Origin of the sequence: Anaerococcus hydrogenalis (assembly GCF_002871895.1) — a bacterium.
Lineage (GTDB): Bacteria > Bacillota > Clostridia > Tissierellales > Peptoniphilaceae > Anaerococcus > Anaerococcus hydrogenalis.
Window position 1 is genome coordinate 57,672 of the sequence record NZ_PNHP01000007.1, and the last position, 54,336, is coordinate 112,007.

Here is a 54,336-nt window from a genome sequence, read left to right on the forward strand (position 1 = left end):
GGCGAATTTATATAAAATTGAATATCCTTGTTTGGATCTTGGCTTTCCAAAAACAAGAGTTGAGCAATAATTATATCACTTACCCCATCTTCAACAGGGCCTGTTAGAAAAATAATCCTGTCTTTTAATAATCTAGAGTAAATATCATAGGCACGCTCGCCCCTGTTTGTTTGTTCTATAACTGTAGGCACTAAAAAGTTTTTTGCGTTCATAAAATCTCCTTATCTTTTTTGGAGTTTATGATTACTAGTCTTCTTTTTCTTCTTCTTTAGTTTCTTCTTTTGCTGGAACTAATTTTACGTTTTTTTCTAGAATTTCTACAGCCTTTCTTCTTTTGATGTTTTCAACAACTGTATCTCTAGAAACATTCTTTTCGAAGATTTCTTTGAATTTTTCGTAATCATCTACTCCGTATTGTTTAGCAGCATCTTTAATTTCTGCTTCAACTTCTTCATCACTTGCTTCAACATTTTCTTTTAAAGCAACTTCATCCATTACAAGATTTGCCTTTACCTTATCTTCAGCAACAGCTCTATATTGGTCTCTAATGGCAGCCATGTCCATTTTTGTCATTTCTATATATTGTTGTAAAGAAATTCCCATTTGACGTAATCTTTGGTCAAGATTTTGCATTTCAAGATCAATTTCTCTATTTACAAGAGCATCTGGTGCACTTACTTCTGATTTTTCAACTAAAGCCTTGATAGCTTCATTTTGAATTTGAGTTTTTACAAATTTTTCCTTATCTTCTTTAATTTTTTTCTTTGTATCTTCTTTTAATTCTTCTAATGTTTCAAATTCAGAAATATCTTTTGCAAATTCATCATCAATTTCTGGAAGTTCTTTTCTTGAAATTGAATTGATTTCTACTTCAAATTTTGCATCTTTTCCTTGGAATTCCTTAGCTTGGTAATCTTCAGGGAAGGTTACATTTACATCAAACTTATCTCCAACCTTGTGGCCTTCAACTTGTTTTTCAAAATCTCCTACAAATGATTTTGATCCAAGAACTAAATCATAATTTTCAGCTTTTCCACCTTCAAATCTTTCCCCATCAAGGAAACCATCAAAGTCGATATTTACTGTATCTCCATCTTTAGCTTCTCCGTCTTCTACTGGGATAATTCTTGCGTTTTCTTCTTGTTGGTGTTTAAGTTCGTGTTCTACATCCTCATCTGTAACTTCTGATGGAATTTCTGTAACTTCAAGTTCAGAATAATCTCCAAGTGTTGGATGTGGTTTTGTTTCAACTTCTACCTTAAATACTACATCTTTTCCTTTTTCTATATCATCAAAATCAACTGATGGTTGATCGATTACTTCAAGATTTAATTCATCAATAGCCTTGTTATAAGGTTCTGGGAAAACTTCTTGGATTGCTTCGTCATAGAATACTTCTACTCCGTACATTTTTTCAATAATTCTTTTTGGAACTTTTCCTTTTCTAAATCCATCTACCCTATACTTAGACCTATTTTTTTTGTATACATTATCAACTGCTTTTTGGAAATCTTCAGCAGCTACTGTAAGGTCAAATTTTGCTATATTATTTTCATGTGATTTTAATTCTGTCATCTTTTTTTCCTCCTAAAACACTACATACTCATTATTTTAATATACTACTTGTCCTAATTTCTATCAAGATTAATATATTTATTTTTTATATATTTAATAATTTCACTTTTTTTATTTACTAGCTTTTCATCCATTACCAATCCATAAACTTCCTTTAATACCATACCAAGTTCCCTTCCTTCTTCAAAGCCCAAATCCAATAAATCACGACCTGAAAAATCTACCTGGTCTTCTTTTCTTGGAAGATCAGAATTTAAAATTTCTTCAAGATATTTTTTTGCTAGTAAAATATTTTCTGTATTATCATGGACTGTTGCCAAAACATCTGCCCTTTGTAGGTCAAAAAGATCATAAATATTTTCCTCTCCAACTTTTCTAAGAAGTTTTCTCACAGATTTTTTGGTGTAGGTATTAGTATTATCCATATGTCTTTGAACTAAAAGGGAAGTATCTTCTATAAATTTTTTGGGATATTTTAAAACCTTTAGCCTTTTTCTTATTATTTTTTCAGAAATTTCTTGGTGGCCAAAAAACCTCCCCTCACCATTTTCGTCTAGAAAAAATGTATCAATTTTTCCTGTATCATGAAAAAGGGCTCCCATCCTAGTTTTTAAATTACTAGGACAATTTTCTAAGACTTTCATAGTATGGTCAAACAAGTCAAGATTATGGTGGGATGAATGTTGGTCAAATCCTACCATCTTTTTTACCTCTGGAAAAATATAAGCCAAAAGATTTAATTCATCCAAAAGTCTAATTCCCCTTGAGGGATTTTTTGCAAGTAAAATTTTATCAACTTCATCCCTAATTCTTTCTTTTGAAATTTCTTCAATATGACCTGCCATATTTTTAATGGCATCTTTAAGCTTATCTTCTATAGAAAAATCTAAAACAGTGGCAAATCTTACAGCCCTAAGTGCCCTTAGGTAGTCTTCTTCTATCCTTTCATAAGGATTTCCAACTGCCCTTACTATTTTTCTTTCAAGGTCTTTTTTTCCATCAAATAAGTCAATAATCTCGCCCTTTCTTTGGGCCATGGCATTTATGGTAAAATCTCTTCTTTTCAAATCTTCTTCTATTGTATTAGAAAAGAAAATTTCATCTGGATGTCTTTTGTCCTTGTAGGAGGATTCTGCCCTAAATGTTGTAATTTCATATTCTTTTGACTTATAAATCACCTTGATAGTTCCAAATTTTTTGCCTATATCTATTAATTTTAAATCAGAAAAAATATTCATTATATCATTAGGCCTGGCCCTTGTTGTAAGGTCTATATCGTGGATTTCTTTTCCAAGAAGCTTATCTCTTACAGCTCCACCTACAAGATAAGTTTCAAATCCTTCCTCTTCTAGCCTATTTATTAAATACTTATAAGACATTAATTTTTCTTTCCAATTTTTAAATGGACATTTACAAAATTATCCCCATCATTGAGGCTAACCCCATCTGGAACATCAAGTTCAACTTTTTTATCAAATTCACCTTCTCTTATAGTGGATAGGTCAATTTTTTTAGTTTTAATCTTATCAATCTTATCCAAAATATTTTTCTCACCCTTGATTACAAGCTTGTTAGGAGAGATTTCGCTTTCCAAAATTTCTACATTCTTAGAATACTTATCATCATAAGAAAGGTCAATTCCTACTTCCTTACTTTGTAAAACATCAAAAGCTATTGATACGTCATTTTGAGAAAGGCCTACATTTTCTACAGTATTTCCATCTTTATCAACAGGTCTTATAGATATATCATGAATATTTCCATCAAGGTACTCATCCTTGTCAACATTCAAAATTAGCCTATCAACCTTATCAATATTATTTCTAAGCCCTGATACTGTGACCTTGCTTGCAGATTGGTTACTTACATTAATAATCTTTGATTCTTTTAGCCCATCAGAAACCTTAATTTCAAGAGCTAATTCCTTTTTAACAATTTTTTCAATCTTAAAATTAACATTTGATGGGCTTGTACTTTCAACCCTAATTCCAGAAGGGCCGTCTACCTTTATATTTAAAGTTTTGATTCCCTCACTCGGTGTTCCCAAATCAACACTTGCCACCAAATCATCAGCAGAAAGGGAAGCAAGGTCAGACCTTGATCCTTCAACTTTTACATTAACGCTAGAAACTTCATCTTTTCCAACCAAGGCGAAGCCTTCTTTTTGCATTAACTCTTGGTTTTTTATTGTTAAAGGAACATTTCTAACAGTTTTTGAAAGGGAAGGATTGGTTGATGTCATAACAAAAGCCCACATAATAATGGCCACAAGTATAGATAGGGCCATCAATTTCCTATCATTGTTCTTCTTCATCATCATCCCTCTTTCTTAAATTCAACTTATTTTCATCTTCTTTCAATTCCTTAACTAGCCTAGCCTTTAAGGATTGTTCATCAAAATACCTATTGATAAGTCCATTACTTACAAGAGAAATTGTTCCTGTCTCCTCGCTTACAACAACTACAAGACAGTCACTTTTCTCGCTAATTCCAATAGCTGCCCTGTGGCGGGTACCAAGTTCTTTTGACAAGGTATTATTAGTGGTTAAAGGCAAATAACAAGCAGCAGCCTCTATCAAATCATTTCTAATAATAACTGCCCCATCGTGAAGTGGGGTATTTGGAATAAAAATATTAATCAAAAGCTCGCTTGAAATTTCTGACCTTAAACTTGTACCACTTTCAATAATATCATTAAGGCCAACCTCTCTTTCAATCACAACCAAGGCCCCAATCTTTTGCCTTGATAAAGAACTCATAGCTGAAACAATTTCATCAATAGATCTCTCATTTTTATTATAAGAATCACTTATAAAAAAACTTCTCCCCCTACCAATTCTTTCAAGAGCAGACCTTAATTCTGGTTGAAAAACCACAATAATAAACACCAAAGAAACAGTAAAAAATTGATTCATAAGCCATGAAACAGTATTCAAATTAAAAATATCTGTAATAGATGCAAAAAATAAAACAAAAATAAATCCTTTCATAACTTGCTCAGCCCTAGTATTTCTTAGAAGCTTCAATAATTTATAAGCAATAAAAGCAATAAGGGCAATATCAATAATGTCAGTAATCCTAATTAATGATAAATACGCAATAAAATTATCTAAATAAGACATCACTACCTCCTAATTTTCTACATATATTATATACTTTATTAAAGTTTTTTGTATAAAAAAAGAAGAATTTAAACAAAAAAAAAGACTTCGGATAAACCGAAGTCTTAAAAATATTTTTTTAAATTATTTAGAACTAATATCGACAGCCTTATTTTTCTTTCTGTTGTAATACCAAACAGCAACAACCATAAGAACAAGTCCGATTATAGTAAATCCAATCCAAGCTGCCAATCCATTTGTCATTGGTAATTGTGTTTTCTTATTTTCTACTTGGATAGGTTTATTTCTATCATGGTCTGCATAGATTGGTTTATTCTCTGCTAGAGCTTTGACATCTAGCTTATCATTAACACTATCATCTACTAATGATTCAAAGACTAATTCAAATAGCTGATCTGCTATGCCTGTATTATTATTATCATCAAGCTTACCAGTAAATTCCATTACTATGGAGTCTGTTGTTGTAATTGAACTATTCTCTACATCCTCTTTTCCAAGCATATCCTTTAGTCCATATCTTGAACCAGTAAGATTTCCAACTGTACCAAAGCTAATTGCGTCAAATTTCTTGTAGTCTGTATCCTTTAAGTTAGCAAGAGTTTTACCTCCATCTTTCTTAAGAAGGGCTACATTGACTTCTCCACCTATACCCTTCGTATGTGTTTCACCATACTTAGGTGTAATCTTCCAGTCAGTTTCCTTGATACGGATATATGATTGGTTAGATGGTATTGTCATGGACTCGTGGTTAGGGTTAATAACAATCCTTTGCTTGAATGTTCCTTTATCCTTGTCATAGGATATAATCTCACTTGAGATTTTTCCCTTATCACTTGACTTATGGCTTGCCTTTATTGGATCTTTTTCAAGAGTTTGAACCTTGCCATTTTCAAGCCTAAATTCCCTAATATTGCCTGGAATCTTAGAATAACCATCTGGTGCCTTGGTTTCTACAAGGGCATAGTAGCCATCTTTAGATATTGGAAGTTTGAACTTACCATCATCGCTAGATGTAACTGTCATGGTTACTTCTTGTTCCTTGCCATCTTCAGTCTTCTTAACTTTTACAGGTTCGTATTTTGTATCAGTTTCTTTTTCCTTGTAATGAACTTCAAATACTGCACCCTTAAGTTTTGTTTTATGGTTATTTGCATCAACCTTTTCAAACTCAATTTCCTTGTAGTTTACTACATCAATTGGTTCTTTACTTACAGGTTCTGTCACTGTTTCAGTATTCGCATCTCCTGTTAGGGCATTTGCTGCCGAGCTTAGTAAAGCTCCCATTTTTGATATTAGAGATTGTGGATTTTCTACTGGCTTTTCCTTGATAACTTGTCTTGTGATTACACCATCTTCGCCTACGGTAAATTCTACTATATGACCTTCTATCTTTCCGTAGCCTTTAGGGGCTTCGGTTTCTATTAGGGCATATTTACCTGGTTCTAATTTTTCATAATGAACTAGACCTTTATCATCGGAAGTATTTTCTGAACCAGTTACTTCAATCCATTTATTTTGCTTTTCATAGAACTTAGTTAACTTGAACTTAGCTCCTTGTAAAATCTTACCTTCTTGGTCAATCTTCTTGAAGATTATTTCATTCTTAGGGTTGATTGCATCTATTTTAAGCTCAGCACTTGCTGTGGTCTTGTTTTCAAAGATACGAACTCCATTTGTTCTTTCTACAAATGGTGCTTCATATACATTTGTAACATTGCCATAGTAGTCACGAATGTAAACTTTATTAAATAGTTTTGCATAGGTATCGTAAGATGAAATATCTTTCTTATCTACCTGGCCTGTTACCTTGAGTATCAAGGAATCATATTGGTTATATGGTCCTAGGGTTATATCTACATTTTCATCAGCTTTTGGTTGATAATAACCGTACCAGCTGTGCCAGTTGAGGTTGTCATTTGATTCATCTACACCAAAGGATTCTGGCATATCTCGATTTACAAAATCCTGAGTTGTTGATCTCGTACGTTTATTGTAATCGTAGTAGTTATAACCATTTTGTTTTAGGTTAATAACATCTACTCTTAGGTTTTTGACATCTTCACTTGGCTTATACCTAAATGTTACAGGATCAGATGATTGATTCATATTTCTATTAATATAGAAGTATTGAACAAATTCGCCACTTTCCCTATCAAAGCTTACTATCTTTGACGTCATATTTAGGCCATAGATTTCTGCCATATTAAGGTCATAGTCTACAGCAATCTTATTTTTAGTTAATTCTGTACCCTCAATTCCCATTCCAACTTGTACGTTTTGAGTAGAGTTTTTAACTTTCATCAAGTTGATATGGGCTGTGATAGTATTTGCAAAATCAGTCTTATTATATTGGTCGGCATAAGATGTGAAGACATAGGTTAGGGTTCCCGCTTCTTTATCATACTTAGCCTTGGCAATCGTACCGACTCCATCTGCGAATAAATCGAGGTTTTGTGATTTTTCTCTCATTACTCCTTCAAGGTCGATATTATCACTTAGCTTGATTGTGAAATAGTCACCAGCTTTTATTGCTGTGTCATCCTTAATATTGAAGGTGTTTTTAAATTCAAGAGCGTGACCCTTGTGTGGGTGAATCTTTGAATTTCCTTCAGTTTCTGTTCCATCATTTCCATCTGGTCTAATGACTGACATATCAGATTTCATTTCAATACTCTTAGAAATATCTCTGTCTCCGACATCACTGTCATTGATGTATGGGTCTAGTCCTACACCACCGACTGTGAATCTCCATTTTTTACCCTTGTTTTGGTAGCCTGTTGGAGCCTTGGTTTCTTCTAGTTCGTATTGACCGATTGGAAGCTCATCGAATACTATCTTTCCATCTTGACCAACTGTTTTAGTATAACTTCCGTCATTCTTATTAGAATCTTCATCGCCTTTTACTTGTCTACTAATTCTAGTTAACTTAAACTCTGCTCCTGGAAGTAGGTTTTTATCATCATCGTACTTAGTAAGCTCTACCTTACCTTTTCCTGGGACTTCGTTGATAATCTTACCCATGTTCTTGGCAGTAGCACTTGTTACATAGTCGACTAGCTTACCTTCTTCTGGAGTAATCTTTGGATTATCTGGAGCATATTGGAAGATACCATTACCTTCATTATACTCAAGGGTTACAACACCCCTTCCTTTTGTGATTTCACCAGTTTGTACGTCAGTTTTAGGTTTTTCGTAGGATATAGTGAAGTGAAGTACAGGGTCTTTGATTGGCTTGTAGCCTTCTGGAGCCTTTACTTCCATTAGTCTATAACGGCCTGGTTTTAGTCCCCTGAAACCGAAGTAACCGTTGAAGGCTGATGCTACAGTTGTACCTGGTACGTCTTCGTATTGACCACCTGGTCCACGTACTTGAAGTTTAAATACTGCACCTTCTAGCCTGTTGTTTGTTACCTTTTCGCTGTTGATGTCGTCTTTTGGATCCTTACGACCGTGTTTTGAGAAGGTAATATTGAAGGTTTCTTCTTCATTTATAAACTCAAGACCTTCCCTTGGTATTTCTTTGTGGCCCTTTGAGTTATAAAGTGGGTTAAGGTCGACTGATGTGTCTGCATGAACAGCTGGCGTTCCGATTGCTGGATTGATAATACCAGTCTTGTAAGTCTTGCCATTATATGTGACTTCTTTACCTACATAGTTTGCGTATTTTGCACCTTCATCCTTCTTACCTGACCAAGCCTTGGCTGCTGCTTCTCCTTCTTGTGATTTTACATATCTAGTAACCTCACTAGCACCACCTTGATAGGATGCACCGTCAAAGGCTTCGTAACTTGCATTTCCATTTTTATCAAGTTTAAGTTGCTTAAATTGTCTTGCTCCCTCGTAGAAATCTACATGAAGGTCAATCTTACCTAAGTCTTCTTGTGGGATATTGTATTTATCAGTTTTGTCAGACTTGCCTGTGATTATTACATCATCATAGAATCCTTCAACATCTACTATATAGACACCCTTGTCTAGGTTTAATTGGTCTTCGTCAAAGCCCCAGTCAAATGGTCTCCATCTAGCTGTCTTTATCATAGACAAGTCTGGGTTTGAAAGGTCGTAAGTTCTTAAAATCTTATCAAGTTTAGGGTCATTCATATTACTGAAATCACTTGGATTTGATAATTTATAAGCTGTGAAATAAGCTGTCTTTACACCATCTTTTATAGTTTCTGGGTGTTGTCCTGGAGCATCTTTTTCTTCTCTCTTATACTTCGGTGTTATTTGAAGGTTTAGAGGACTTGTTCCAGAGTAGGCTCTTGTATCTATATAGATTCTTTGAATATAGGTCTTAGATTCTGTATCTATAAAGGTTAGCCTTGACTTATATTTAATACCAGCATTATCAGCTGAATATCCTGCGTTTGACTTCTTATTATCATTTATAAAGCTTGATGGACTTGATTCTGGTCCTTGATATTCGGCATACATCCTACCGCCATCATCCTTGACCTCGATTTTCCAATCAGCTGTACTTTTCTTGTAACCTGTTGGAGCTTTGGTTTCTTTTACAACGTAGTAACCTTTTTGAAGTTTAACAACATTTCCTGCTCCATTCTTAAATACTACATCACCCTTTTCATCAGATGTTGCTATTAGGGTTCCAAAACCTGTATCTATTTTTGAATAGGTACTATCAGTCATCTTATTAAGTGTGAAAGTCGCACCTGGAAGAATTTCACCACCTGGAGATCTCTTTAGAATCTTAGGAGTAATACCAGCTTTTTTGTTGGTAATTTTAACAAGTTCTTGAGTTTCTCCATTTTTGATTAGCTTATCTTCATCTGTTGGAACAAACTTATCAATTGGGTCATCAGATTTTCCTACACGAACTTCTTCTGCAACTGGTTCAGTTCTTGATAATTCTACCTTGTTATAGGCAGTAATTATTTCGTTAATTGCCTTTTTATTTTGAAGAGCCAGAACAACATCTTGTGGCCAGTCTGCTGGAGCTGTTGCTTCTTGTAGGCCAGCTTTTTTAATATTATAAGTTGCAGTATACCTTGTTTTTACCTCTCCATCAGAACCAGCTTTAACAACTTTTCTTTCGCCTGGGGCAAGAGTTTCATCGACTGTGACCTTGGTTTCTTTTTTAAGTGTTTCAGTTTTCTCTTCAGATTCTGTTCTTTCGCCATATGGCTTATTAGTGTAGTCACCGTAGATAGTTACATTTGAATCTGGCATGGTGAATGATCCAAGACCTGTTGAAAGGTCAAAGGTGAAGTTATCTACAGCTCCCCCATAAGGTGCCTTTGTAACTCTTGCACCTGTTAGCTTATAATTTGAGCCAGCGGTAATTTGGAAGTTAACTGTATCTCCAGCTTTAACACTAAGTCCGTTAGTGCTTGTGCCATTAATACTTATATAACCTCTTGTATCACCATCTTTATATACAAGGTAACTTGCAGTTTGTGATTTTGGCTTGAATGTAGCTTTTACCATTACATTTGATGATGGCATATTAAATGTCATTGAGTTTTTATCAATATCTACATCGCTATTTCCATCATTATAGTAAAGCCTGTCTAGTTCTTCATTAGAATCTGGTGTGACATTTACCTTTACTTGTGTGCCCGCAGCTACATTTTGGCTTGGACTTGCACTAATCTTTGTATTTTCAGTCCAAACTGTGTAGGTTGTTTGTGCTTCATCCTTTGTACCATATTCTATAATCCTTGGCTTAGGATCAACTTTTTCTTTGGTTCTTATAAAGACTGGATTTGGTTGTTTTACTCCGTCTATATAAGTTACCTTATAGATATCTATTTGATAACCTTCCTCGCCAGCGAAGACTTGTTTTTCTTCGCCTTTTTTCATGTTGGCGTTTGGTCTACGTTCTGGATCTTTAGGAATTGGAAGGGTTGTTCTTACTTCTTCTTCCTTAACTTCTGTCTTTGGACCTTGGGATAAGTTTTTATTAACCCCAACTTCATTTGAGTAAGAATCCCCTGCCCAAGTATTGTAATCTTTAGTCCCCCATGGACCGCTTCCTGATTTTGTATCATATTGATAATCTGCTCCTAGACCTATTGTTTTGTCAGCAGCATAAGGTGTCTCTACTTCTACCAATATTGTTTTTCCTGCTGGAAGAGTTGCCTTAACTCTCATAGGTTTACCTGAAGGTATAAATTGACTTGCATTTATATTGGTAACAGGTTTTTTACCTCTAATATTATCTAATGTAGAACCAGCATCAACTTCGTAGAAATTTATGGTTGAGATAATGTTTCTTGGTCCATTGTTTAGTCTAAACTCATTACCAGGTTCCGGTTGCCTATGAATTTCAATTAAACCACTGAAGTTTACGCCACTCTTTGGTTTAAATAGGAATAACTGCTTAAATCTATCTGCATCTTTATTAATCTCAGATACTTTAGTTTCCATATAAGAATTGCTGTGTGTTATTCCTGCTCTTCCTTCTGATTTGCTTGGATCAACTGCTTCCCAACCATTACCAGCTCTTAGAGCATTACCTGCTAGATTATCTCCTATTTCTAAGCCATCTGCGAAGGTGTTTATGCTTCTTGACCTAAATCTCATTGGAGCTTTGGTTCTACTTAGTGTAGTTTCAGATTCTAGTTTATTAATTCCAAGAGATCTTTCCATTAGTCCACTGTTTGAGTATAGGACTGGTTTTGATGTTGGATTTGCATACATTACTGTTTGTCTGCCTGATGCTTCTCTATCTCCTACATAGGTTCTGGTGTTTTTGTCTGTAGATCTTGATGTTGGATTTTCTAGCTTAATATCGTCTAAGGAGTTATACCACTCTGCTCCCCAATAACCGTTATTAGCTCCATTGTACTTATTAAAGAAGTCCATACCTGTTCCTACTCCACCAGAGTTTGGGATGTTGGATTCTATGGTCACTGCGAATGTTTTATTTTGACCATATGGAATGTCAGGTGTTATCTTTAACCTCTTGTAGCCTTTTTTCTCAATTACTTCAGGATTATATTTTATTTCATTTCCATTTGTTGGTAGGTTATCTATATCTGATCCGTATGGCACTTCTCTAATAGAAAGGACTTTAGTGTTATCTAAGTCAAGATTTCTGTTTTCCGGCTGAGAATGGATTTCTATATGTGACCCACCTAGGTATTCAGGTCGGTTATTAACTAAGAAAGTTTGCCTAAACTTTCCTGTTGCCTTATTGACTTCAGTAATCCTGCTTGCTACTTTGTTAGGATTATCGCTTGAGTTTCTATTAGGCTGGTCTGTTGATACCTTTTGCCACTTAGCTCCTTGGTCTGGGACTGTGGATCCTGGGTTATTATCTTTGATATAGATTTTTCCATCTTTGGTTACTGTTACTGTCCAATCGGTGTTGGATTTCTCATAACCTTGTGGTGCTCCTGACTCGGTAAGGTGGTAGATACCTGGTGTTAGGTTGTCGAATTTGACTGTACCGTCTGTTCCAGATTTCTTCCAAACTTCCTTGCCTGGGTCTTGGTCAGATTTCTTTGGTCCCTTTAGGCTAAAGGTTGCACCTGTTATACCATCTGTTTCTTTGTCTGCGTCTACCTTTTTGAAGGAGAATTCTTGGACTATCTTGTCGTTGCTAACATCAAGTGATCCTTCTGATATATAGGCTCCCTTGATATTTCCCCCTTCACTCTTGGTTACTACAGGATCTCCTTCTACGATTTGGTTTGCCATATCGTAGTAGTCAGATTTCCAATATGAACCTTTATTTGTATATAGGTCCATTCCTGTACCTACACCACCGTCTTCTGATGTGTATGGTATTTTTACATCTATTAATATAGGTTTTGTAATTTGTCTGCCTTTAAAGTCCAAGTAGAGTCTTGGTTGACCAGTAATAACTTGGCTTTTTACACTGACTTTACTTGTATCCTTTGTAATATCTGTCAAACTATAGTTTTCAAGTCTGATATCTTCTACATTTCCATCGACTGCCTTATCAAGTTCGAAAATCTTGTAGGCTTCGTTTCCAGCATACCAATCCATATTATTAAATTGTGGTTTTTCTCTGTGAATGGATGCGTTATTTAAAGTTACTGTATCAGCTTCTGGGTTTATAACGTATCTTTGAATTACGTATTTACTATTAGGGTCTTTGGTATTTTTACCAACAATTCTTGTACCTAGTTTATATGGTTGTGGCCAGTTGTTGTAGTAACCTGTTTGTCTGTTATCTCCTAAGACCCAACCTGTAAGAGGTCTTTTTGCAACTTCTACCCATTTAGTTCCTTCTACTCCTAGGATAGACTTATTTACATTTGCATCAGTTCCTGATTCTGGACCCTCTATATAGTTATAAACTCTGGCTTTATTGTCAGAACCTATTTCTATTACCCACTTCTTGTCAAGTTTCTTATAACCTGATGGTGCTGATTCTTCTTCTAATAAATAAGTTCCTTTTTCAAGTTTTTTACCAAATGAAACTAGACCGTTTTTATCAGATGTTCCTGTGGTAACTTCTGTGCCATCAGTTGTTGTTATCTTAAATTTCGCTCCTTGGAGTGGGATATTTTCATTGTCTTTCTTGTAAACTGTAAACTTTGTAGCAACTGGTTTATTTGTAACGTCTAATACTATAGTATCTTTTCCAACTAGGGATTCTCCTGTTGATCCAAGACCTATTTCTATTATTGTTACAAAACCATCAATACCGACGTTTACTCTCCAAGTCTTATCGGACTTGATATGCTCAGCTGGAGCTTTTTCTTCCTCAAGAGTATAGATACCTGGTTTTAATTTAGAAAATTCTACTATACCATCACTGCCAGATGTTCTATAAATAACATTGTTATTTTCATCTGTCAATCTAAAGGATGCTCCTTGAAGAGTTTTACTCCTATCAGATTCATCAAGTTTTTTGATCTTAAAACTACCTGGTGTGTATTTCTTATTGATTAGGGCTACCTTTTGGCTGTAGAATTTTGGTATCTCGCCACCTGCCTGGTCACCTGTTGCCTTGTTGTAGTTGGCTCTGGTTATGAAGGATGACTTAAAGTCATTGTTTGTCATGCAGAAGACTCTCCATAGGTTGTTGAACTTATAAAGGTCATCAATCTTGAAGGTCTGCTCTATGATATAACCATCCTTGCTCTTATCGTCAATTGCTGGCATCTTGATTTTTAGTGGAGAATTTTTTGTAATTACTCCAAATTCTTGGATTTGGCCTGGGTCGTAGTTTAAGGTGATTGATCCTTGTCTATCATTATTTACAGCATATCTCGGATCAATTGCCTTTGAATATACCAAGTTGTACTTGGCAGGGTCTTGACTAGGCCTTACACCGTAGGATAGGGGCATGTTGTAGTTGACTTTTTTGTCAAAGTTTCCTGCTTTTATTGTGCCCATATATGGTGATGTACGATAAATCTTAACATCTCTTAGTGAGAAGGCTGGTTTGTTACCATTACCTTCCCAGGTAAAGAAGTTTTTAGTTGCTCCTTGGTAGTTGGTTGATAGCCAGTTAAATTTAAGCTCTTTTTGGCCTGTTGTTCTAATATGAACTGGGTTGTAGTAGGCTAGTACTGCTACATACCAGTCTCCCTTATCATCTTGGTAGACGTCCCTAAAGTAGTAGGATTGTGGTACTTGGGCATTTTTATTATCGTAGTCGTATTGCTCGTAGTCTGCTTGTACATTTGTTGTAATAGTTTGTTGACCAGTAATTCCTGTTTGGCCTGGTGCTACTGTTATTGTAAATGGATAGGTTCCATCATTTTGGGCAAAATACTTAGATGGGATAATACCCTTAAGTTCTATTTTTGCCTGTGTCTTTCCACCAATTGAATTATCGTTAAATACATAGGTCAATTTGTTGGTTGTGTAGTCAAAAAATGGATCTGCTACATCCCTTCCACCAATATTTAGTTTTGGAAATTCTCCAAAGTATTGGGTGAAGTCTAAGTTTTTATCAAATTGGATAGAAAATCTTTGGCCTGGTGAAGATTGTTCAAGGTCTATTGTAGCATTATATTTAAGAGACTCTAGCCTGTAGGCTTCCCATACTTGTGGTCTAACACCTATATCTCCTGAATCCCCTTCGTTTATTACTAAAGATTGTTTTACAACATTTATCTTAGCAGTAGCTTCTTCTTGTGCTTGTTCTTCATCTGTTATCAAGTAGTCTTCACCATTTACTGGTGATCCTGACCCATCTTTAAATTTAGGCTTATAGGTTACTTGCTTAGAATCATCTACTGTAACTTCGAATATTACATCTGATTTGACATAACCTTCTGGGGCTGCGATTTCTTCTATGGTGTATTTTCCTTCTGGAAGTTTTCCAAAGGATGCAAGACCAGCGTTTTTGCCTTCATTATCAGCTGGCTGGGATGTGGCTGTAGAAATTACCTGGTCGTTTTCATCTCTTATTTCAAAGGTAGCTCCGACTACAGGTTTTTCGTTTTTGTCAATTTTTCTTACTTCTACTGGACGAGTTTCAAAGGCCTCGTTTGTTACTGTTATAGTTGTCCCCTTTGATGCCTCTGATGTTGATGTTGGGTTAACAGTTTGGTTTTGTAACTTAGCGTTACTTCCAGTATCTTGGCTAGTTAGCCAGTCATAGGTTAGGGTATTTGTGCCGCCATTTAAAGGTTTTGATTTTGCTACTACCAAGAATCCCCAATCTCTTGCAAATCTTTCTTGAGGGAAGGTAATTTCGTAACCAACTTGCTTTGTATAAGGATCTGGATGATTTGGGGTGCCAATGATTACCCTATTATTATTAGGTGCGTTTAGGACACTTGATCCAAGCTGATTTATAAGGTCTTGATTAACCGTCTGTTGAGTCATGGCTTTTCTTACAGAATCCCTATAATAGTCAGGGTTTACGTCATAGACCTTTACGTCATCCTTGTCCTCTATTTGTCCACCATTTACCCTTAGGCTGATTCTGGTATCCCTATTTGTAGATCCGCCAGATCTTGCTTCATTAGCTTTTAGGAAGATATAGGTCGTAACATTGCCATCAGCATCTTTTGTAGCATATTGCATGGCATTCATGTAGTCAGGGTAGTTTGGATCTGCTACTGTTACTGTAGGATTGGTTCCTACTGATAATTTGGCGTTTGATCCACTTGTAGTTATTCTTCCATCATCATCTACGCTTACAGTAGTTTTTTCTTGGTTAAGTTTGTAGCCTTTTGGAGCCTTGGTTTCAAAAAGGGTGTAGGTTCCAGGGGCTATATTTGAAAACTGCGCCTTACCTTCCTTATCTGTTACAACTTCCGCCTCACCTTGACCTAGGAGCTTAAAGGATGCTCCTGGTAGAGGCTTTCCTTTTTCATCTTTTTTAATAAGGGTGAAGTTTGCAAATTTTGGTAATTTTTCTACTGTTGCTTTGTTGTGGATGTAATATCCTTTTTTGTTAAAATCATAAAAATTATTATTTTCATAATAATTTATAGTATTTCCGTTATAAGTATTTCCAGTTGGAAATTCTTGTTTGATTTTTAGATCATTTTTAGAAAACTTTCCATCACCAGCAATATTCCACACTTTTACATTTGGTATGGTTACTCGTCTACTAGCTGGGTCTGGGTTTTGTCCTGACTCAGTTGTTGTAGTTTGACCTAGAACCTTATTTTCGTCCTTAGAATCCACTGCCTTTAAGGTCATAGCTGGCATTTTTAGACCATTTCCAAGGTTCCAATTTTGTTCTACGTTTACATCTTGGTATTTAGAAATAGCTACTCCACCAAGGGTTTGTGGATTTTTGTTGTCAGGTGTTTTTGTGTTGTATTCGTAAACTGCGATATTTCCAACTGCTTGGTTTGTATTTGGGTTTTTACCTTTTACTGGCATTGGATTAACATTCTCTTGGGTTGTTCCAATTTGTACCATTTCACCCTTAGCATTTAGTCCATATACTGCAATTTTTCCACCATTTTGTTGTAATGTTTGGTTGCCAAGTGTTCTTGTTTCCCAAGGAAGTTTTGTATCAGCTGGGTTTTCATCATCTGTGCCCTTATCATCTCCAGTTGATATAGCATCTGTTACAGTCCATTCTGCAGTAGATTCTGAAGTAAACTTACCTAGGATGGTTGTCCTGTTGTTGATACCTGCCCTTGTAGGTGTGGCTTCTTTTACCTTATCTAGTGGCCAGCCATCTACTACAAATCTTTTTGCACCAACTTTAGGATTTCCTTGTTTGTCTTTCTTATTGGTAAGGATGACAGAAATATCCATCATGTATTTTTCTTGCATACCTTTGACTGGTGTGTAGAGATTGTAAGTGATTTCTCTTACACCTGGTCCTGGAGCGTGGTGTTTGGAGTCATGAATTCCTAATGCTCCTTGAAGTTGGTCTTTTAGTCCTAAATTACTCTTATCTTCTATATCTCCAAGTCCTGATCCTTTTACTACGGTAAAGTTTGCCTTGTAGCCCAAAGTTGATAGGTCAGTGTCTGATGATATTTTTACAGTCCAGTTATATCCTTGAAGCTCTCCATCTTTTACTACTGGGTTTGCAAATGCATCCATATCCATTTTGTAGTTTGAATCAGCAGCTTCGATGATTTGGGTTACATCTTTTCTGCCTGGTTCTATGATAGATCCCGCAGGGTTACCATTTACATCTACCTTTTGTGGAAGAAGGTCCTTTGGTGGGTCAATTAGTCCCAGTCCTGATACCTTGTTTATAACTGTAAAGGTCCCGTCATCATCAAGTTCCACATTTTTTGGATTGTAGTCTACAGGAATATCTAGTGGAATTTCGGTATTTTCTTTAATTTCCTTAGTTATAGTATATACAATAGAGTTATCAGACTTGTATTCAGGAGTTGCAATAACATCTCCCTTATACTTTATAGGTTCAAGCTTAGTTCCCGGTTTTACTGTAAGCGCCTTATCTAAGTGAATCTTAAAGAATTGGCCAGGTTGGATTGGTCCGGTCGCATTTGATGTGTCAAAGCGAGTTAGGATATGGAATTTCTTGCCTTCTAGGTTAAGCTTGTTGGCTCCCATGTCTGCAAACACTTGTGGTCTGAAGTTCTTGTCGGCATCTTTTTCTATTAGCTTTTTGATAGCAGGACCATTGTCATCCATAAGCTTGGCTTGGTCTGCTTTAGAAAACTTGTATTTCTCGCCAAAGCTTCTTAGAAGATTTTGGATTTCTTCTAGGCCGTTTTTATCATCGGCTAGGGCCTTTTTTAGTTTCTTGTCTGCCTTTTTAAGGTCAGTTTGGCCGAAGAAGCTCTTTACTCCTTCAAGTAGGCCATTCTTTTCGTCCTTGGCAGCAGGGTCTTTCTTGGCTTCTTCTTTCATTTCTTTGACTACTTGGTCAAATTCTTTTTTCTTTTCCTTCTTTTCTTCTATTGTGGCAGGAGTTTTTTCTTCCTTATTAGAGTCTTTATTAGAATTTTTTTCTTCTTTTGAAGATTCTTCTGACTCAAAACTTATTTCAGTCTTACTTTCTTTGTTTGAAGAGTCTTTTTCTTCTTTCTTCTCTTTTTTATTAGAGGAAGGATTTGAAGCTTCTTTCTTGTCAGATTTTTCTTGGTCTGATTTTTCTTTTTGTTCAGCTTCTCTTTTAGCCTTTTGTTCTTGAGCTTTTTTCTCAGCTTGCTCTTTTTTTGCTCTTTCTTCCTCTTCTTTTTTAGCCTTTTCTTCGGCTTCTTTTTTAGCCTTTTCTTCGGCTTCTTTCTTTTCTTTTTCTTCTTTTAAAGTTTTTATATTTTCAAAATCTTCTTTTAAGGAGTTTGTTGTGTATAGAGTTTTCTTTTTATCACGAATTAGGGCTAAGATATCTCCCTCATTTTTTATGGTTAAATTTCCCTCTTGGTCTTTTTCATAGAGGTTGAAGTTTGGATCTGGAGATTCATATTTTAAAAATTCTATGTTGAAAACTAATTTTTCTTCCTTAAATAGTTTTTGATTTCCTTTTTCATTGAAATCAAAATCATCCATTATTTTAAAGTCTATGTATGAGTAATTTTCACCGTATGGACTTTTTTCTTTGTCTTCTTCTGCATTTTCTGCTTTTGTACTAAGTTTGTAGCCGTTTTCATCTTCTATTATATCCAAATCAAGGTCTAGGCCTTGGTTATTTAGCATATCTTTTATACGCCAATACTCCTTGCTAGCTTCTTCATTTGTCTTATAATAAGTGTCTTCGTAAAGTTTTAGGTCATTTCTTTTTACAAGCCTAAATTTAGATGTGGTGTCTGGAAGACTTACTGCTACAGAGAATTTATCCTCATCTTTTTTACTCTGTTTCTTATCATAAATCTCATGAGATTTACTTACCGAGAGACTAGAATCTTTGTCTTCTTCTAGCTTATCAATAGCTTTTATGGTGTTTGGGTTTTCTTCTTGGGCTTTGGATTTTGTCATAAAAGCCGGAAGCATAACTTGGATTACCATAAAAAACGCCATCAAAAACGATGTTAGTTTTCTTAGTATCTTTTTCATATGAACTCCTTTTTTATATTTTTTTCTCTAAATAAAAACATTTTTGTCTTTATAAGTATCTTTTTAAAGATAATAATATCTAGGTAAAGTTTTTAGATAATATTTTGCTTTCTATTAGTCTGAAAATAAGGTAGATTTCAGACTTTTCCTTATATTTATTATAGCCTTTATAATTTTTATAGTCAATCAATTTTAGTTTTATTATTAAATTAAAACAATAAACTAAAATTGATTTTTTCCACTAAAAAATCCCCTTAATTTTTTTTATTAAGAGGATTTTTTTTATAAATTTAAAAATTTATAAGATTTTGATGAAATAATTTTTTATTGTTCGTAAATACTTCGTGGGGCATTAGTAGAAATTGTGCCACTGGCACATTTTTTAGCCCAACATACGCTCTTTGGTCGCGGTCGACTTAATTTGGGTTTTTACTATTTTAAAATTAAAGTTTAATTCTTCGTGTTTACTCCGCGGGGCATTAGTAGAAATTGTGCCACTGGCACAATTTCTAGCCTAATGCCACATCCAGGATCATCATTACTGCGAAGCCTACTGAAAACCAGATTACTCCTAGGTTGGAGTGGTCTTCTCCTTCTCCTGTTGCTTCTGGGATTAGTTCTTCTACTACTACGTATATCATTGCTCCTGCTGCAAAGCTTAGAAGATATGGTAGGATTGGTATCATTATTTGGGATAGTAGTATTGTTATTATTGCAGCTATTGGTTCTACTGCTCCTGATAATACTCCCATTATAAATGATTTATTTTTTCCTATTCCTTGGCTTTTTAAAGGCATGGATATTATGGCCCCTTCTGGGAAGTTTTGGATTGCTATTCCTATTGATAAGACTAGGGCAGCTGCCATTGTCATTTCTGTATTTCCAGCAATAACTCCCGCAAAGGCAACCCCAACTGCCATTCCTTCAGGAATATTATGGATCACAACTGCAAGAACCATCATGGTTGTTTTTCTTAGAGATTCATTTTTTGGTCCTTCTGCCACATCGCTATCAACGTGTTGGTGAGGGATGACACTATCTAAAAATAGTAAAAAAGCGATTCCTACTCCAAATCCTACTACTGCTGGAATCCATGCCATTCTTCCCATATCTTTTTCTACCATATCCATAGCTGGTATTAATAAGGACCAAATACTTGCTGCAACCATTACTCCTGCTGCAAATCCTGATAGGGATTTTTGTAATTTATGTGATAATTCATTTTTCATAAGGTAGACCATAGCCGATCCCAGGCTTGTGCCTAGGAAGGGTATGAGTATACCTATTATTAAATCTCTGTTCATTTTTTCTCTTTCTAATTTTAAAGTTTCCAAATATCTTTTGCGTATTCAAGGATTGTCCTATCTGATGAAAAGTAGCCTGCATTTGCTATATTTTTTAAACTCTTTCTTGCCCATGTAAGTCTATCAGTATACTCCTTGTTTATTTTTTCGTGAGTTTTCTTATAGTCTTCAAAGTCTTTTAAGACAAAATAATTATCAGCCTTTTCTCCACCTTGTGGGTTTATTAAGGAGTTATAGATATCAAGGAACATATAAGAATCATTATCTTTTAATTCACCTGATAATAAAGCATCTACTGCATCTTTTATATCTTGATTTTTGTGATAGAATTCTTTTGGATTGTAGGAATTATAAATTTCATTTAATTCTTCTACCTTTGCTCCAAATAAATAATTATTTTCAACTCCTGCATTTTCAAATATTTCTATATTTGCTCCATCATAGGTTCCAAGTGTTAGGGCTCCGTTTAGCATGAATTTCATATTTCCTGTTCCTGAAGCTTCTTTTCCTGCTGTTGAAATTTGCTCAGAAATATCTGCTGCTGGGAAGAGTTTTTCACCGTAGCTTACCCTGTAGTTATTTACAAACACTACTTTTATTTTGTCATTTACATCTGGGTCATTGTTTACTACTCTTGCTATTTCGTTGGCAAGTTTTATTATTGCCTTTGCCCTAAAGTATCCTGGTGCTGCTTTTCCTCCAAGTATAAAGGTTGTTGGGTAAAAGTCCATGTCAGGATTATTTTTTAATTTATGGTATAAGCTTATTATATGAAGAAGATTTAAGTGTTGTCTTTTGTATTCGTGGATTCTTTTTATTTGAATATCAAAAATAGAATTTGGATCTATGCTTATTCCTTCATTTTCTAGGATATATTTTGCCAAATCTTTTTTGTTTTCATATTTTATTTGGTTTATTTCTTCTAGAGTTTTTTCATCGTCTAGGAATTTTTCAAGGCCTTTTAATTTTGTTAGGTCGTATTTCCAATCACCTGTTACCAATTTTTCTGTGATGAAATTTGATAGTCTAATATTTGAATAAACAAGCCACCTTCTTGGTGTTATTCCATTTGTTTTGTTGTTGAATTTTTCTGGCATTAATTTGTACCAATTGTTAAAGGTATCATCTTTTAGAATTTGTGTGTGAAGTTTTGCAACTCCATTTACAGACTTACTCATAACAATAGCAAGATTTGCCATTCTTACTTGGTCAAATCTAACAATCCTGTAAGGATCAATTGCTTCTTCTGATAGGCCTTTTTTCTTAAATTCTTTTACAACATTTTCGTTTAATTGTTCTATTATTTCTAAACATCTTGGGCAAACTTCAAGCATTATGTCTTTTGGCCATGTTTCTAGAGCTTCTTGTAAAACTGTGTGGTTTGTGAAGGCGAAGGTATTTTTTGTAATTTCTACTGCCTTATCAAAGTCAATTGAATTTTCATCTACCAAAACCCTTATTAGCTCAGGAATGGCTATAATTGGATGGGTATCATTTAATTGGATTACATGGTATTTTGAAAATTCTTCAAATTGTAGGTCATTTTGGAAATATTGCTTGTATTTTGCAACCATATCTTGGATTGAAGCTGAACAGAAGAAATATTGTTGTTTTAATCTTAAAACTTTTCCTTCTCTTTGCATATCATTTGGATATAAAACCCTAGTTATATCTTCAGCCCTATTTTTTTCCTCGACTGCCTTATCATATTGAAAATTATTAAAATATGAAAAATCAAATTCTTCAAATGGTTCTGCTTGCCATAATCTTAAAGTATTTACTTGTTCGTTTTCAAATCCTAACATTGGCATATCGTATGGAACTGCCTTTACTGTTTGGTCCCTAAATTTTACAATTTTTGAATCAGATTCTACTCTTATTGACCAGCCATCACCATCTTTTATCCAGTGGTCACCTTCTTCTACCTGAAAGCCGTTTTCAATTTTTTGTTTGAAAAGTCCTTCCCTATATCTTACTCCATAGCCATACATATCTAGCTTTTGGGTTGCTGCTGAGTCCATAAAGCAAGCTGCAAGTCTACCAAGCCCTCCATTTCCAAGGGCAGCATCATCTTCAAAATTTTCTATTGATTCAAAGTCTATATCAATTTCTTTTAAAATTTCCTTAACTTCATCATAAATACCAAGGTTTATAAGGTTATTTCCAAGAGATCTTCCTACCAAAAATTCTGCTGAGAAATAATAGGCCTTTCTTGATTTTCTGGTCCTATTTTTACAATTTCTCCATTCTTGGTTTATTAGTTCCATTATTGTATCGCAAAGGGCAAAGTACCTGTCCTTGTCTGAAGTATCCTTAAAGTTTTTCAGCGTTATTCTTTGCAAGTTTTCTATATAGCTTTCCATAAATTTATTTTTGTTCATATTATTCTCTCCTATATTTTTTCTTTAATATTAAAGTATTTTTAATATCTTAAGCCTTAAGCCACTATACTATCTCTTTCAAAATAAATAAAACCTGTATAGGTTCTTGCTTGATTTAAAAATTCTTTTAAAGAAATTTTATAGACCTCTCCCCAAGAAGAAAGGGTTAGAATATAGTCATCTTCTTTTTTATCTAATTGGGTAATTGTTACTCCGTGATGTTTCATTACATCAACAGACTTACTTAGCCAATTAAAAAATATTACAGGCAAATCTTTTGAAAGGGCCCCATTAATAAAATTTGCAATTTGATCCATTGAGTGTCTTTTTATTGGCAAATCTTCTAAAATGTGAGATTTAAGTCTTAGGTGGTAGGATTTTCTAATCCTATTTAGCTTAAAATCTAGCATTCTTGCTGTAGGAATCCCATATATTTTTGGCCTTAAAGTTTTAAAAAACCAATATTGGTAGTCATTAAATTCGTCATAAGAAAATTTCTCACCATCTTTAAAAAGATATAGGTAGGTGTTGGTAAAGGCTGTAACTACACAAGACCTATCCCTATAAAACTTTTTTACTCCCATATCTTTTAGCATATTTTGAAAACCACCAAAATATATTTTATTTTTCCTAAGAACTGGAACAAATTCTCCCTTTTTAGATCTTTTTAATTTCATCTAGTTTTCTTCCTTTTTGTAGTGGACTTTTTCTGCCAATTCTTTTATTTGATCTTTTGAGATTTCTTTTTCTTCTAATTTTTTATCCATTTTTTCATTCATTAGTGTGTATAAAATTGATGCTATAGGAATTGAAACAAGCATTCCTACAACTCCAAACAAACTTCCTCCAATGGCTATTGAAACTATTACCCAAATTGATGGAAGACCAATTGTTTTTCCAGCAAGGGCTGGATAAATTATTGATCCTTGAACTTGTTGGGCTATTAATAAAAATATTAAAAATACCAAGGATTGGAAGGGTGATTCTATAAAAATTAAAATCATCATAATAATTGTTGCAATCAAAGGACCAACATAAGGGATAAAGTCTGCTATTGCAACCATGATTGCTGCCATTGCTGCAAAGGGAATTTTTAAAATAAACATTCCAAGCAAAACTAAAAGTCCCAAAATCAAACTTGAAAGGGCCTTTGAATTTATATAAGAAGCGAATGTTGAATAAGATAGGCTTGCCACCTTATTTATTTCATCGGCTGTTTCTTTTTTAAAGATTGAATATATTGCCCTATTTGCCAAAATTTTCAAATCTTTTTTGCTTATTAAAACAAATACTGAAAATATCAGGCTAGTTGCTACAGTTACAAGGGTAGATGAAACTGAATTTATAATAGTTGTTGTCTTATCAAAAATATTTCCAGCCTCACCCATGAAGTAATCCCTAACTTGGACTAGTTTATGGTTCCAATCAACACTATATATATATTTTTGCACATCATCAGCAAATCTTTTTGTAATTTTATTTTTATTTAAAAGTTTTACAAAGTCATTTAAAAATACTGGGAACCTGTCAATCAAAGTAGTTACTGCTGATGAAATTCTTGGAATCAAGACATTTAAAAATATAGTAATACCAAGAATAAATAAAATCCATGATGTAATTAGTGAAAATACAGGGATTAATTTTTTGGTTTTTTCTGTTTTAAATACTTTTGAAAATACTTTCTTTTCAAAAAAATTCATTGGCAAATTAATAATAAAAGCCAACATAAATCCAATCAAAAAAGGTTGAATCACAGCTAAAAATACTGTAAGGGCATTAGTTACATTTTTTATATACCAAAATGTAAAAAATACCAAAATAGAAATAAGAATCACCCTTAATAATTGTGAATTCTTTTGGTCTAATTTTTTCATTAAAATATAACTCTCCTTATTTATCATTCTTATTCATTTTACCATAGATATTTTCTTTATTCTATAATATACGTGCTATAATAAGGATGAGGTGGATTATGAAAAAATGTTATATTTTTGCCGGTGGAGAATTTGACGGATTTTTTGACCAGGTAAAAAAAGGAGATTATATAATAGGAGCTGACAGGGGCTATACCTATATTGAAAAAATAGGCCTAAGGCCCCATATAATAATTGGTGATTTTGACTCAGCAAAAAAACCAGACTTTGAAAATAAAATTGTCCTAAAACCCGAAAAAGATGAAACCGACTTGTATGCTGCAATAAATATAGGAATAAAAAAAGGATATAAAGAAATAATAGTCTATGGGGCCTTGGGAGGAAGAATTTCCCATACCATAGCAAATATAAAAATCCTTGAAGACTTTAAGAAAAAAGGAATAGACATAGAGTTAAAAAATAAAAATCAAAGGCTATTTGTAATAGATAAAAATTTCATAGAAAAAAAACAAATAGAAAATACCTATGTCTCCCTTTTTGCCTTGACAGAAAAGGTCGAAAACTTATCTTTAATAAATTTAAAATACCAACTTAAAAATTACACTCTAGAAAATGACATGCACATAGGAGTATCAAATGAGCCTATTGGTAAAGAATTTAAAATTGAATTTGATAAGGGCATGGTTCTTGTAATTTATGAAAATAAAAACACATATAAATAAGGCAGGATTTTCTGCCTTAGACTGTCTACAAACCACCCACTAATTTCGAGCAGATAAACAACTGAAACGGACTTTGTTTATCTAGTAGAAATGAATAAAATTTTAGTTTGTCTACAGTTTAAAATATTTTGTTATATATTTTTTATTTATCTTAAAGTTTTTTATTTTTAAAAATTAATTCTTCGTTATGTTAGGGCGGAGGAAATGGGGGAGTTTCGATTCTCCCCCATTTTCCTCCCCCTAACAACCCCCACTTTTTCGCCCCCTTACAACCGACCATTGCATGGAGCTTTTCTTGTAAGAAGCTTCGCTTCTTTAAATCTTTTAAAATTATTTTCCAAATTTAATAAATTTAAATATATGACATAAAAATCAATTCATTTTATTTATACATTTATCATACAAATTAAGCGAGCGAATAAATCTAAAGAAATCTCTTCAATTCTTTCATAAGATAAATCGGGAAAAATAGTCTAGACTGTCGGTTGTTTAGCTGGTTGAAATGAGCGAAAATTTAGTTTGTCAACAGTATAATCTCAAACTTTTAGCTTGAGATTTTTATTTTTCTATATATTTTTCAATATTTAACCTTCCAACTATAACATCATCTCCATTTACCATAATTGGTCTTTTTAAAAGCATGCCATCTGATGCTAGAAGGTCTAATTTTTCATCTTCTGACATATCCTTTAATTTGTCTTTCAAATTTAATTTCCTATAAATTTGCCCAGAAGTATTAAAAAATTTCTTTATATCAAGGCCACTTTTTTCATAGAGATCTATTATTTGATCTTTTTCAGGTTTTTCTTCCTTTACATCTTGAAATTTATAAGAAATATTTCTCTCTTCTAAAAATTTCTCAGTTTTCTTGCAAGTTGAACAAGACTTATATCCAATTAATAAAACTTCCATTTTTTCTCCTTAAAAAAGAGATTGGAAAAACCAATCTCTTATCTTTATTATCTTCTATCTTTTTTATCGTCAGAGTCAGATTTTTTTGCCTTGTATTCTTCTCTTGTCATAACATCAACAACATCAACATTTACTGTTATAACATTAAGACCTGTCATCTCTTTTACATTTTCTCTGACAACTTTTTTGATTTGTTCAAATATTCTTGGAGCTGACTTTCCATATTCTAAGATAATTTGCATATTTACTTTTGCTTCTTTTTCTCCAACTTCTACATCAACTCCTGATGTATCTTGTTCTGTTGAAGATTGGAAAACTGATGATACAGAATCAAAAAAACTTGCTTTCATATCCAAAATTCCATCAACTCTGTTAACTGCAATTCTTGAAATTTTTGCAACAACCTTGTCAGCTATAGATAATTTTGAAACTTCTTGTTCGATTTCTGCGTCTTTTTCTAGACCTTTTTCGTATTCTTTGTCAAATGTTTTTTCTGTCATAATATACTCCCCTTTTTATTTATTGAAATTTTTTTAATAAGTTAATTACAAATCCTATTACTTTAGGATCTTTGTCAAGCCATCCGCCTAGGCAATAGCAAAATCCTAATACTATCCAGATACCAAGAGTTCTAAAAAATCCATAATCAAATAAAGATCCAATAGTTACAATTCCCAAGATTAGAGAAATTATCTTATACTTATTTTCTTCTTTAAATTTCTTACATTCTGCTTCTTTTCTCTCTTTAATATCTAATTTTCTCATCTCTACATCATAGGTGGATACTTGTTTTTCATTTTCTTGATTTTTTAAATCTAAATTTTCATTATTTTTATCCATCATTCCACCTACCTAATTTCTCTTTCTTGACTTTTTTGGGCCTTATTCAATTGAACATGTGCACTTACATTTTCTATTCCTGTAAGATTTTTTAAGGCAAATTCAATTTCTGCTTGAATTTTTCTACCTATATCCTCAAAATCTCTTTCACCAAAAATATCACATTTTACATTTGCATCTATATTATTGCCCTTAATTATCTTAACTTTTGAATCAGTAAGCTCTGCCCCATGGAATTTCTTCACAGCAGAATCTACTGTAGCATCTAATGAGTTTTTTGTTATAAAAATATCTCCAGTATTATCTTCAACTAAATATTCACGCTTATCATTTTGATTTGCAATGATATCTATTAAAAGAATAATAGCAAAAACAAGTACAGCAATAGCAACTCCTAGGAGTACATATCTGTAATTTTGTATTTCTAAATATGATAATAAATCATGACGAATTCCATCATCGACAAGAGATACTGTACCTAAAACAGCAGCTATTATTATCAATACTATTGTCATTAGAGACCATAAAAATTTTTTAAAACCTCCCATAAATCCTCCTTAATATTAATTTACCCACGCTTTATCTTTTGAAACAAAACTTTTTAATTTTCTTCCAATTCTAAGGATAGGTCAAGCCACATATCTTGTACTTTTTGTTTTCTATCCTCAAGGTTTTTTATCTTTTCAAAAGTTTTTATAACTTTTTCTTGGTCATCATAAAAACCTTCTTTTAGGCTTATTTCAGTTAATTGGTGGATTTTTGTATCAATAGTATTTGATTCTTTCTCTAATTTTTCAAGTTTTTCTTTTATTTTTCTTATCTCAAGTCTTTTTAATTTTTTCTTTTTTTCTTCTTTTTTAATTTGGGTTTGGGTCATAGATGATTTTTTCTCATCTTCCATGGACTCCTCTTTTATTTTTTCTACATAATAATCATAATTTCCCAAATATTCTTTCATATTATCCTTATGCATATCAAGAATCTTAACAGCAATTTTATTTAAAAAATACCTATCGTGGCTTATTACAAGAACTGTCCCCTCATATGCAATTAGAGCATCTTCTAAAGCTTCTTTTGAATCTATATCAAGATGATTTGTAGGCTCATCCATCAAAATAAAATTGCAATCTGAAAGCATAAGTTTTAAAAGAGAAATTCTTGCCCTTTGGCCTCCAGATAATTCATTTATCGGCTTATCTACTTCTTCTTGATAAAACATTATCTTTGCAAGGTATGATCTAATCTCAAAATTTGTAAGGTTAGGATAAGCTTCTCTTATCTCTTCAAACAAGGTGTTATCTGTGTTTAAGGATTTTTGTTCTTGGTCAAAATATCCAATTTTTACACTTGAACCAAGTTTTATCTGACCTTCATCTTTTCTTTCTTGGTTTAAAATTATTTTAAAAAGGGTGGTTTTTCCTACACCATTTTCTCCAATTATTGCCACCCTATCATTTCTATAAATATTAAAAGAAATATCTTCAAAAATTTCCTTATCATAGGATTTTTTTAGTTTATCAACACTTAATACATCAACTCCAGATATAATTCTTGGCGTAAATCTTATATTTATTGAATCATTAAGACTATCAGGTTTTTCTACCCTTTCCATCTTATCCAAAAGTTTTTGTCTTGATCTTGATTGGGAGATTCCTCTTTTTCTTTTTGAACCTCCAAGATTTTTAAGCCTATCAATTATCTCTTCTTGCCTTTTAATTTCTTTTTGTTGGGACTTATAAAGGTGGTTTTGAACCTTCAAATCTTTTTTTCTCTGCCTCATAAAGGAAGTATAGTCGCCATTATAAATTTTTAAGGATTCATTTTCTAATAAAAATATTTTTGATACAGTCGCATCAAGAAAATACCTATCGTGGCTAATTACTATAACTGATCCTTTAAAATTTTTGACAAAGTTTTCCAAAAAATTAATGGCCTTTATATCAAGATGGTTGGTTGGCTCATCTAACAAAATAAGGTCAGGCTTTTGCAATAAAAGACAGGCAAGTTCAACCCTTGCCTTTTGTCCTCCTGATAAAAGCGAAACTTCTTTTTGAAAATCTTCTTCCTCAAAACCCATACCTATAAGAACCCCTCTTATTTCTGACTTATAGGAATAGCCTTGTTTTTTTTCAAATTCCTCGCTTTTTTTTGCGTATTCTTTCATTATTTCGTCAAGCTTGTCTGGATTTTTTTCCTCACTCATCTTTACTTCCAAGTCCCTAATATTTTTTTCAAGACTTATTAGATCTTTAAAAACATCCAAACAATAATCATATATACTTTTATTTGACATAAGACCTAGTTGTTGTTTTAGGTATCCAAGACTTATATCGTTTGGTATATGTATATTTCCCTTATCTTTTGAAATTTCTCCTGTTAATATATTAAATAGTGTAGACTTTCCAGAACCGTTATTTCCTATTAGTCCAATCTTATCTCCCTTATTTATGGTAAAGGAGATGTTTGAAAATACATCTTTATTTGGGTAGGATTTTTCTAAATTTGATACTGAAGCTACAATCATAATTATCTAAAAAGCGAAATCTTCTGGTGAGTTGATAAAATATGTTAGGGTAAATAATGATTCATCTAGATGAACATTTTCTATCACAACATTATTTTTTGTTTTTAAATCAACTGGTGCGAAGTTCCAAATTCCTTTTATTCCTCCTTCACAAAGAATATCACATACTTCTTGGGCACCTTCTTTTGGTGTTGTGATTATTCCTATATCAATCTTATTTTCTTTTAAGTAATCTTTAAGCTTATCTATTGATAAAACCTCAAGTGTGTCTGTTGATACTTCTTCGTTGTTTTTATCAAAAACTGCCTTTACATTGTAGTCTAGACTTTTAAAGCCACTATATTGGTAAAGTGCATGGCCTATATTTCCGTAACCAATTATTACCATAGAATATTCTTTGTCTACACCAATAATTTTTGCAAGCTCATCCATTAACTCTCTTACATTATATCCGTATCCTTGTTGGCCAAAGCAACCATAGTGGTTTAGGTCTTGTCTGATTTGACTTGCTGTAAGTCCTGTGATTTGTGAAAGTTCTTTTGATGAAACTCTTACAATACCTTTTTCATTTATTGCTTCTAAATATCTATAATATTTTGGTAACCTTTTTATTACTGATAAAGAAACACTTAGCTCTTTTTTCATAAGATAAACCTCCCTTATTTTTTAATTTCTTCTTTATTTTTTATTCTTTTTATAAGGACTAAGTTTATAATATGTCCTACATAAATTATAATTAATCCACTATAAAAAATTTCTTGCCAATAATCTGTTATTCTCCCATCAACTGCTATGTATTTTGGTAAAAGTGGTGTGTAATTGCTTATCACAAGTAAGGCGTGAAAGCTTAACAAGGAAAAAACAACTACACTTATTAATGCTAAAAATATTGAATATCCCCTAGAATTTTTTTCCATCAATATATATAGGGGATAGGCTAGCATTATAACCCACGAAATAATAAAGGAAATATTCCATATATGATTTACTATTTGTGGGTTAATTTTGGTAAGTATTAGCATTAAATTTGATAATAAAACCACTAAAATTGTCAAAAGCAAAGAAGTTGAAAGAAATCTTTCAAATCTTTTTTTCATGATCCACCTTATTTACTATTTTTCTTAGCCTTGTATCTTAGATTATTATCTAAAATTCTTTTTCTAATTCTTAGCTTATGAGGGGTAATTTCTATAAGCTCATCTTCTTCTACAAATTCCATCATTTCTTCAACGCTCATAATTTTTGCAGGAGATAAAACCAAGGCCTCGTCAGCTGCTGATGCTCTGACATTGGTTTGTTTTTTCTTTTTGCAGACATTTACGTCAATGTCGATTCCTTTTGCGTTTGATCCAATAACTTCTCCTTCATATACTTCATCTTGAGGTTTTACAAAAAGTTGTCCTCTTGATTGGGCAGCATGAAGACCATAAGTTGTTGCAACTCCTGTTTCAAATGAAATAAGTGATCCTGCTTGTCTTTTTGCAATATCTCCCTTATATCTTTCATATGAATCAAATTCTGTATTTAAAATTCCAGTTCCTTTTGTATCAGTCAAAAATTCTTGCCTATAACCTATAAGTCCTCTTGCAGGAATTTTAAATATCATTCTTGTATATCCTGAAGAATTTGGAGCCATTTCTATAAGTTCTCCCTTACGAAGTCCTAATTTTTCTATAATTGCTCCAGTATATTCTTGGTCTACATCTATTGTTGCAAGTTCAATTGGTTCTAAGGTTTTTCCATTTTCATCTTTTTTAAACATAACTTCAGGCTTTGAAACTTGGAATTCATAACCTTCTCTTCTTAAGTTTTCGATTAATACTGAAAGATGAAGTTCTCCTCTTCCTGAAACCTTGAAGGCTTCTGTTGAATCTGTTGTTTCAACCCTAAGTGATACGTCTGTTTCTTTTTCTTTAAATAACCTATCTCTTAAGTGTCTACTTGTTACATAATCTCCATCACGTCCTGCAAATGGTGAATTATTTACAGAAAATGTCATTGAAAGGGTTGGTTCAGAAATTTTTGTAAATTCTATAGGATCCATATCACTTTCTGTACAAATTGTATCTCCTATATTTATATCTTCCATTCCTGATAGGGCAACAATTGAGCCAAAGGAAGCTTCTTCTACTTCACTTCTTTCAAGGCCTTCGAATTCATAAATTGTAACAATTTTTGATTTTACTTTTCTGTCTTTGTCATTGTAATTTACAATAATACAAGAATCATTTTTCTTGATTTTTCCACTTTCAACTTTTCCAATTGCAATTCTTCCAAGATAGTTATCATAATCTGTTGTTGAAACCAAAACCTTAAATGGACTATCTTCTTTAGCTTCAAAGGCTGGAGTATATTCTATTATTGTATCTAAAAGATCTGTCATATCTTCTTTTTCTTCACCAAATTCTAGACTTGCCCAACCTTGTTTTGCTGATGCAAAAACAAATGGGGAATCAAGATAGGATTCGTCAGCATCAAGTGAGATAAATAAGTCTAGGACTTCATCCATTACTTCCTCAACTCTTTGGTCTGGTCTATCAACCTTATTAATACAAATTATTGCTGGAAGATTTAATTCGATTGCCTTTCTTAAAACAAATTTTGTTTGAGGCATTGGTCCTTCGTGACTATCAACTACCAAAACAACAGCTTCGGCCATATTTAAAACTCTTTCAACTTCTCCACCAAAATCGGCATGGCCTGGGGTGTCTATTATATTTATTTTTATATCTTTATAATTAATGGCAGTATTTTTTGAAAGAATTGTAATTCCTCTTTCTTTTTCTATAGAGTTTGAATCCATAACTCTTTCATCAACTTTTTGATTTTCTCTAAAAATACCACTTGTCTTTAAAAGTCCATCAACCAAGGTTGTTTTCCCATGGTCTACATGGGCAATTATAGCTACATTTCTTATATCTTCACGTTTCATTAAATCACTTCTTTCTTATCTATTATAAACTATTTATTCATCAATTTATTATATCATATGTGATAAGATTATCAATAAATAACAAAAAAAATACTTGATAAAATAAAATTACCAAGTATTATATATACAATTTTATCTTCGAATTTCTTTTTACCAAGGCTATTATAATATTATCTTTAATTATTAAATCATCTGCTAGGCTGTAAACAAGTTTTATCCCCCTACCATGATCATTTAAACCATCATTTTCATAAAGATAATCAATTCCTTCTCCCTCATCTTTCACTTTTATTAGGCAACAATCATCATCCATGATAAAAGTTGTATCAATGATCTTATCATACTGACACCTGTTTCCATGTTCATAGGAATTTATTATAAGTTCGTCTAGGATTAATCTTATTTTAAAAATTAAATCCTCATCTATTTTTTTATTTTTTAAATTTAAAACAAGCTCGTCCCTAAATTTTTTTATTGCTTCAAGGTCTGTAGGCATTGTGTTTCTAATAAGTTCCATATTACCCCTCATCTCTTACTAATAGACTTATACCCAATAAAAAAATTTTTGTCAATTTTTTTGCTAGTTTTTAAAATTATTGATTTTTTTAATTTTGTAGTATAATGTTAATATAACGAAACGAAAGGAGAATATTATGAAATACGTATGTACAGCTTGTGGATATATCTATGATCCTGCAAATGGAGATCCAGATAACGGAATCGACGCAGGAACAGAATTCAATGATCTACCAGAAGATTGGGTTTGCCCAGTTTGCGGAGTAGGCAAAGATATGTTCGAAGAACAAGAATAAGATTTTTTTATGAGAGGCTTAAGCCTCTCTTTTTTGTAAATTCGTATTCATGATTTTTTTATGAAATATTTTTTGAAAAAACATAGTAAAAAAATTAAAATATCTATAAGCATTGGACTTTCTATTTTATTTTTTTATTTTTTATATAGATTATATGAATTAGGAATACTTACAAATTCAGATAAATTGTATGATTATATCGGTGCTTTTTCATATTTTGCTCCTTTAATATTTATAATTTTGAAAGTTTTAATAGGATTTGTTCCCTTTATTCCAACAACAATTTTTATAGTAATAGGTTTCGCTTTGTTTGGTCAAAAATTTGGCTTATTTTTAAATTACATAACAGGTCTTATGACTGCTGTTTTAAATTACACTTTGACAAGAATTTACGGTAAAAGATTTTTGAATTTCTTTTTACCCAAAAAAAGTATAAAAAAGTATGAAAGTGCTACAAGGCAAAGCACAAAAAGATTTAAAAAAGTTTTGTTTCTAACAAGTGCCATGCCTTTTGCTCCAGATAATGCACTTTCCATGGTGGCAGGTTTTAAAAAATTAAGATTTAAAGAATATATTAAAATAATGACTGTGGCAAAATTTATAGAAATTTTAATAATAGCCTACTTGATGTATCATTTAAAATTATTTTTAGCTTAAAAAAACTCCTAATTTTAAAATTAGGAGTTTTTATATGTTCATTGCATTTTTCCAAAAATATAAATATAGCGATGTGAATACACCCAAATTATTTTCATCTAACCAAGGTTTTCTTTTTCCACAAAAATGCAAAAAGCAAGTATTAGATATAATATAAGAGAGCTTATATTTTTTATCCTTCAATTTATAAGCTAAATACCTTCTTGCATCATAATTATATTTTATTTCATCAATTTTTATTATTTTATTTCTAAAAACAACATTCAAAAGATCTTGATCCGGCATTATTAGACCCAGTGATTTTGAATTTTCTACATAATTCAAAACTTCTTTTTCATATTTTTCGCTGTTTCTTGCAAGCTCTAAATTTATCATCAAAATTCCAGAATTAAAGTAATTTTCTATATCTTTATGGCCTGATGTTAAAGACAGTCTTGCTACATTTGCTGATTGAACAGTTGGAATAGTGTGAGTTGCTGCTGCAAAATAATTATCAGATAAATCCATATTGTAAAGTTCTTCACACGAATTTAAAACTAGTACATCAGGATCAAGGTATAAAATTCTATCTAAACTTTTTGGCAAGTATTTGTATGCCAAAAGTCTATAATACATTTCTTCTGTGTAATAGAAAGTTGTTTTTGCCTTTGAAAAAAGATCTTCAACCTTTATTGGATTTAATTTTCCTTTTCCTATACTTGCTTTTTCTACAAATTTTTCAATTTCTTTTATCTTTTCATCTCTAATATCTTTATGAATTAGATATATTTCAATTTGTATATCATTACTTTTAAATAATGAATATAGCATAGTTTTTAATGGATTTATATAATTCTCATCACAAGAAACTAATACGTTCATTAATTTTTCCTTTCTAATGAAGGTCTGTAGAGTAAAAGCCCTTACCTATTATTGATGAGGTATCTAAAACTGTTATAAAGCAACGTGGGTCAATTTCTCTTATATATTTTCTAAAAAGGGCTGCTTCATAATCATTAGTTACACACAAAAATACTGATTGGTCTTTTTTGTAATATAGGCCTGTACCGTCAATTACAGTTGCTGACCTATTTAATTTGTCTCTAATAAATACACTGATTTCTTCTTGTTTGGACGTAATTATCAAAAATAATTTTGCCGTGTTAAAGGATGCAATAAATTGATTTACTACAAGTCCTTTCATCAAAAGTCCAAGGCATGATAAAAGTCCGATTTCTGCACCGAACATTTTTATTGACATCAAGGTTAAAATAGAATCTCCAATCAATAGAGATTTGCCAATATTTAAATTGGTGTATTTATTTATAATCATGGCGATTATATCGGTTCCTCCACTGGATGCAGATAGATTAAATAAAATTGAAGAGCCAAGGGCAGGGATTAATACTGCACAAAATAATTCTAAAAGTTTATTATCTGTAAATGGCGTTGTGTGGGGCATAATTTTACTTAATAAAAGGGCTGTTAAGGAATTTAGTATGGATACGTAGCCTGTTTTTATTACAAAGTTTTTCCCCAAAATAAAATACGCCAAGACTAATAAAGAAAGATTTAAAACCAAGGTTATAAAGGCTGGTGTTAGAGGAAGGCTATTGGAAAGCAGTATGGATGCCCCCTCTACTCCACCTATTACAAAATGGTTAGGATATTTGAAAAAATGTGTACCATTTGCCATCAAAATTGATGCAAAACTCATCAAGAAAAACTTCTTTCTTGGACTTAAAGGTTCGTGGGCAAATTTATCTTTTTTCCTATCTTTCCTTAAAATTTTTATAGCAGCATTTCTTTCAAGAATATGTTTTAATTTTTCTTTTTCAGAAAAATTACTTTCACCTATATTTTCGTTCATTTTTACTAATTTTTTAATCCTCCAAGTTTATAAAAAAAAAGCCTCTCGGCTTCTTTTTAATCATTTGAATAATTATCAAAATACCCTTGTATAAGAACAACAGGAGTTCCCTTATCACCAGAACCTGATGTTAAATCACAAAGTGATCCTAAAAGGTCTGTAATTTGTCTAGGTGTTGTTCCTAAAGTTTCATTTGTACCTTTTAAGTCATCTTTTTTGTGAGAAATTCTTTCTCTCATTTTTTCGGTTCTTTCATCAATTGATAAGTCTTTTAATTCGGTATCAGCTATATATTTGATTTTTAATTCGTTTGGTGTTCCAGAAAGTCCCTTTGTATATGCTGGGGATACAACTGGATCTGCAAGCTCCCAAATTTTTCCAACTGGGTCTTTGAAAGCTCCATCGCCGTAAATCATTACTTCAATTTCTTTATTGTATTTTTCAATAAGTCTTTTTTGAAGCTCATCTACGAAAACTTGGCCGTCTCTTGGGAATAATTTTACTACATCGTCTGTAGAAAGATTTGATCCAAGTAAACCATAATCTTCGTTATAACCTGATCCATCAACTGATTGTGTCATTATTTCATCTAGTCCGTAAACTTCTTCGGCACCAGATTTTTCAAGAAGTTTTTTAGTTAAGTCTCTTGTATGAATTTGGCAAACTAAAACACTTTTTGTAAATTTAAGCACATCTTTTGGATTGTTGAAAAAATGTACCTCACTGTTTTTTGCCATTTCCTTGTAAAGAGAAATATAGTCAACTCCAGTAAATTCGTGTTTGTAATCTCCTGCAAGTTTTCTAAATTCTTCTTCTGATAAGATATCTGAATAAGGATTTACATCACTTTCAAATAAGTCCATCCTATCCATAATATAATTTCCTACTTCATCTTGTGGATAAGATAAACAGATGTGAAGTTTTTTACCACTTAAAGCGAAAGCTTTTAACATAATTGAAAATCTGTTTCTACTTAAAATTGGGAATAATATTGCTATTTCATCTGCTTTGAATTTGTTATTGATGTCTTTAGCAATTTGTTCACAAGTTGCGTAGTTTCCTTGAGCTCTTGCTACAAGTGATTCTGTAACACAAACTACATCCTTATCCTTTAATTCGATATTCTTTGATTCAACAGCCTTGTTTACGCTATCAAATACTATATCTACTAAGTTATCTCCTGTCTCAATAATAGGTGTCCTAACACCCATTGATACTGTTCCTATTAATCTATCCATACATGCTCCTTCCTCAGGTATTATACAATAAATTTTTTTAAAAATAAAGATAAAATTTAATTTTTTTTTAAGATTTTACCTTTTGTTTTGTCTTGCATTTTGGGCATTTTACCATAATTTTTCCTTTGCCCTTAGGAATACGTAATTCTTGTCCACAGGATTTACACTTAATATACTTATATTTTTTATCTCCAAATATTTTCCTCTTAATTTTTCTATATTTTTTTTGAATTGGATTTAAAAATTTTAATTTAAAAATATAATTTTCACTGTTTCTTTTAATCTCATTTGTTGAAATAGTCCTAAATATGGCATAAAAAACAATAATTAAGGGTAGGGCTTGTAAAAAATCAATTTTTAAAAAATAATTTAATAGCATAAGTCCTATGGCAAACCATACTAGTCCTATTGATAGTTCATCTATTCCATGTCTTTTTTTCAAAATTAAACACCTTCTACTAATTCTTTCATTATTTTTGATATATCTCCCTTTAAAAGATAGTCTGCTTTATTATCTTTTGGGGTAGGATCTCTATTTATGACAACAAGTTTTTTGCCCCTATAAAAATCTATAAGTCCTGCTGCTGGATATACAACTAAACTTGTTCCTCCAACTATCAAAACATCAGCCTGACTAATTAAATTTACTGCGTAGTTTATATTATCATTATTTAAACTTTCTCCATACAAAACTATATCAGGTCTAACCACTGATCCACACTTATCGCATGTGACTAAGTTATTAAATTTTTTTACATAAGAAAGATCAAAATTTTTCCCACAAGATGTACAGTAATAATCTCTCAAATTTCCGTGTAGCTCAATAACATTTTTACTTCCTGCTTCTTGGTGGAGAGAGTCTATATTTTGGGTAATTATCCCCTTTAACTTTCCCATTTTTTCAAGTTTTGTTAGGGCATAGTGGCAATCATTTGGTTTTATTCCTTCAATCATCAAATTTTCTTTTGCATATTCCATAAATTTGTCAGGGTGGTTTACGAAAAATTCATGGCTTAGCATATATTCTGGTGAATATGAAGAATTATTTTCCCTATTATAAAGCCCTGTTGCAGACCTAAAATCGGGAACTCCAGATGCAGTTGATACTCCTGCTCCACCAAAAAATACAATATTTTTTGACTCTTTTATTATTTTTTTGACATCATTAATTTTATTATCCATAAGATCTCCTTACTATGACTATACCCTACTTGTGTTTTTTAAACTTATTGTCAATGCTTGCCCCAAAAAAGGCTCCGAGAACTGCACAAATAACTGCAACCATTTCTTTGTTTGGAAAATTATAGGCATTATTTAAAATAATAGAAATTATAACCCCTCCTATTATTCCTATATACATATTTTTGTTCATATAAACCTCACGATAAATCTAGATCTTTTCTTAGTATTTTTGCATTTATCCTAAATAAGATAAGCGTAACTATTATATAATAGGAAAAACTTGTTAAATTTATATAGAAAGCGCCCTTATATTTTATATAGGCATAAATAAAAGCCATATAATTATAATTTTTTAAGAGCATTTTGTTATTTAAGAATAGAAAATTTTTATTTACAAAAAATCCCATAGCTAATATCAAAACCATAATTATAAAAATTAAGATAGCAGAAGTTTTTCTTCTTAGCATAAACCTATCCATTTGCATGTACAAAAATATTAGAAGAGATATTATATTTACTAAAATCATTATAAAAATTAATGATAAGAGGGATTTTAAATTCATATAAATTCCTACTACATAAAATAAGAACACTGACAAAAATACCAAAAGCCAAAAGAATATATTTATCACCAAAAGTTTTGCACTTATAAATTCTTTAGCACTTATAGGCAAGGAAAATGTTAATATTGACCTATTTGTGTAAAGGTCCTTGTAAAAAGAATTTATTATAAAATAGGAAATTGTAAGTATAAATACAACAACTACTATTATTTCTATTGAATTTATGGCAGAATTTATCTCAAGTGATTGGGAAATGGCCCCAAGGGTTTTTATTGATAGTAAGGATATTAATAGGATCACAAATGTTGCAACTGTTGAAATAAAAAATTTCATATTTGATTTTACATCATATTTTAAATACTTTCTCATAAAATCTCCTAAAAATCTATCTTTTCTTCTATCAAAAATACATTATAAAAAAATGTAAGTGCTATTATTAAAACCGAAAAGATTAACATCCAAATATTTATCCCAATAATTTTTCCATCTAGGCCATTATAAAGCATTGATATATCTATCCCATTTATATTTATAAGCCTTTGAATAGAGAAATTTTTAAAGCTTAGTACTACCGGGCTTATTTGGTAAATATTTCTTAAAAGCCAGACTACAATTGTAAATAATACAATAGATAAGACTACTGTTACAAAGGAATAATATCTTTTAAAAATTTGAACTTTTGAAAGGGTCATGCCCAAAGTTAATAAAAGATAGGCTATTGAATAATAAATTCCACTGACTACCACATAAGCTAGAAGACTTGAGGGAAAAATATTTACAAGTCCTTTGGAAATTTCTAAAATATTTGCCCCAAAGATCAAGGATCCTACAAAAATTAAAAGACTTAAAAATCCCACCAAGACACTTGCCAAAAATTTTGCAAAAATAATCCTTGCCACAGAAACATTTATGGTAAAAGTTATATAGGATGACTTATCAAAAATATCTCTTTTAAACCTAACCGTAAAAAATATAAGGCAAATTGATAAAATTATAAGAGCCAAGGCAAGAAGGAGGATAAAAAATGAAAAATTTTTATTTTCCATATCAAAGCTATTAAATTTATAAAAAACTCCAGTAATAGCTACTGAAATTATTGACAAAAGTGCCATAAGCAGAAAAAATCCCCTAGACCTTTTTAATTCATACTTTAAAAACTTAATCATATTACAAAAATTTCCTTATACAAATCTACCATTTGTTTTTTATACTTATCCCTTAAATCTTCAGCATCTTCTTCCATAAGAATTTGCCCTCTTTGGATAAAGGCTGCCCTGTCAAAAAGATTTTCTAAATCTCCAATTTGGTGGGTTGTAATAATTATTGTCCTACCAATATCTACAGTTTTTATAATTGCAGATAAAATCATATCTTTAGCAATTGGGTCTACCCCTTCAATCGGCTCATCCAAAATATATAATTTTGTATCACGAGATAGGGTAAGGGCCAAAAGAAGTCTCTCCTTCATCCCCTTTGACAATTTATCAGAATATCCTTCTTTTGGAATTTTCATAAATTCAAAAAGTTCCTTGCAAACTCTCATATTAAAATCATCATAAAAATCCTTGTAAAGATTTACAGTATCTTCAATTGTTAAATTATCATAAAGATGATAAGCATCAGGAAGGTAAGAGATGATTTTTTTAGTATCGACTCCAACTTTTTTACCATCAATTAAAATCTCCCCATCATTTGGCTTAATAAGGCCCATAATACATTTTAAAAGGGTAGTTTTACCAGAACCATTTGGACCCATAAGGCCCAAAATCTTTCCCTTTTCAAGTTTTAAATTTATTCCATCAAGCACATTTTTTTTGCCATAGGTTTTTTTCAAATTTTTAATCTCTAAAATATTATCCATTAGCACTCATCCTCAAACTTACAAAATCATAAACACCTTCATTGGAAATTCCAATAGAATTCATATTTTTTAAAAAATCATTCAAGTATCCATTAGCAAATTCTACAATGAGGGCATTTTTTTTGCTTTCATCTATTTTCATATAATAGTAATCACTTTTTGCCTCAATCAAATCTTCATCCAAAAGCCTTTGGTAAGTCTTATCAACATAAGAAGGATTTACCCTAAACTTATTGATTAGAAATTCTTTTTCATAAAACTTATCTCCGTCTTTTAGAAAATCATTTATAATATTTTTGGCAACAAAGTTTCTAATTTCATTATTTACAGACCTATCTTCCATATTCTCTCCTTTCCTTTACTATATTAAGCTATGATAGAAAATCAATTTCTATGCCAAAAGAAAGGCTAGCTTTCATAAAACAAGACAGAAATTTTTCTCCATAATCACTTAAATTCTCATAAATAATAGGGTAATTTTCAATAACAATTTTTTCATCAACCATAGAAAGGCAGTCAAAAAGACCATCGAGATTATCCACTTCATATTCAAAATCAATTTTTTCATTCAAATAAGAAAAAGCCTCATCCCTTGACTTAAATTCAAATCCATCCAAACAAATCATCTAATTCTCCTTAGTAAAAGTTTTATAGTGGTCATTGGTATAAAAAATATTAAAATCCTCATCATAAATCAACCTTTCACCACCACGTCTTCCACCAAAATAATTTACATCACATTCCTTGTAATTAGCCTCTAGCAAATTTTTTTCAAAATTTCCAAAATAATCTCCACCAATTACTCCCTTATCAGTAACTTCCCACAAATTTCCTTTACTTGGAATCCAACCAAGTTTTTTGGCTTCTTTTTTTGTAAGATAATTTTTGGGAAGTTTTTTATAGGATTTAATATAAGAAACTACATCATCTTTTTTATAATAAGCCTTATCTTCTAAAATATTTTTTGATTCAATATTTTCATTAGAATTAATATTTCCATGCTTTACACATCCTGTGAAGGTAAAAATAAGAAAAAAACTTAAAATAAATTTATAAAAAAAATTTCTAATTTTCATTTAAAATCTCCTTTGCTATAATTATATCAGAAAGGATAAAAATATGAATGTTTTAATATCAAGATGTCTTTTGGGAATAAATTGCCGTTATGATGGAAAAAATAACGAAATTAAAAATTTAAAAGAAAAATTTCCCCAAATAAATTTTATAGATGTGTGTCCAGAGGTTGATTCAGGAATGCCAACACCAAGAAAGCCTTGTGAGCTAAAAAATTCAAAAGTTATAAACATTGACGGGGAAGATTTTACAAAAGAATTTGAAAAGGGAAGTCAAATAGCCCTTGATCTTTGTAAAAAACATAAGATAAAAGTCGCCTTATTAAAGGCAAAATCCCCATCTTGTGGGAAAGATTTAATATATGATGGGACTTTTTCTAAAAAATTAAAAAAATCTGATGGAATTACTTGCCAAGTCCTAAAGAAAAATGGTATAATTGTTTTCAGTGAGAAAGAAATCGAAGATTTTTATTCTTACCTATCAGCTAAATAAGCAAATCTTACAAAATTTTAAAAATTTTCAAAAAAAAATTTGACAAAAGATTTTAAAGCTGGTATATTATATATTGTCGTTAGGACATCGGGGTGTGGCGCAGCTTGGTAGCGCGCGTGGTTTGGGACCATGAGGCCGAAGGTTCGAATCCTTTCACCCCGACCATTTTTTTGCAAGCTAAAGCTTGCTTTTTTAGTTGTAATACGTAAATTTTCCCTTTTAAAATTGCACCGAGTGGTGCTTTTTTTATACTCATTTTTAAAAAATTGAATTTTAATAAAATATTAAATTAATAAATCCTTTAGTAATTAACGGAAAACAAAAATAACCCATCTCGACCTTGTGGAGAGATCTCATTTATTGACTTTATCTTAATTTTCATCTATGAGTCCTCTTTTTATTCTGTGATTGAGATGGGATTTATATTTTTTATATTCTTTTTTATATATCTTCTGTCAAATAAGGCTTACCACTTGCCTTTGGTGCTTTTGATTTTTTATTAAATAAAATCAAGAAAAGTAAAATTGAAATATATGGGATCATTGAAATAAATTCCATTGGTAAATGAATGGATGTTCCTGTAAGATAGGTTGCTATAGCTTGGGTCAAACCAAAAAATAATGATCCTACCAAAACTCCTTGTGGTTTCCAGTTTCCAAATATTACACATACAAGGGCAATATATCCTTGTCCTGCAATTAGGGTTGGTGAAAATACACTTACAACTGCAAGTGACATAGAAGCTCCTCCAAGTCCTCCCATAAATCCTGAAAACATGACTGCAAGATACCTAATTTTTCTTACAGAAATATCTAAAGTTTCTGCTGCCTTTGGGTGCTCCCCAACTGCAATTAATCTTAGCCCCCATTTTGTTTTATACAAAAATACATAAAGTAAGATTACAGAAATTAAGGCAAGATAAACTGTAGCATATTGGGAGAAAATATTTTTTAATCCTTGATTTTTAATTAAGCCATCAAAAAGTCTTGGAATTTTATTTTCTAGAGGAATTGATGGAGTTTGGGTTGCCCCATCAAAAAATAATCTTGCCAAAAAAAGTGCCAAACCTGGGGCAAGGGTATTTATAGCAATACCAGAAATTGTTTGGTCTCCTGCAAAAGTTACTGAAACTATAGCATGAATCAAACCAAAAAACATTCCTGCAAGGCCTCCTGCTAAAAATCCAAGCCAGGGATTTCCCACATAATAACCAACCGTTGCTGCAACAAGAGCACCGATTGTCATCATTCCTTCAAGTCCAATATTTACAACACCTGATTTTTCACTCATCATTCCACCAAGGCCAGTAAATAATACTGGTGTAGCATTTGAAAGTGTATTTCCAATTATCAATCCTAAAACTGTCAAATTAAGCATTATTCCCTGCCTTTCTATTTTTATTTATCCTAGCCCTTATTATTTTAAATATTAAAGGAATAGCTGTAAATAAAATTATTGTTCCTATAATTATCGAAATTAATTCGCTTGGAACTCCCATAGTTCTTTGTAAATTAGATCCGGCATATTTTAAAGATCCTAAAAATAAACCAGAGAAAATACATCCTATAGGATTGTTTGAAGCTAAAAGTGAAACTGCAAGTCCATCAAATCCAAAATTTTCCATAGCTGATAAAAGTGGAAGTGAATAAGTGTATCCCATAATTTGAGTAACACCTGCAAGTGAGCACAAAGCTCCCGAAATTGCCATTGATTGGACTATTTTTTTGTTGGCATCAATTCCACCATATTCACTAGCTTCCCTATTTAAACCTACAGCCTTTAATTTATAACCTAGACTTGTTTTTTCAAGTATAAACCAAATAATAAGAACACTAATAATTGCAAGAATTATTCCTAAATGAATTGGTGCCCTAAAAAATTTCCCAAAAAATCCATCAAATCTTTGGCCAGCATTTGTAAAAAGAGTTACTTTTGCTGAATCTTTTATATCAAAAGTTCCCATAGAATTTGGTTTTTGGTAGCGATAAACAACAAAATTTTGTAAATAAAAGGCTACCCAGTTAAGCATGATTGTTGAAATAACTTCATGAATTCCAAATTTCGCCTTTATAAATCCAGCAAGTCCTCCATAAATAAAACCTGCCAAGATTGCAATAATTATTGTAAGAATAACATGGATTATAGGAGGAAGATTTAATAAATAACCTAGCAAAAATCCTACTGTTGTTCCAATTATAAATTGTCCCTCAGCTCCCATATTAAAAAGACCTGTTTGGAAGGCAAAGCATACCCCAAGACCTGTAAGAATTATTGGTGTTGAATTTACAAGGGCCCAGCCAATATTTCTTGGAGATTTAAAAACTCCCTCTATTAATTTCCCATAGGCTTCGATTGGATTATAACCTGCAAGAAAAAGTACAAGGGCCCCAACTAAAAGTCCCAAAATTATTGATACAAGAGTAAATAATAATTTTGAATTTGCAAATGATTTTTTCTTATTCATGATCTCCTCCTGCCATCAATCTTCCTACCTCGTATTCATCAGTTTGTTTTGGATCAAGCTCTCCCACTATTTTTCCATCATAGATTACACAAATCCTATCGGATAAATCCATGACTTCATCTAATTGGAAACTTACCAACAAAACTGCCTTTCCTTGGTTTCTAAGTTCAACCAAATATTGGTGGATAAATTCAATCGCCCCAACATCAAGCCCCCTTGTAGGTTGGGCTGCTATCAAAAGATCGGGATTGTTTGTAATCTCTCTTGCAATAATAACTTTTTGTTGGTTTCCACCAGAAAGGCTTCCTGCTTTTTCATTCATATCATTTGGTCTAATATCGAATTTTTCTATCAAAGAATTAGCATTTTCTTCTATTTTTTTGAAATCTAAAATTCCATTTTTTGAAAAATCTTTCTCCAAATTTTCTAAAATCAAATTATCCTTTATAGGATATTCCAAAACAAGACCTCTTTTTTGCCTATCTTCTGGAATTTGGTTCATCCCGAGGTCAATTATATTTCTAGGATTTTTATTTGTTATATCCTCACCTTTTAATGTAACTTTTCCTTTTTGAGATTTTCTCATTCCAGAAATGGCATCAATCAATTCTGTTTGACCATTTCCATCAACTCCAGCAATTCCTAAAATTTCTCCCTTTTTAATGGAAAGGTTAAGACCTTTTACCTTGTCAACTCCCCTATTATCTTTGACCCAAAGATCTTCAATTTTAAAAATCTCATCTCCAAGTTCTATTTTTTCTTTTTTAACATTAAAACTTACATCACGGCCTACCATTTTTTCGGCAAGCTCAGCCTCACTTACATCCTTTACTACAAGTTTATCAATAAACTCTCCCCTTCTTATAACTGTGCAAGTGTCAGCCATAGCCTTTATTTCTTTTAGTTTATGGGTAATTATTATAACTGATTTTCCAAGCTCAGTTAATTTATTTACTATTTCTATAAATTCGTTTATTTCTTGAGGGGTTAAAACTGCTGTCGGCTCATCAAAAATTAAAATATCTGCTCCGTGATAAAGGGCTTTTAATATTTCAACTCTTTGTTGTTGACCTACAGAAATATCTGAAACCTTACTATCAGGATCTATCAGAAGTCCATATTCTTTACTTAATTTTTCAACTTCATCCCTTGCTTTTTTCCTATCAATAATAACTTTTTTTCCTTCATAACCTAAAATTATATTTTCAGTTACGCTAAAGGGTTCCACCAGCATAAAATGTTGGTGGACCATACCTATCCCCAAACTTATTGCCTTTTTGGGTGAATTATTTATTATTTTTTCGCCCTTTATATAAATTTCCCCGTCAGATTGGTCAAACATTCCATATAAGATATTCATTAAAGTAGTTTTTCCGGCTCCATTTTCTCCAAGTAGAGCATGGACTTCACATTTGTGAAGGTCAAAATCTACCCCCTTCAAAACTTTTTTGTCTCCAAAACTTTTATGAATATTTTTCAATGAAACTATAGGGCTTTCATTTAAATACTTATCCATATAACCTCACTATTAATTTAGAATACTCTAAACATTTACCTTTTAAAAAAAAGAGTAGTTTATCTTCCTACTCTTTTTTTAAATTTACTATTTTCTTAACCTATTTGTCATAGCCCATTGATTTAAATTCTTTTTCATTTTGTGGAACTTTAATTTTTCCATCAACTATTTGGTTTCTCAAATCTTCAACCTTATCTTTAACTTTTTGATCTACTAAATCATTGTCACCATAAGCTATTCCTAGGGCATCTCCGTCTTTTAATGAATATGATTTTGTTTCTCCACCTTTGAATTTTCCATCTTTGTAATCATCTATTGTTAGTTGGACAGCTTTTCCAACTCCCTTGATTGTGGAAACTAAGATATTATCTGGAGCTTCATCTTTTTGGTCACGGTCAACACCAATTACATATTTATTATTTTCTTTTGCTGCTTCAAATACACCTATTCCTGTACCACCTGCTGCATGGAAGATTACATCTGCACCTTTTTGATACATTTGGTTGGCAATATTTTTTCCTTTTGCTTGGTCAGCGTAAGAGTTTGCATATTGTACTTGAACTTCTATGTCTTGACCTTTTTCTCTTGCAGCTTCTTTAACTCCTGCCCTATAACCATATTCAAATCTGTCAATTACTGCTGATTCCATTCCACCAACAAATCCTACATTGTTTGATTTTGTTGTCATACCAGCTATATATCCAACTAAGAATGAATTTTCGTGATCTGCAAAGGTGATTCCTAGAAGATTTTTAACCTTATCAGGATTTGCATTATCAATTATCGCATAATTTTGGTCAGGATTTTCTTTAGCAGCCTTGCTTGTTGCATCAAAAAGCGCATATCCTACTGTAAAAATTATATCTGATTCACTATCAAGTGCTGATTCAAGGTTTGGTTGGTAATCAGAGTCTTTGTGAGATTCAATGTAATCAAATTTAACTTTTCCATCTTTTTCGTAAGCTTTTAAGCCTTCATAAGATGATTGGTTAAATGATTTATCATTTATACCACCTTGGTCAGTAACCATAGTTGCAGAAACTTCTGCTTTTTTTGCATTTGATCCTGATTCATCATTAGATGCATCTTTTTTTGATCCACAAGCTGTAATACTTAGTGATAGTGCTAGAGTTAGGGCTCCAGCCATAATTTTTTTGATTTTCATCTCTCCCCCTTAAAATTTAAGAAATAGTTTTTCTCTACAAGTCTATTTTATATGATTTTTATTTATATGTCTAGATGTGAAAATTTATTAATTTTTGTATTTTTCTACATAAGTTTTTAATAAAGAAAAAAGTCCCATCAAGGCTTTTTCGTGACATCTTTCATAACCGTGAGATGCAGAAATTCCACAACCTACTAGGGCATGCCTATAATCATAAAACGAAGTCATGGCGGCTGATGCATCTGAGCCATAAAATGGATAAATATCAACGGCAAAATCTATGCCAATATTTTTTGCTGTATTTATCAAATCATTTGTTAAATCAAAATTATAAGGACCTGAAGAATCTTTAGCACAAATTGAAACCATCCTATCATTTGTTTTTAAATCATCGTAAACTACTCCCATATCAACTGCAATCATATCTTTTATTCCATCTGGATGGCCAGAGCTTGCACCGTGACCTACTTCTTCATAAGTTGTAAACATCATATAGATATTTCTATTAAATTTAAAATTTTCTTTTTTTATTTCTTTGGCAAGGGCAAGTAAAACTCCACTTGAAGCCTTATCATCAAGGTGGCGTGATTTTATAAAACCATTTGAATACCTAAATCTTGGATCAAAGGCTACAAAATCTCCAGCTCCTATTCCAAGTTTTTCTACATCTTCGTCGCTTTCAACAATTTCATCCAAGACAACTTCCATTTCGTCAAAATTTCTTTTTGAAACTCTTGGAGTATCTGACCCATGAACAGAAGGCTCATTTAACCTAAAAACTCCTTCAAATTCTTTACCATCTCTTGTAAAAATTTTTACATTTTCAAATTCTCCATAATTTAGGGGAAAGCCACCAAGATTTGTAACTTGAAGACCGCCTTCTTCTTTTATACTTCTTACCATCAAGCCCAAAGTATCTATGTGGGCTGATAATAAAAGTCCATCATTTTTATTATTTTCATTTTCATAAATAGGAACTATGACATTCCCCTTATTATTTTGGTAGGGTTTATATCCTAATTTTTTAAATTCTTCCATTAAATATTTTTCACATTTTTTTGTAAATCCTGTTGGTGATGGCCTAGTGCACAAGTCTTTTATATAAGAAATAATTGTTTCTTTTTCCATTTTTTCTCCTTTATTTTTATAATATAATTATAAGTTAAATTATTTTGTTTGTAAATTTTAAAATATTTTATTTGTAGAGAGGATATTTTTGTGCTATAATATTAGTGTAAACATTTTCACAGTTAAATATAAAAGAGAGCATGCAACAATTATTTATATTTTTGTTGCTTTTTTTATATTTACTAGTATATCACAGGAGGATATTATGAGAGATATAATACTAGGTGAATTTTTCGGAACAATGTTACTTATTTTATTAGGAGACGGAGTTGTTGCAAACGTTCTTTTAAACAAGAGTGGACAAAAAGGTGCAGGTCCTGTTCAAATTACTTTTGCTTGGGGTCTTGCAGTTATGATTCCAGCTTGTATCTTTGGTGCATTGACAGGTGCTCATTTTAATCCAGCCCTATCAATTGCTCTTGCATTTAATGGTGGAATAGAATGGAATACAGTTCCTTCTTACATTATTGGACAAATGCTCGGTGCTTTCGTTGGTGCAATTTTGGTTTATATTTTATTTAAAGACCATTACGATGCAACAAGTGATGATCCTATAACTGTTAGGGCAACTTTCTGTACAGCCCCAACTATACCAAACACTTTTAGAAATCTTTTATCAGAAATAATTGGAACTTTCGTTTTAGTATTTGCAATCTTAGGATTTGGTAATGTAGCTGGCGCTGGAATGGGCGGCGTTGACAAATTATATGTATTTGGTCTAATAGTATCTATAGGTATGAGTTTAGGTGGACTTACAGGTTATGCAATTAACCCTGCAAGAGATTTGGGACCAAGAATTGCTTATGCAATCTTACCTTTTAAAAACAAAGTTGATCCTAACTGGGGATATTCATGGATTCCAGTTGTTGGACCTATAATTGGTGGAATAATAGCTGTTTTAGTATATAATTTTATATTTTAGTGCTTATTAAGAAAGAAAATAGAAGAAAGAGAAGAATAAAATGTATGATGTAATAATTATTGGTGCTGGTGTAAGTGGAGCTTCGATTGCAAGAAGACTTTCTAGATATAAATTAAATATTTTAATTTTAGAAAAAGAACTTGATGTATCCATGGGCGCAAGCAAGGCAAATTCTGCCATAGTTCACGGTGGTTATGCTGAAAGCCACGATGAGCTTAGGGGAAGAATTTGTTATAAGGGAAGAGTGGAATTTAATAAGTTAAACCAAGAGCTAAACTTTGGATTTTTAGAAAATGGATCTTTGGTTTTAGCTTTTAACGAAGATGATAAAAAAGAACTTGAAAAGCTCTACAAGATGGGGCTTGAAAATGATCTTGATGATATAGAAATAATTGATCAAGAAAAATTAAGAGAAATAGAGCCGAATGTATCCGATGATGCAATAGCAGCTTTATATTGTAAGGGGGCTGGTGTTTGCTCACCATATGAATATGTAATAGCCCTTGTAGAAAATGCCATTGAAAATGGTGCTAAGTTGAAACTACAAAGTGAAGTTGTTGATATCAAAAAAGATGGAGAAATTTTTAAGGTAAAAACTTCAAATGACAATGTTTATGAGGGAAAATTTGTAATAAATGCTTCAGGTTTAAACGGGGCAAAAGTTTCAAGTATGATTACTGAAACTGATTTTACAATCCATCCAAGAAGTGGTGAGTATTTACTTATGCAAAAAGGAACTGGAGAGAAAATAAAACAAGTTTTATTCCAAACTCCATCTCCAAAATCAAAGGGAATTCTTGTAACAAGAACCTACCACAACAACCTCCTTCTAGGCCCTGATGCCATTGATGAGGAAGAAATTGATCTTGGAACCCACATTGAAAGGCTTGCAGAAATTTATAAACTAGGAAAAAAATCTGTAAAAGATGATGTAATTGATTTAAAAAAATTCATCCGTTCTTTTGCAGGACTAAGACCTGCATCATCAACTGGAGATTTTATAATTGAAAATACAAAAACTTCAGGCTTTATAAATGTTGTAGGAATCCAATCTCCAGGAATTACTTCTTCCCCAGAAATTGCAAAAATTGTTGAAAATATTTTAAGAGATTTAGATTTAAAATTAGAAGATGATCCTTCCTATAATCCAAATAGAAGGCCAATCATAGAATATAAAGAACTTGAAGATTTTAATAAGGTTAAAGATAAGGTTGACCTTCCATTAGGAAATCCTGAAAGACTTGTATGTAGGTGTGAGCAAGTTAGCGAAAAAACTATAAGAGATGCCATGAACAGGGGTATTCCTTGCTTAAGCTTTGATGCAATGAAAAGACGTACAAGGTGTGGAATGGGATTTTGCCAAGGAAATTTCTGTAGAAACAGGGTTATAGAAGTTATGGAAGATGAGTCAGGAGAAAAAATAAAATCAAATAAATTTGACTCAGAACATTCTGGAATTTCTAGGATAAATAAAAAAGATATAAATGACTTTATAAAAGAATTAGAAGAAAAATAAAAAGATGCTAGGATTAATCTCCTAGCATTTTTTTAATCTAGCTTTTCAAATTGTCTATTATCTTGATTGTATTTATAATGGTCTTTTCCACCCTGTCTTACGCTTCCTTTTGGATTTTCGCCAAGTTTGTTAGTTTCATCTACAAACATATCCTCATCATCTTGATAAAATTCCATAACTTTTCCAGAAATATCTGGCTCATATACCTGGTTATTTTTTACAGAAAAAATGAAACTGTCAGTTTTTGGACCTCCATTATTGGTAACAAGGGATAGGTATTGATCATCTCCAGCCTTCATCAATTTATTATTTTTAACCCAAATATACATACTATCAAATTCTCGAACCCTATTGATTTGCATATCTTCGTCAACAAAGTATAAGATTTTTTCTCCCTCATTTTGACTATTACCAAGAACAAAGGCTGCAAGCTTGCCATTATTATCATAATCTCCTATATATACGTAATCGCCTCCATCTTCATTTACATATAAGTCTACATTCTCCCTTATGAAAGAATCTAATTTTTTATATTGGTCAGTCTCTTCTATATTTTCATTATTAACTTGCTTTATTTTTTTATCATCTTTATTTTCACCCTGGCCATTTTCATCTTTATAACCAAACTCTCTGGCTTTTTTATAAAATTCATCTTCACTTAAAGCAAACATTTCAATAGGTTTTAAGCCTTCTTTAAACTTATTAAAATCTTCATCGCTAAATTCTTCTTCTTTTTCAGGATCAATCATCATAGCACCCAAGGCATCGGCCCCATTAGGAAATCTTTCGTTGATTATAGGTGTATTTTCCCCTGTATCTGTATCAAAATTATCAACCATCAAAGAACCATAGCCCTTAGAGCCTGGTTTGTAAATATAATTTGCCAAAAGCCTATCATCAACCTTGTTTATTCCTATAATATGTTTCATAGAATCATCGAAAATATATAAATTTCCATCCTTATCCTTGTATAGGTAATCTGAAACTACCATAGATTGGCCCATTTGTAAATCATTAAAAGTCCTATAATTTCCACTTCCTACATATTGAACTATAGAGAAAATTCCACTTTTATTTAATTTTTTAGATAAAATTAAAAGAGGATAATCAAAATCTTTGTGGTCAATTATATTAAAATAAAGGGCCCCATCTGAAGATATTTCATCTAAATAAGTTTTTTTTGCATTTCCTCCAAATTCATCAATCCTATAAGGAAGTTTTGAATCTATTATATCCTTGTAGCAATCAATAAAGGATAAGTCATCATATTTTTTATCTTTCTTAACTTCTTTTTTTACATTAGATGAAGCTTTCTCATCTTGGCTTATGTAATTACTTTTAACATTTGAATCATTAGAATTATCTTTCACTTTGCCACATGATGTTAGGCTTATAGCAAGTAAAATTACTGGTACAATTTTTTTCATATTTCACCTCTTTATAAAAATGTTTTCCTTTTTATTATTATAGCATTTTTCCTTATTAAATGATATTTTTTATAAAAAAAGAATGCCAAATAATTTTAGCATTCTTTTTGTAAATTTTCCCTACTTACTATTATTTATTTTAGAATCCAGTTGCTGATTTGAAGAAGTAATATCCAAGTGGTGTATAATACATTCCTTTGATATTTGGTTTGATCATGTATGGATTTACGTAAAAATAAATTGGTGCAACAACTGCATCATCTTTTACCAAGATATCTTCAGCCTTGTGCATATTTTCCATTCTTTCTTTTTGATCTGATGTAGCTTTTGCAGCTTTTACATACTTATCATATTCTGGATTTTTGTATTGGGCATCGTTATTTCCGCCGCCTGTTAACCACATATCAATAAAGCTCATTGGATCGTTGTAGTCTGCTATCCATCCATTTCTTGCTATGTTGTAATTTCCTTCTTTTCTTTCTTTTAAGAATACATTCCAGTCTTGGTTTTGAAGATTAACTTTAACGCCAAGATTTTCTTGCCACATATTTTGTAAGGCTTCTGCTATAGCCTTGTGGTTGTCGTCTGTATTGTATAGGTAATCAATTTGTGGGAAGCCTTCTCCGTCTTTAAAGCCTGCTTCTTCCATAAGTTTTTTAGCTTCTTTTATATTTTTTTCATAATCTTCAGATTTTACAGAATAATAATCTCCACCAACTGTTCTAAAGTCATCGCCTTCAGCACCTTTTTCATCATAAACTCCTGCTGGTACAAAACCACTAGCAACTTTTTCTCCTCTTCCTGTAACTTGATCAACTATAAAGTTTCTATCAATTACAAGTGAGAATGCTTTTCTAACTTTTGGATCATCAAATGGTTTCTTTTCTGTATTAAAACATACATAATATGTTCCTACATATGGTAAAGTTTTTAATTCTTTTGTATCTAAAAGTTTTTTAATCTCTTCTTGTGGTGCTGAATTTACAAAGTCCAAATCTCCTGATCTATAAGCTGCATAGATTGCGTTTTGGTCATCTTGTAAGTGGAAGGCTAATTTTTCTGCCTTAACTGAATCAGCATCGTAATATTCTGGATTTTTAACCATTGTTAAAGTTTGGTTGTGATCCCATTTTTCTAATTTAAATGGTCCATTTGATACATATGTATCAGGAGAGTTTGTCCAAGTTTCATTTTTTTCTACAATATCTTTTCTAACTGGCATAACTGCAGGAAAAGCACAAATTTCTTCAAAGTATGGACATTTTACATTTAAATTTACTACAAAAGTTTTATCATCTGGAGCAGAGATATCAAGTTTTTTATCTTCATATCCTTTTACCATATCAAGCATATATTCATAGTCTGCCCCTGTTTTTGGATCTACAAGTCTGTTCCAAGCATAAACAAAGTCATTTGCTGTTACTGGTTTTCCATCTGACCATTTTGCATCTCTTAATTTAAAGGTCCATTTTAGTCCATCTTCTGAAACATCCCATTTTTCAGCAATACCTGGTTTTAAAACAGCATTTCCTTTTCCATCATCATCCCATCTTAATAGGGATTCAAACATGTGAGAGATCATTATTGACCCATCTGATGCTGTGTTTAATTGTGGATCTATAGTTTCAGGTTCTGATGCAATATTTATATCCAATACTCCATCTTTTTTTCCTTCTTCTTGATTGACAGCTGAAGAATTACTTGCATCATTATTTTTTGCATTATTTCCTCCACATCCAGAAACAAGCATTGACAAGCTCAGCACTGCTACTAACAATTTTGTTTTAATTTTCATTTTTTATACCTCCTCGTATATTATAGTTGTAGTAATAAATACTACATTTTGTTCTCAATCCCACTTTCTTATGGGATAATAATTGTATAGATAGA

The 54,336-nt window shown here is 32.0% G+C and carries 44 protein-coding genes and 1 tRNA gene (1 of these 45 cut by a window edge); 7 read left to right on the forward strand and 38 right to left on the reverse strand.

Going from position 1 to position 54,336, the window contains the following annotated elements; all coding sequences use genetic code 11:
• The 10 genes from clpP to CJ192_RS08585 all read right to left on the reverse strand — a co-directional run.
• Positions 1-212 carry the 5' end (the start) of an ATP-dependent Clp endopeptidase proteolytic subunit ClpP gene (gene clpP, locus CJ192_RS08540; RefSeq protein WP_004814277.1) on the reverse strand. The gene continues 376 nt to the left of window position 1, outside the view, so only the first 212 of its 588 coding nucleotides appear in the window; the start codon lies at positions 210-212; its stop codon lies off the left edge, out of view.
• Between the two features lie 34 nt (positions 213-246).
• Entirely contained in the window at positions 247-1,575 is a 1,329-nt protein-coding gene (gene tig / locus CJ192_RS08545; protein ID WP_102198472.1) for a trigger factor, read from the reverse strand.
• A gap of 53 nt (positions 1,576-1,628) precedes the next feature.
• Positions 1,629-2,954: a CCA tRNA nucleotidyltransferase gene (locus CJ192_RS08550; protein WP_102198473.1), complete on the reverse strand. Its 1,326-nt coding sequence runs from the start codon at positions 2,952-2,954 to the stop codon at positions 1,629-1,631.
• Positions 2,954-3,892 (reverse strand): CdaR family protein, encoded by a 939-nt coding sequence (locus CJ192_RS08555; protein ID WP_244897303.1) that lies wholly within the window; start codon positions 3,890-3,892, stop codon positions 2,954-2,956. Before CJ192_RS08555 ends, CJ192_RS08550 begins: the two co-directional genes overlap by 1 nt.
• Positions 3,873-4,697 carry a diadenylate cyclase CdaA gene (gene cdaA, locus CJ192_RS08560; protein WP_102198474.1) on the reverse strand — a complete coding sequence of 275 codons (825 nt, stop codon included), beginning with the start codon at positions 4,695-4,697 and terminating at the stop codon, positions 3,873-3,875. Before cdaA ends, CJ192_RS08555 begins: the two co-directional genes overlap by 20 nt.
• Before the next feature lie 123 nt (positions 4,698-4,820).
• Positions 4,821-19,091 (reverse strand): SpaA isopeptide-forming pilin-related protein, encoded by a 14,271-nt coding sequence (locus tag CJ192_RS08565; RefSeq protein WP_102198475.1) that lies wholly within the window; start codon positions 19,089-19,091, stop codon positions 4,821-4,823.
• A 509-nt stretch (positions 19,092-19,600) separates the two neighbouring features.
• Positions 19,601-20,395 (reverse strand): ZIP family metal transporter, encoded by a 795-nt coding sequence (locus CJ192_RS08570; protein ID WP_102198476.1) that lies wholly within the window; start codon positions 20,393-20,395, stop codon positions 19,601-19,603.
• A 17-nt stretch (positions 20,396-20,412) separates the two neighbouring features.
• Positions 20,413-22,776 (reverse strand): glycogen/starch/alpha-glucan phosphorylase, encoded by a 2,364-nt coding sequence (locus tag CJ192_RS08575; protein ID WP_102198477.1) that lies wholly within the window; start codon positions 22,774-22,776, stop codon positions 20,413-20,415.
• A 56-nt stretch (positions 22,777-22,832) separates the two neighbouring features.
• Positions 22,833-23,453, reverse strand: coding sequence for a hypothetical protein (locus CJ192_RS08580; protein ID WP_102198478.1), 621 nt, complete (start codon positions 23,451-23,453; stop codon positions 22,833-22,835).
• A complete protein-coding gene (locus CJ192_RS08585; RefSeq protein WP_102198479.1) occupies positions 23,454-24,650 on the reverse strand; it encodes an AI-2E family transporter in 1,197 nt (398 codons plus the stop codon). It lies immediately after the preceding gene.
• A gap of 98 nt (positions 24,651-24,748) precedes the next feature.
• Between CJ192_RS08585 and CJ192_RS08590 the strand changes: the two genes are divergently transcribed.
• Complete coding sequence (locus tag CJ192_RS08590; RefSeq protein WP_102198480.1) at positions 24,749-25,372, forward strand: thiamine diphosphokinase; 624 nt, start codon at positions 24,749-24,751, stop codon at positions 25,370-25,372.
• Positions 25,373-25,930: 558 nt separating this feature from the next.
• Here CJ192_RS08590 and CJ192_RS08595 read toward each other — a convergent pair.
• The 9 genes from CJ192_RS08595 to CJ192_RS08635 form a co-directional block, all read right to left on the reverse strand.
• Positions 25,931-26,284 carry a Spx/MgsR family RNA polymerase-binding regulatory protein gene (locus tag CJ192_RS08595; protein ID WP_102198481.1) on the reverse strand — a complete coding sequence of 118 codons (354 nt, stop codon included), beginning with the start codon at positions 26,282-26,284 and terminating at the stop codon, positions 25,931-25,933.
• Positions 26,285-26,331: 47 nt separating this feature from the next.
• Positions 26,332-26,784 carry an Asp23/Gls24 family envelope stress response protein gene (locus CJ192_RS08600; protein WP_004816953.1) on the reverse strand — a complete coding sequence of 151 codons (453 nt, stop codon included), beginning with the start codon at positions 26,782-26,784 and terminating at the stop codon, positions 26,332-26,334.
• Between the two features lie 19 nt (positions 26,785-26,803).
• The gene (locus CJ192_RS08605) at positions 26,804-27,124 is read right to left on the reverse strand and encodes a DUF2273 domain-containing protein (protein ID WP_004816965.1); all 321 of its coding nucleotides are present in this window, start codon (positions 27,122-27,124) and stop codon (positions 26,804-26,806) included.
• An 8-nt stretch (positions 27,125-27,132) separates the two neighbouring features.
• Positions 27,133-27,672 (reverse strand): alkaline shock response membrane anchor protein AmaP, encoded by a 540-nt coding sequence (gene amaP, locus CJ192_RS08610; RefSeq protein ID WP_004816998.1) that lies wholly within the window; start codon positions 27,670-27,672, stop codon positions 27,133-27,135.
• 53 nt (positions 27,673-27,725) lie between these two features.
• Positions 27,726-29,648 (reverse strand): ribosomal protection-like ABC-F family protein, encoded by a 1,923-nt coding sequence (abc-f, locus tag CJ192_RS08615; protein WP_102198482.1) that lies wholly within the window; start codon positions 29,646-29,648, stop codon positions 27,726-27,728.
• Between the two features lie 6 nt (positions 29,649-29,654).
• Positions 29,655-30,293 carry a redox-sensing transcriptional repressor Rex gene (locus CJ192_RS08620; protein ID WP_004817007.1) on the reverse strand — a complete coding sequence of 213 codons (639 nt, stop codon included), beginning with the start codon at positions 30,291-30,293 and terminating at the stop codon, positions 29,655-29,657.
• Between the two features lie 14 nt (positions 30,294-30,307).
• Entirely contained in the window at positions 30,308-30,745 is a 438-nt protein-coding gene (locus CJ192_RS08625) for a hypothetical protein (RefSeq protein ID WP_102198483.1), read from the reverse strand.
• An 8-nt stretch (positions 30,746-30,753) separates the two neighbouring features.
• The gene (gene typA, locus CJ192_RS08630; protein ID WP_004814305.1) at positions 30,754-32,580 is read right to left on the reverse strand and encodes a translational GTPase TypA; all 1,827 of its coding nucleotides are present in this window, start codon (positions 32,578-32,580) and stop codon (positions 30,754-30,756) included.
• A gap of 118 nt (positions 32,581-32,698) precedes the next feature.
• Positions 32,699-33,097 carry an ATP-binding protein gene (locus CJ192_RS08635; RefSeq protein ID WP_004817033.1) on the reverse strand — a complete coding sequence of 133 codons (399 nt, stop codon included), beginning with the start codon at positions 33,095-33,097 and terminating at the stop codon, positions 32,699-32,701.
• 136 nt (positions 33,098-33,233) lie between these two features.
• On the opposite strand from CJ192_RS08635, the gene rd reads away from it, so the two are divergent.
• Complete coding sequence (rd, locus tag CJ192_RS08640) at positions 33,234-33,392, forward strand: rubredoxin (protein ID WP_004816986.1); 159 nt, start codon at positions 33,234-33,236, stop codon at positions 33,390-33,392.
• Between the two features lie 60 nt (positions 33,393-33,452).
• The gene (locus tag CJ192_RS08645) at positions 33,453-34,049 is read left to right on the forward strand and encodes a TVP38/TMEM64 family protein (RefSeq protein WP_102198484.1); all 597 of its coding nucleotides are present in this window, start codon (positions 33,453-33,455) and stop codon (positions 34,047-34,049) included.
• Positions 34,050-34,079: 30 nt separating this feature from the next.
• Here CJ192_RS08645 and CJ192_RS08650 read toward each other — a convergent pair whose 3' ends face one another.
• The 12 genes from CJ192_RS08650 to CJ192_RS08700 all read right to left on the reverse strand — a co-directional run bounded on the left by CJ192_RS08650 (position 34,080) and on the right by CJ192_RS08700 (position 41,818).
• Complete coding sequence (locus CJ192_RS08650) at positions 34,080-34,910, reverse strand: glycosyltransferase family 8 protein (RefSeq protein ID WP_102198485.1); 831 nt, start codon at positions 34,908-34,910, stop codon at positions 34,080-34,082.
• 13 nt (positions 34,911-34,923) lie between these two features.
• Complete coding sequence (locus tag CJ192_RS08655; protein WP_004816900.1) at positions 34,924-35,898, reverse strand: YitT family protein; 975 nt, start codon at positions 35,896-35,898, stop codon at positions 34,924-34,926.
• 56 nt (positions 35,899-35,954) lie between these two features.
• Positions 35,955-37,136 (reverse strand): coenzyme F420-0:L-glutamate ligase, encoded by a 1,182-nt coding sequence (locus CJ192_RS08660; protein ID WP_004816978.1) that lies wholly within the window; start codon positions 37,134-37,136, stop codon positions 35,955-35,957.
• 67 nt (positions 37,137-37,203) lie between these two features.
• Positions 37,204-37,578, reverse strand: coding sequence for a hypothetical protein (locus CJ192_RS08665; RefSeq protein WP_004814312.1), 375 nt, complete (start codon positions 37,576-37,578; stop codon positions 37,204-37,206).
• 2 nt (positions 37,579-37,580) lie between these two features.
• Positions 37,581-38,318, reverse strand: a complete 738-nt coding sequence (locus CJ192_RS08670; RefSeq protein ID WP_102198486.1) for an NAD-dependent protein deacylase — start codon at positions 38,316-38,318, stop codon at positions 37,581-37,583.
• 25 nt (positions 38,319-38,343) lie between these two features.
• Positions 38,344-38,508, reverse strand: coding sequence for a hypothetical protein (locus CJ192_RS09320; RefSeq protein ID WP_004814314.1), 165 nt, complete (start codon positions 38,506-38,508; stop codon positions 38,344-38,346).
• A gap of 7 nt (positions 38,509-38,515) precedes the next feature.
• A complete protein-coding gene (locus tag CJ192_RS08675) occupies positions 38,516-39,250 on the reverse strand; it encodes an ABC transporter permease (RefSeq protein WP_102198487.1) in 735 nt (244 codons plus the stop codon).
• Positions 39,251-39,258: 8 nt separating this feature from the next.
• Positions 39,259-40,047, reverse strand: a complete 789-nt coding sequence (locus tag CJ192_RS08680) for an ABC transporter permease (protein WP_102198488.1) — start codon at positions 40,045-40,047, stop codon at positions 39,259-39,261.
• Positions 40,044-40,742 carry an ABC transporter ATP-binding protein gene (locus CJ192_RS08685; RefSeq protein ID WP_004814317.1) on the reverse strand — a complete coding sequence of 233 codons (699 nt, stop codon included), beginning with the start codon at positions 40,740-40,742 and terminating at the stop codon, positions 40,044-40,046. The genes CJ192_RS08680 and CJ192_RS08685 overlap by 4 nt, the downstream gene beginning before the upstream one ends.
• Positions 40,735-41,085 carry a hypothetical protein gene (locus CJ192_RS08690; RefSeq protein ID WP_102198489.1) on the reverse strand — a complete coding sequence of 117 codons (351 nt, stop codon included), beginning with the start codon at positions 41,083-41,085 and terminating at the stop codon, positions 40,735-40,737. The genes CJ192_RS08685 and CJ192_RS08690 overlap by 8 nt, the downstream gene beginning before the upstream one ends.
• A 28-nt stretch (positions 41,086-41,113) precedes the next feature.
• Complete coding sequence (locus tag CJ192_RS08695) at positions 41,114-41,368, reverse strand: barstar family protein (RefSeq protein WP_102198490.1); 255 nt, start codon at positions 41,366-41,368, stop codon at positions 41,114-41,116.
• A complete protein-coding gene (locus CJ192_RS08700) occupies positions 41,369-41,818 on the reverse strand; it encodes a ribonuclease domain-containing protein (RefSeq protein WP_102198491.1) in 450 nt (149 codons plus the stop codon).
• Between the two features lie 43 nt (positions 41,819-41,861).
• On the opposite strand from CJ192_RS08700, the gene CJ192_RS08705 reads away from it, so the two are divergent.
• Both CJ192_RS08705 and CJ192_RS08710 read left to right on the forward strand, forming a co-directional pair.
• Positions 41,862-42,308: a 2-thiouracil desulfurase family protein gene (locus CJ192_RS08705; protein WP_102198492.1), complete on the forward strand. Its 447-nt coding sequence runs from the start codon at positions 41,862-41,864 to the stop codon at positions 42,306-42,308.
• 88 nt (positions 42,309-42,396) lie between these two features.
• Positions 42,397-42,473: transfer RNA gene (locus CJ192_RS08710), tRNA-Pro, on the forward strand.
• 276 nt (positions 42,474-42,749) lie between these two features.
• On the opposite strand, the gene CJ192_RS08715 is transcribed toward CJ192_RS08710, so the two are convergent.
• The 5 genes from CJ192_RS08715 to CJ192_RS08735 form a co-directional block, all read right to left on the reverse strand.
• Positions 42,750-43,685 (reverse strand): ABC transporter permease, encoded by a 936-nt coding sequence (locus CJ192_RS08715; RefSeq protein ID WP_102198493.1) that lies wholly within the window; start codon positions 43,683-43,685, stop codon positions 42,750-42,752.
• Positions 43,678-44,772, reverse strand: coding sequence for an ABC transporter permease (locus tag CJ192_RS08720; protein WP_102198494.1), 1,095 nt, complete (start codon positions 44,770-44,772; stop codon positions 43,678-43,680). The genes CJ192_RS08715 and CJ192_RS08720 overlap by 8 nt, the downstream gene beginning before the upstream one ends.
• Entirely contained in the window at positions 44,765-46,288 is a 1,524-nt protein-coding gene (locus CJ192_RS08725; RefSeq protein WP_102198495.1) for an ABC transporter ATP-binding protein, read from the reverse strand. The genes CJ192_RS08720 and CJ192_RS08725 overlap by 8 nt, the downstream gene beginning before the upstream one ends.
• A 100-nt stretch (positions 46,289-46,388) precedes the next feature.
• A complete protein-coding gene (locus CJ192_RS08730) occupies positions 46,389-47,453 on the reverse strand; it encodes a BMP family lipoprotein (protein ID WP_004816897.1) in 1,065 nt (354 codons plus the stop codon).
• 87 nt (positions 47,454-47,540) lie between these two features.
• Complete coding sequence (locus tag CJ192_RS08735; protein WP_102198496.1) at positions 47,541-48,581, reverse strand: M42 family metallopeptidase; 1,041 nt, start codon at positions 48,579-48,581, stop codon at positions 47,541-47,543.
• Positions 48,582-48,786: 205 nt separating this feature from the next.
• Between CJ192_RS08735 and CJ192_RS08740 the strand changes: the two genes are divergently transcribed.
• Both CJ192_RS08740 and CJ192_RS08745 read left to right on the forward strand, forming a co-directional pair.
• Positions 48,787-49,503, forward strand: coding sequence for an MIP/aquaporin family protein (locus CJ192_RS08740; RefSeq protein ID WP_004817000.1), 717 nt, complete (start codon positions 48,787-48,789; stop codon positions 49,501-49,503).
• A gap of 40 nt (positions 49,504-49,543) precedes the next feature.
• Complete coding sequence (locus tag CJ192_RS08745) at positions 49,544-51,019, forward strand: NAD(P)/FAD-dependent oxidoreductase (protein WP_102198497.1); 1,476 nt, start codon at positions 49,544-49,546, stop codon at positions 51,017-51,019.
• Positions 51,020-51,051: 32 nt separating this feature from the next.
• Here CJ192_RS08745 and CJ192_RS08750 read toward each other — a convergent pair whose 3' ends face one another.
• Complete coding sequence (locus CJ192_RS08750) at positions 51,052-52,446, reverse strand: hypothetical protein (RefSeq protein ID WP_102198498.1); 1,395 nt, start codon at positions 52,444-52,446, stop codon at positions 51,052-51,054.
• A gap of 139 nt (positions 52,447-52,585) precedes the next feature.
• A complete protein-coding gene (locus CJ192_RS08755) occupies positions 52,586-54,241 on the reverse strand; it encodes a peptide ABC transporter substrate-binding protein (RefSeq protein ID WP_102198499.1) in 1,656 nt (551 codons plus the stop codon).
• Between the last annotated feature and the right edge of the window lie 95 nt (positions 54,242-54,336).

Excerpts from the sequence above, each read along its gene's own strand:
- tig (WP_102198472.1), bottom strand. The coding sequence starts at position 1,575 with ATGACAGAATTAAAATCACATGAAAATAATATAGCAAAATTTGACCTT.
- CJ192_RS08550 (WP_102198473.1), bottom strand. The coding sequence starts at position 2,954 with ATGTCTTATAAGTATTTAATAAATAGGCTAGAAGAGGAAGGATTTGAA.
- CJ192_RS08555 (WP_244897303.1), bottom strand. The coding sequence starts at position 3,892 with ATGATGAAGAAGAACAATGATAGGAAATTGATGGCCCTATCTATACTT.
- cdaA (WP_102198474.1), bottom strand. The coding sequence starts at position 4,697 with ATGTCTTATTTAGATAATTTTATTGCGTATTTATCATTAATTAGGATT.
- CJ192_RS08565 (WP_102198475.1), bottom strand. The coding sequence starts at position 19,091 with ATGAAAAAGATACTAAGAAAACTAACATCGTTTTTGATGGCGTTTTTT.
- CJ192_RS08570 (WP_102198476.1), bottom strand. The coding sequence starts at position 20,395 with ATGAACAGAGATTTAATAATAGGTATACTCATACCCTTCCTAGGCACA.
- CJ192_RS08575 (WP_102198477.1), bottom strand. The coding sequence starts at position 22,776 with ATGAACAAAAATAAATTTATGGAAAGCTATATAGAAAACTTGCAAAGA.
- CJ192_RS08580 (WP_102198478.1), bottom strand. The coding sequence starts at position 23,453 with ATGAAATTAAAAAGATCTAAAAAGGGAGAATTTGTTCCAGTTCTTAGG.
- CJ192_RS08585 (WP_102198479.1), bottom strand. The coding sequence starts at position 24,650 with ATGAAAAAATTAGACCAAAAGAATTCACAATTATTAAGGGTGATTCTT.
- CJ192_RS08590 (WP_102198480.1), top strand. The coding sequence starts at position 24,749 with ATGAAAAAATGTTATATTTTTGCCGGTGGAGAATTTGACGGATTTTTT.
- CJ192_RS08595 (WP_102198481.1), bottom strand. The coding sequence starts at position 26,284 with ATGGAAGTTTTATTAATTGGATATAAGTCTTGTTCAACTTGCAAGAAA.
- CJ192_RS08600 (WP_004816953.1), bottom strand. The coding sequence starts at position 26,784 with ATGACAGAAAAAACATTTGACAAAGAATACGAAAAAGGTCTAGAAAAA.
- CJ192_RS08605 (WP_004816965.1), bottom strand. The coding sequence starts at position 27,124 with ATGGATAAAAATAATGAAAATTTAGATTTAAAAAATCAAGAAAATGAA.
- amaP (WP_004816998.1), bottom strand. The coding sequence starts at position 27,672 with ATGGGAGGTTTTAAAAAATTTTTATGGTCTCTAATGACAATAGTATTG.
- abc-f (WP_102198482.1), bottom strand. The coding sequence starts at position 29,648 with ATGATTGTAGCTTCAGTATCAAATTTAGAAAAATCCTACCCAAATAAA.
- CJ192_RS08620 (WP_004817007.1), bottom strand. The coding sequence starts at position 30,293 with ATGAAAAAAGAGCTAAGTGTTTCTTTATCAGTAATAAAAAGGTTACCA.
- CJ192_RS08625 (WP_102198483.1), bottom strand. The coding sequence starts at position 30,745 with ATGAAAAAAAGATTTGAAAGATTTCTTTCAACTTCTTTGCTTTTGACA.
- typA (WP_004814305.1), bottom strand. The coding sequence starts at position 32,580 with ATGAAACGTGAAGATATAAGAAATGTAGCTATAATTGCCCATGTAGAC.
- CJ192_RS08635 (WP_004817033.1), bottom strand. The coding sequence starts at position 33,097 with ATGGAACTTATTAGAAACACAATGCCTACAGACCTTGAAGCAATAAAA.
- rd (WP_004816986.1), top strand. The coding sequence starts at position 33,234 with ATGAAATACGTATGTACAGCTTGTGGATATATCTATGATCCTGCAAAT.
- CJ192_RS08645 (WP_102198484.1), top strand. The coding sequence starts at position 33,453 with ATGAAATATTTTTTGAAAAAACATAGTAAAAAAATTAAAATATCTATA.
- CJ192_RS08650 (WP_102198485.1), bottom strand. The coding sequence starts at position 34,910 with ATGAACGTATTAGTTTCTTGTGATGAGAATTATATAAATCCATTAAAA.
- CJ192_RS08655 (WP_004816900.1), bottom strand. The coding sequence starts at position 35,898 with ATGAACGAAAATATAGGTGAAAGTAATTTTTCTGAAAAAGAAAAATTA.
- CJ192_RS08660 (WP_004816978.1), bottom strand. The coding sequence starts at position 37,136 with ATGGATAGATTAATAGGAACAGTATCAATGGGTGTTAGGACACCTATT.
- CJ192_RS08670 (WP_102198486.1), bottom strand. The coding sequence starts at position 38,318 with ATGGATAATAAAATTAATGATGTCAAAAAAATAATAAAAGAGTCAAAA.
- CJ192_RS09320 (WP_004814314.1), bottom strand. The coding sequence starts at position 38,508 with ATGAACAAAAATATGTATATAGGAATAATAGGAGGGGTTATAATTTCT.
- CJ192_RS08675 (WP_102198487.1), bottom strand. The coding sequence starts at position 39,250 with ATGAGAAAGTATTTAAAATATGATGTAAAATCAAATATGAAATTTTTT.
- CJ192_RS08680 (WP_102198488.1), bottom strand. The coding sequence starts at position 40,047 with ATGATTAAGTTTTTAAAGTATGAATTAAAAAGGTCTAGGGGATTTTTT.
- CJ192_RS08685 (WP_004814317.1), bottom strand. The coding sequence starts at position 40,742 with ATGGATAATATTTTAGAGATTAAAAATTTGAAAAAAACCTATGGCAAA.
- CJ192_RS08690 (WP_102198489.1), bottom strand. The coding sequence starts at position 41,085 with ATGGAAGATAGGTCTGTAAATAATGAAATTAGAAACTTTGTTGCCAAA.
- CJ192_RS08695 (WP_102198490.1), bottom strand. The coding sequence starts at position 41,368 with ATGATTTGTTTGGATGGATTTGAATTTAAGTCAAGGGATGAGGCTTTT.
- CJ192_RS08700 (WP_102198491.1), bottom strand. The coding sequence starts at position 41,818 with ATGAAAATTAGAAATTTTTTTTATAAATTTATTTTAAGTTTTTTTCTT.
- CJ192_RS08705 (WP_102198492.1), top strand. The coding sequence starts at position 41,862 with ATGAATGTTTTAATATCAAGATGTCTTTTGGGAATAAATTGCCGTTAT.
- CJ192_RS08715 (WP_102198493.1), bottom strand. The coding sequence starts at position 43,685 with ATGCTTAATTTGACAGTTTTAGGATTGATAATTGGAAATACACTTTCA.
- CJ192_RS08720 (WP_102198494.1), bottom strand. The coding sequence starts at position 44,772 with ATGAATAAGAAAAAATCATTTGCAAATTCAAAATTATTATTTACTCTT.
- CJ192_RS08725 (WP_102198495.1), bottom strand. The coding sequence starts at position 46,288 with ATGGATAAGTATTTAAATGAAAGCCCTATAGTTTCATTGAAAAATATT.
- CJ192_RS08730 (WP_004816897.1), bottom strand. The coding sequence starts at position 47,453 with ATGAAAATCAAAAAAATTATGGCTGGAGCCCTAACTCTAGCACTATCA.
- CJ192_RS08735 (WP_102198496.1), bottom strand. The coding sequence starts at position 48,581 with ATGGAAAAAGAAACAATTATTTCTTATATAAAAGACTTGTGCACTAGG.
- CJ192_RS08740 (WP_004817000.1), top strand. The coding sequence starts at position 48,787 with ATGAGAGATATAATACTAGGTGAATTTTTCGGAACAATGTTACTTATT.
- CJ192_RS08745 (WP_102198497.1), top strand. The coding sequence starts at position 49,544 with ATGTATGATGTAATAATTATTGGTGCTGGTGTAAGTGGAGCTTCGATT.
- CJ192_RS08750 (WP_102198498.1), bottom strand. The coding sequence starts at position 52,446 with ATGAAAAAAATTGTACCAGTAATTTTACTTGCTATAAGCCTAACATCA.
- CJ192_RS08755 (WP_102198499.1), bottom strand. The coding sequence starts at position 54,241 with ATGAAAATTAAAACAAAATTGTTAGTAGCAGTGCTGAGCTTGTCAATG.